48 protein-coding genes and 1 tRNA gene (1 of these 49 only partly in view) are annotated in these 54,098 nt (G+C 72.1%); 25 read left to right on the top strand and 24 right to left on the bottom strand.

Annotated features, from left to right (window positions below; translation table 11 throughout):
* Nucleotides 1–128: 128 nt before the first annotated feature.
* The gene (locus tag AB0E07_RS07550) at nucleotides 129–1,199 is read left to right on the top strand and encodes an SAM-dependent methyltransferase (RefSeq protein ID WP_362247385.1); all 1,071 of its coding nucleotides are present in this window, start codon (nucleotides 129–131) and stop codon (nucleotides 1,197–1,199) included.
* On the opposite strand, the gene AB0E07_RS07545 is transcribed toward AB0E07_RS07550, so the two are convergent.
* Nucleotides 1,164–2,312 carry an NADH-quinone oxidoreductase subunit D gene (locus AB0E07_RS07545; protein ID WP_362247384.1) on the bottom strand — a complete coding sequence of 383 codons (1,149 nt, stop codon included), beginning with the start codon at nucleotides 2,310–2,312 and terminating at the stop codon, nucleotides 1,164–1,166. The genes AB0E07_RS07550 and AB0E07_RS07545 overlap by 36 nt on opposite strands.
* A 31-nt stretch (nucleotides 2,313–2,343) precedes the next feature.
* Here AB0E07_RS07545 and AB0E07_RS07540 point away from each other — a divergent pair, with 31 nt between their 5' ends.
* Both AB0E07_RS07540 and AB0E07_RS07535 read left to right on the top strand, forming a co-directional pair.
* Entirely contained in the window at nucleotides 2,344–2,874 is a 531-nt protein-coding gene (locus AB0E07_RS07540) for a PH domain-containing protein (protein ID WP_362247383.1), read from the top strand.
* Complete coding sequence (locus AB0E07_RS07535; protein WP_362247382.1) at nucleotides 2,871–4,205, top strand: PH domain-containing protein; 1,335 nt, start codon at nucleotides 2,871–2,873, stop codon at nucleotides 4,203–4,205. Before AB0E07_RS07540 ends, AB0E07_RS07535 begins: the two co-directional genes overlap by 4 nt.
* A 74-nt stretch (nucleotides 4,206–4,279) precedes the next feature.
* On the opposite strand, the gene AB0E07_RS07530 is transcribed toward AB0E07_RS07535, so the two are convergent.
* The gene (locus AB0E07_RS07530; RefSeq protein WP_362247381.1) at nucleotides 4,280–5,842 is read right to left on the bottom strand and encodes a hypothetical protein; all 1,563 of its coding nucleotides are present in this window, start codon (nucleotides 5,840–5,842) and stop codon (nucleotides 4,280–4,282) included.
* 382 nt (nucleotides 5,843–6,224) lie between these two features.
* Between AB0E07_RS07530 and AB0E07_RS07525 the strand changes: the two genes are divergently transcribed.
* From AB0E07_RS07525 to AB0E07_RS07500, 6 genes are all read left to right on the top strand, one after another.
* The gene (locus AB0E07_RS07525) at nucleotides 6,225–8,051 is read left to right on the top strand and encodes a phosphatidylglycerol lysyltransferase domain-containing protein (protein ID WP_362247380.1); all 1,827 of its coding nucleotides are present in this window, start codon (nucleotides 6,225–6,227) and stop codon (nucleotides 8,049–8,051) included.
* Between the two features lie 289 nt (nucleotides 8,052–8,340).
* On the top strand, nucleotides 8,341–9,231 hold the full coding sequence (folP, locus tag AB0E07_RS07520) for a dihydropteroate synthase (RefSeq protein WP_362247379.1): 891 nt from the start codon (nucleotides 8,341–8,343) through the stop codon (nucleotides 9,229–9,231).
* Nucleotides 9,228–9,731 carry a nuclear transport factor 2 family protein gene (locus AB0E07_RS07515; RefSeq protein ID WP_362247378.1) on the top strand — a complete coding sequence of 168 codons (504 nt, stop codon included), beginning with the start codon at nucleotides 9,228–9,230 and terminating at the stop codon, nucleotides 9,729–9,731. Before folP ends, AB0E07_RS07515 begins: the two co-directional genes overlap by 4 nt.
* A gap of 319 nt (nucleotides 9,732–10,050) precedes the next feature.
* Nucleotides 10,051–10,410, top strand: a complete 360-nt coding sequence (gene folB / locus AB0E07_RS07510; protein ID WP_351926007.1) for a dihydroneopterin aldolase — start codon at nucleotides 10,051–10,053, stop codon at nucleotides 10,408–10,410.
* Nucleotides 10,407–11,018, top strand: a complete 612-nt coding sequence (gene folK / locus AB0E07_RS07505; protein ID WP_362247377.1) for a 2-amino-4-hydroxy-6-hydroxymethyldihydropteridine diphosphokinase — start codon at nucleotides 10,407–10,409, stop codon at nucleotides 11,016–11,018. The genes folB and folK overlap by 4 nt, the downstream gene beginning before the upstream one ends.
* Before the next feature lie 56 nt (nucleotides 11,019–11,074).
* Nucleotides 11,075–11,563 carry a DUF3180 domain-containing protein gene (locus tag AB0E07_RS07500; protein ID WP_362247376.1) on the top strand — a complete coding sequence of 163 codons (489 nt, stop codon included), beginning with the start codon at nucleotides 11,075–11,077 and terminating at the stop codon, nucleotides 11,561–11,563.
* A gap of 65 nt (nucleotides 11,564–11,628) precedes the next feature.
* Here the strand turns inward: AB0E07_RS07500 and folE are convergent, their stop codons facing one another.
* From folE to dacB, 6 genes are all read right to left on the bottom strand, one after another.
* Nucleotides 11,629–12,234 carry a GTP cyclohydrolase I FolE gene (folE, locus tag AB0E07_RS07495; protein WP_362247375.1) on the bottom strand — a complete coding sequence of 202 codons (606 nt, stop codon included), beginning with the start codon at nucleotides 12,232–12,234 and terminating at the stop codon, nucleotides 11,629–11,631.
* A 140-nt stretch (nucleotides 12,235–12,374) separates the two neighbouring features.
* Nucleotides 12,375–14,414, bottom strand: coding sequence for an ATP-dependent zinc metalloprotease FtsH (ftsH, locus tag AB0E07_RS07490; protein ID WP_362247374.1), 2,040 nt, complete (start codon nucleotides 14,412–14,414; stop codon nucleotides 12,375–12,377).
* Nucleotides 14,415–14,632: 218 nt separating this feature from the next.
* Complete coding sequence (gene hpt / locus AB0E07_RS07485) at nucleotides 14,633–15,193, bottom strand: hypoxanthine phosphoribosyltransferase (protein WP_362247398.1); 561 nt, start codon at nucleotides 15,191–15,193, stop codon at nucleotides 14,633–14,635.
* A gap of 66 nt (nucleotides 15,194–15,259) precedes the next feature.
* Complete coding sequence (gene tilS / locus AB0E07_RS07480; RefSeq protein WP_362247373.1) at nucleotides 15,260–16,303, bottom strand: tRNA lysidine(34) synthetase TilS; 1,044 nt, start codon at nucleotides 16,301–16,303, stop codon at nucleotides 15,260–15,262.
* A gap of 192 nt (nucleotides 16,304–16,495) precedes the next feature.
* Nucleotides 16,496–17,629, bottom strand: a complete 1,134-nt coding sequence (locus tag AB0E07_RS07475) for a zinc-dependent metalloprotease (protein ID WP_362247372.1) — start codon at nucleotides 17,627–17,629, stop codon at nucleotides 16,496–16,498.
* Nucleotides 17,630–17,706: 77 nt separating this feature from the next.
* The gene (dacB, locus tag AB0E07_RS07470) at nucleotides 17,707–19,284 is read right to left on the bottom strand and encodes a D-alanyl-D-alanine carboxypeptidase/D-alanyl-D-alanine-endopeptidase (RefSeq protein WP_362247371.1); all 1,578 of its coding nucleotides are present in this window, start codon (nucleotides 19,282–19,284) and stop codon (nucleotides 17,707–17,709) included.
* Between the two features lie 79 nt (nucleotides 19,285–19,363).
* Here dacB and AB0E07_RS07465 point away from each other — a divergent pair, with 79 nt between their 5' ends.
* Both AB0E07_RS07465 and AB0E07_RS07460 read left to right on the top strand, forming a co-directional pair.
* On the top strand, nucleotides 19,364–19,855 hold the full coding sequence (locus AB0E07_RS07465) for an inorganic diphosphatase (protein ID WP_031487466.1): 492 nt from the start codon (nucleotides 19,364–19,366) through the stop codon (nucleotides 19,853–19,855).
* A gap of 106 nt (nucleotides 19,856–19,961) precedes the next feature.
* Nucleotides 19,962–21,629, top strand: a complete 1,668-nt coding sequence (locus tag AB0E07_RS07460; RefSeq protein ID WP_362247370.1) for a threonine/serine exporter family protein — start codon at nucleotides 19,962–19,964, stop codon at nucleotides 21,627–21,629.
* 37 nt (nucleotides 21,630–21,666) lie between these two features.
* Here AB0E07_RS07460 and AB0E07_RS07455 read toward each other — a convergent pair whose 3' ends face one another.
* Nucleotides 21,667–22,338: a TetR/AcrR family transcriptional regulator gene (locus AB0E07_RS07455; protein ID WP_362247397.1), complete on the bottom strand. Its 672-nt coding sequence runs from the start codon at nucleotides 22,336–22,338 to the stop codon at nucleotides 21,667–21,669.
* Between the two features lie 92 nt (nucleotides 22,339–22,430).
* On the opposite strand from AB0E07_RS07455, the gene AB0E07_RS07450 reads away from it, so the two are divergent.
* On the top strand, nucleotides 22,431–23,144 hold the full coding sequence (locus AB0E07_RS07450; protein WP_362247369.1) for an NAD(P)H-binding protein: 714 nt from the start codon (nucleotides 22,431–22,433) through the stop codon (nucleotides 23,142–23,144).
* A 105-nt stretch (nucleotides 23,145–23,249) separates the two neighbouring features.
* Here the strand turns inward: AB0E07_RS07450 and AB0E07_RS07445 are convergent, their stop codons facing one another.
* Complete coding sequence (locus AB0E07_RS07445; RefSeq protein ID WP_362247368.1) at nucleotides 23,250–24,200, bottom strand: VTT domain-containing protein; 951 nt, start codon at nucleotides 24,198–24,200, stop codon at nucleotides 23,250–23,252.
* Nucleotides 24,201–24,348: 148 nt separating this feature from the next.
* Here AB0E07_RS07445 and AB0E07_RS07440 point away from each other — a divergent pair, with 148 nt between their 5' ends.
* Nucleotides 24,349–24,714 carry a YbjQ family protein gene (locus AB0E07_RS07440; protein ID WP_362247367.1) on the top strand — a complete coding sequence of 122 codons (366 nt, stop codon included), beginning with the start codon at nucleotides 24,349–24,351 and terminating at the stop codon, nucleotides 24,712–24,714.
* Between the two features lie 85 nt (nucleotides 24,715–24,799).
* Here AB0E07_RS07440 and AB0E07_RS07435 read toward each other — a convergent pair whose 3' ends face one another.
* On the bottom strand, nucleotides 24,800–25,561 hold the full coding sequence (locus AB0E07_RS07435; RefSeq protein ID WP_362247366.1) for a MerR family transcriptional regulator: 762 nt from the start codon (nucleotides 25,559–25,561) through the stop codon (nucleotides 24,800–24,802).
* 123 nt (nucleotides 25,562–25,684) lie between these two features.
* Between AB0E07_RS07435 and AB0E07_RS07430 the strand changes: the two genes are divergently transcribed.
* Nucleotides 25,685–26,968, top strand: a complete 1,284-nt coding sequence (locus tag AB0E07_RS07430; RefSeq protein WP_362247365.1) for an ion channel protein — start codon at nucleotides 25,685–25,687, stop codon at nucleotides 26,966–26,968.
* 26 nt (nucleotides 26,969–26,994) lie between these two features.
* Complete coding sequence (locus AB0E07_RS07425) at nucleotides 26,995–28,389, top strand: glutamate decarboxylase (RefSeq protein WP_362247364.1); 1,395 nt, start codon at nucleotides 26,995–26,997, stop codon at nucleotides 28,387–28,389.
* Between the two features lie 148 nt (nucleotides 28,390–28,537).
* Here the strand turns inward: AB0E07_RS07425 and AB0E07_RS07420 are convergent, their stop codons facing one another.
* The 6 genes from AB0E07_RS07420 to AB0E07_RS07395 all read right to left on the bottom strand — a co-directional run bounded on the left by AB0E07_RS07420 (nucleotide 28,538) and on the right by AB0E07_RS07395 (nucleotide 34,273).
* Nucleotides 28,538–29,299, bottom strand: coding sequence for an ABC transporter permease (locus AB0E07_RS07420; RefSeq protein WP_362247363.1), 762 nt, complete (start codon nucleotides 29,297–29,299; stop codon nucleotides 28,538–28,540).
* Nucleotides 29,296–30,249 (bottom strand): ATP-binding cassette domain-containing protein, encoded by a 954-nt coding sequence (locus AB0E07_RS07415; protein WP_362247362.1) that lies wholly within the window; start codon nucleotides 30,247–30,249, stop codon nucleotides 29,296–29,298. The genes AB0E07_RS07420 and AB0E07_RS07415 overlap by 4 nt, the downstream gene beginning before the upstream one ends.
* 73 nt (nucleotides 30,250–30,322) lie before the next feature.
* Entirely contained in the window at nucleotides 30,323–30,964 is a 642-nt protein-coding gene (locus AB0E07_RS07410) for a PadR family transcriptional regulator (RefSeq protein WP_362247361.1), read from the bottom strand.
* Nucleotides 30,965–31,156: 192 nt separating this feature from the next.
* On the bottom strand, nucleotides 31,157–31,711 hold the full coding sequence (locus AB0E07_RS07405; protein ID WP_362247360.1) for a DinB family protein: 555 nt from the start codon (nucleotides 31,709–31,711) through the stop codon (nucleotides 31,157–31,159).
* A 163-nt stretch (nucleotides 31,712–31,874) separates the two neighbouring features.
* Nucleotides 31,875–33,335, bottom strand: a complete 1,461-nt coding sequence (locus tag AB0E07_RS07400; RefSeq protein ID WP_362247359.1) for an aldehyde dehydrogenase family protein — start codon at nucleotides 33,333–33,335, stop codon at nucleotides 31,875–31,877.
* Nucleotides 33,336–33,448: 113 nt separating this feature from the next.
* A complete protein-coding gene (locus AB0E07_RS07395) occupies nucleotides 33,449–34,273 on the bottom strand; it encodes a helix-turn-helix transcriptional regulator (RefSeq protein WP_362247396.1) in 825 nt (274 codons plus the stop codon).
* 353 nt (nucleotides 34,274–34,626) lie between these two features.
* On the opposite strand from AB0E07_RS07395, the gene AB0E07_RS07390 reads away from it, so the two are divergent.
* The gene (locus AB0E07_RS07390) at nucleotides 34,627–35,172 is read left to right on the top strand and encodes an ATP-binding protein (RefSeq protein ID WP_362247358.1); all 546 of its coding nucleotides are present in this window, start codon (nucleotides 34,627–34,629) and stop codon (nucleotides 35,170–35,172) included.
* Nucleotides 35,173–35,281: 109 nt separating this feature from the next.
* Here the strand turns inward: AB0E07_RS07390 and AB0E07_RS07385 are convergent, their stop codons facing one another.
* Entirely contained in the window at nucleotides 35,282–35,551 is a 270-nt protein-coding gene (locus AB0E07_RS07385; RefSeq protein ID WP_362247357.1) for a DUF397 domain-containing protein, read from the bottom strand.
* Nucleotides 35,552–36,513: 962 nt separating this feature from the next.
* Here AB0E07_RS07385 and AB0E07_RS07380 point away from each other — a divergent pair.
* Nucleotides 36,514–37,038, top strand: coding sequence for a hypothetical protein (locus AB0E07_RS07380; RefSeq protein WP_362247356.1), 525 nt, complete (start codon nucleotides 36,514–36,516; stop codon nucleotides 37,036–37,038).
* A gap of 222 nt (nucleotides 37,039–37,260) precedes the next feature.
* Nucleotides 37,261–37,821: a DUF4232 domain-containing protein gene (locus tag AB0E07_RS07375; RefSeq protein WP_362247355.1), complete on the top strand. Its 561-nt coding sequence runs from the start codon at nucleotides 37,261–37,263 to the stop codon at nucleotides 37,819–37,821.
* A 65-nt stretch (nucleotides 37,822–37,886) separates the two neighbouring features.
* On the opposite strand, the gene AB0E07_RS07370 is transcribed toward AB0E07_RS07375, so the two are convergent.
* Nucleotides 37,887–38,990 (bottom strand): DUF2786 domain-containing protein, encoded by a 1,104-nt coding sequence (locus AB0E07_RS07370; protein ID WP_362247354.1) that lies wholly within the window; start codon nucleotides 38,988–38,990, stop codon nucleotides 37,887–37,889.
* A 234-nt stretch (nucleotides 38,991–39,224) separates the two neighbouring features.
* Between AB0E07_RS07370 and AB0E07_RS07365 the strand changes: the two genes are divergently transcribed.
* Nucleotides 39,225–40,910 (top strand): bifunctional 3'-5' exonuclease/DNA polymerase, encoded by a 1,686-nt coding sequence (locus tag AB0E07_RS07365; RefSeq protein ID WP_362247353.1) that lies wholly within the window; start codon nucleotides 39,225–39,227, stop codon nucleotides 40,908–40,910.
* A gap of 99 nt (nucleotides 40,911–41,009) precedes the next feature.
* Here the strand turns inward: AB0E07_RS07365 and AB0E07_RS07360 are convergent, their stop codons facing one another.
* Entirely contained in the window at nucleotides 41,010–44,012 is a 3,003-nt protein-coding gene (locus tag AB0E07_RS07360) for a BTAD domain-containing putative transcriptional regulator (protein WP_362247352.1), read from the bottom strand.
* 826 nt (nucleotides 44,013–44,838) lie between these two features.
* On the opposite strand from AB0E07_RS07360, the gene AB0E07_RS07355 reads away from it, so the two are divergent.
* The 6 genes from AB0E07_RS07355 to AB0E07_RS07330 all read left to right on the top strand — a co-directional run bounded on the left by AB0E07_RS07355 (nucleotide 44,839) and on the right by AB0E07_RS07330 (nucleotide 47,702).
* Nucleotides 44,839–45,390, top strand: coding sequence for a Uma2 family endonuclease (locus AB0E07_RS07355; protein WP_362247351.1), 552 nt, complete (start codon nucleotides 44,839–44,841; stop codon nucleotides 45,388–45,390).
* A 314-nt stretch (nucleotides 45,391–45,704) separates the two neighbouring features.
* Complete coding sequence (locus AB0E07_RS07350) at nucleotides 45,705–46,121, top strand: hypothetical protein (RefSeq protein ID WP_362247350.1); 417 nt, start codon at nucleotides 45,705–45,707, stop codon at nucleotides 46,119–46,121.
* Between the two features lie 210 nt (nucleotides 46,122–46,331).
* Nucleotides 46,332–46,685, top strand: coding sequence for a hypothetical protein (locus AB0E07_RS07345; RefSeq protein ID WP_362247349.1), 354 nt, complete (start codon nucleotides 46,332–46,334; stop codon nucleotides 46,683–46,685).
* Nucleotides 46,682–46,894: a hypothetical protein gene (locus AB0E07_RS07340; protein ID WP_362247348.1), complete on the top strand. Its 213-nt coding sequence runs from the start codon at nucleotides 46,682–46,684 to the stop codon at nucleotides 46,892–46,894. The genes AB0E07_RS07345 and AB0E07_RS07340 overlap by 4 nt, the downstream gene beginning before the upstream one ends.
* A complete protein-coding gene (locus tag AB0E07_RS07335) occupies nucleotides 46,891–47,487 on the top strand; it encodes a hypothetical protein (RefSeq protein WP_362247347.1) in 597 nt (198 codons plus the stop codon). The genes AB0E07_RS07340 and AB0E07_RS07335 overlap by 4 nt, the downstream gene beginning before the upstream one ends.
* Nucleotides 47,484–47,702 carry a hypothetical protein gene (locus AB0E07_RS07330; protein WP_362247346.1) on the top strand — a complete coding sequence of 73 codons (219 nt, stop codon included), beginning with the start codon at nucleotides 47,484–47,486 and terminating at the stop codon, nucleotides 47,700–47,702. Before AB0E07_RS07335 ends, AB0E07_RS07330 begins: the two co-directional genes overlap by 4 nt.
* Nucleotides 47,703–48,586: 884 nt before the next feature.
* On the opposite strand, the gene AB0E07_RS07325 is transcribed toward AB0E07_RS07330, so the two are convergent.
* The 4 genes from AB0E07_RS07325 to tmk all read right to left on the bottom strand — a co-directional run.
* Nucleotides 48,587–48,663 (bottom strand) — tRNA-Thr (locus AB0E07_RS07325).
* A 107-nt stretch (nucleotides 48,664–48,770) separates the two neighbouring features.
* Nucleotides 48,771–50,393, bottom strand: coding sequence for an alpha/beta hydrolase (locus AB0E07_RS07320; protein WP_362247345.1), 1,623 nt, complete (start codon nucleotides 50,391–50,393; stop codon nucleotides 48,771–48,773).
* 209 nt (nucleotides 50,394–50,602) lie between these two features.
* A complete protein-coding gene (locus AB0E07_RS07315) occupies nucleotides 50,603–51,808 on the bottom strand; it encodes a DNA polymerase III subunit delta' (RefSeq protein WP_362247344.1) in 1,206 nt (401 codons plus the stop codon).
* A 257-nt stretch (nucleotides 51,809–52,065) separates the two neighbouring features.
* A protein-coding gene (tmk, locus tag AB0E07_RS07310; protein ID WP_362247343.1) for a dTMP kinase crosses the window boundary here: on the bottom strand, nucleotides 52,066–54,098 show its 3' portion. It continues 1,366 nt past the right edge of the window; only the last 2,033 of its 3,399 coding nucleotides appear in the window; the start codon falls outside the window, past its right edge — the gene reads right to left on this strand; its stop codon occupies nucleotides 52,066–52,068.

Below are 54,098 nucleotides of genomic sequence, written 5' to 3'. Positions count from 1 at the left end.
GTGCGATCGCAAGGCGCCGAAAGGCCCTGGTAGCGGAGCTACCAGGGCCTTTCGGCAACGCCGCGAGCGCGCGTGCCGGGCGCCGCCCGCCGGGCCCCACTTTTGTTCGGAGCTCTTAGCCTGGGCCCGTGACGCGAGACGCTGACGAGGAATGGCAGGGGTGGCGGGTGGCGGCTCAGGAGGCGCTGTACGGCCCCCGCGGCTTCTACCGCAGGCCCGAGGGCCCGGCCGGTCACTTCCGCACCTCCGTGCACGCCTCGCCGCTGTTCGCCGGGGCCGTGGCGCGGCTGCTGTGCCATGTCGACGAGGCGCTCGGCCGGCCCGGCACGCTCGGCTTCGTGGACATGGCAGCGGGGCGCGGCGAACTCGTCACCGCGGTCCTGGCCGCCCTCCCCGCGGAGGTCCACGCCCGCACCCGCACGTACGCCGTGGAACTCGCCGGGCGTCCCCCCGGTCTCGACCACCGGATCGAGTGGCTCGATCGGCCGCCGCGGGGCATCACGGGCCTGCTGTTCGCCAACGAATGGCTGGACAACGTGCCCGTGGAGGCCGCGGAGGTCGACGGCGCGGGCGTACCGCGGGTGGTCCGGGTGCGGCGCGACGGGACCGAACGGCTCGGGGACCCGGTCACGGGCACGGACGCCGCATGGCTCGCCCGGTGGTGGCCGCTGCCCGCGGAGGAGGGGCTGCGGGCCGAGATCGGGCGGCCCCGGGACGAGGCGTGGGCCGCGGCGGTCGCCGGTGTCGAGCGAGGGCTCGCGGTCGCCGTGGACTACGCCCACGCCCGGGGCGCGCGCCCCCCGTTCGGCACCCTCACCGGCTTCCGGGAGGGCCGCGAGACGGCACCCGTACCGGACGGCTCCTGCGACATCACCGCCCATGTGGCGCTGGACGCCTGCGCGTGGGCCGGCTCGGAGGCGTGCGCGACGGCGCGTGGGGAGGTCGGCGCGCGGCTGACCTCGCAGCGCGACGCCCTGCGCGCCCTGGGCGTCACGGGCGCACGCCCCCCGCTCTCGCTGGCCTCCACGCAGCCCGCCGCCTACGTCCGTGCCCTGGCGGGCGCGGGCGAGGCCGCCGAACTCACCGCGCCCGGCGGCCTCGGCGACTTCGGCTGGCTGCTCCAGCCCGTGGGGCTCACGGACCCGCCCGCGAGCCTGCGGGAGCTACTTGTCGATGTCGCCGACCACGAAGAACATTGACCCCAGGATCGCCACCATGTCCGCCACCAGCGTGCCCGGCAGCAGCTCCACCAGCGCCTGGATGTTGTTGAACGAGGCCGAGCGGAGCTTGAGCCGGTACGGGGTCTTCTCGCCCTTGCTGACGAGGTAGTAGCCGTTGATGCCGAGCGGGTTCTCGGTCCACGCGTAGGTGTGCCCCTCGGGCGCCTTCAGGACCTTGGGCAGCCGCTGGTTGATCGGTCCGGGCGGCAGGTGCGCGAGCCGGTCGAGGCAGGCGTCGGCGAGGTCGAGGGCGTTGTGGGTCTGCTCCAGCAGGCACTCGAACCGGGCCAGGCAGTCGCCCTCCTCGCGGGTCACCACCTTCAGCGTGTCCTGGAGTTCGCCGTACGCGAGATAGGGCTCGTCGCGGCGCAGGTCGAAGTCGACGCCGGAGGCGCGCGCGATCGGCCCGCTCACCCCGTACGCGTGCGCGGCCTCCGGGGAGAGGACGCCCACGTCCCGGGTGCGCCCGCGGAAGATCTCGTTGCCGACGACCAGGTCGTCGAAGCGGTCCATGCGGGAGCGCACGTCGGCGACGGCGGCCCGCGCGCGCGTGGTCCACCCGGCGGGCAGGTCCTCCTTCAGACCGCCCACCCGGTTGAACATGTAGTGCATCCGCCCGCCGGAGACCTCCTCCATCACGTGCTGGAGCTCCTCGCGCTCCGTGAAGGCGTAGAAGATCGGCGTGATCCCGCCGAGCTCCAGCGGGTACGAGCCGAGGAACATCAGGTGGTTGAGCACCCGGTTCAGCTCCGCGAGGAGGGTGCGGGTCCACACCGCCCGCTCCGGGACCTCCATGCCGAGCATCCGCTCGACGGCCAGGACGACACCCAGCTCGTTGGAGAAGGCCGACAGCCAGTCGTGGCGGTTGGCGAGCATGATGATCTGGCGGTAGTCGCGCGCCTCGAAGAGCTTCTCCGCGCCGCGGTGCATGTAGCCGATCACCGGCTCGGCGCTGCGGATGCGCTCGCCGTCCAGGACGAGCCGCAGGCGCAGCACGCCGTGCGTGGACGGGTGCTGGGGCCCGATGTTGAGCACCATGTCGGTGCTCTCCGCGGCTCCGCCGATACCGACCGTGGTCTCCGTCGTAGGCATGGACACAGTCTCCCCTACGTAGGCTGGCCGTATGGAGACGGGGAGCCAGGAGAACACGGCGCTTACCGGGCGATCGGCGACCGGGCCTCAAGGCGGGCACGAGCCGGAGTGGACCGGGCTGCCACCGGGGCTCCTGCGGATGCGCCGGCTGCTGCTCGTGGTGTGGCTCGGGCTGCTGTCGGCCGGCCTCGCCGTGCTGCTCGGCCTGCTCGTCGGCCCGGCCTGGGCCGCCTTCGCCGTGCTGCCGCTCGCCGTGGGGGCCTGGGGATGGGTGATGCTGGAGCGCAACTGGCGTTCCTGGCGCTACGCCGAGCGCGCCGACGACCTGCTGATCAGCCGGGGTGTCCTGTGGCGCGAGGAGACGGTCGTGCCGTACGGGCGCATGCAGCTCGTGGAGGTCACCTCCGGGCCCGTCGAGCGGCACTTCGGTCTGGCCAGCGTGCAGCTGCACACCGCGGCCGCGGCGAGCGACGCCACCATTCCCGGCCTCGACCCGGCCGAGGCGGAACGGCTGCGCGACCGCCTCACCGCGCTCGGCGAGGCCCGATCGGCGGGGCTGTGACCACTCAGGGCGTCGACGACGCCGTACGCCCCGGGCCGGCCGTCGTGGAGCGGCGGCTGCATCCCGTGACGCCGCTGAGGCGGGCGTGGGCGCCGGTGGCCGTGGTCATCGGGTGGGCGGTGCACGACCCGGACCAGGCGCAGCGGCAGTTGACCCGGCTGACCACCACGACCCTGCTGCTGGCGGTGGCCGCTGCCGTGCTGGCCTCCGCCCTGTACGGCTTCCTCACCTGGTGGTTCACCCACTTCGCGGTGACCGACTCCGAACTGCGCATCCGCACCGGGCTGGTGTTCCGGCGCACCGCGCACATCCGGCTGGAACGCATCCAGGCCGTCGACGTCACCCAGCCCCTCCTCGCGCGCGTGGCCGGTGTCGCCAAGCTCAAGCTCGACGTGGTCGGCGCGGACCGGAAGGACGAGCTGGCCTTCCTCGGCGCGGGTGAGGCACGGGCGCTGCGCGCGGAACTCCTCGCGCGCGCCGCCGGTTTCGCGCCCGAGACGGCGCACGAGGTCGGCGAGGCTCCGGCGCGCGAACTGATGCGCACGCCCCCGCGCGCGCTCGCGCTCTCCCTCCTGCTGACGGGCGCCACCTGGGGCACCCTGATCGCCGCCCTCGTCGTACCCCTGGTGCTCTGGCTCGCCACCCACAGCCTGTGGACGGTCCTCGCCACCGCCGTGCCGCTGCTCGGCGCGGCCGGGGCGAGCAGTGTGGGCCGGTTCGTCGCCGAGTACGACTGGACGGTGGCCGAATCCCCGGACGGACTGCGTATCGACCGCGGGCTCCTGGACCGCGTCCACGAGACGGTGCCGCCGGGGCGGGTGCAGACGGTACGGGTCGTCCGGCCGCTGCTGTGGCGGCGGCGCGGGTGGGTGCGGGTGGAGCTGGACGTGGCCGGGTCGTCGAACTCCGTACTGGTGCCGGTCGCGCCGCGCGAGGTCGCGGAGGCCGTCGTCGCGCGCGTGCTGCCCGGGGTGACCGTCCCGCCCGAGTCGGCCCTGTCCCGGCCGCCACGACGGGCACGCTGGTACCTGCCGGTGTGGTGGCGGGGCTACGGGCTCGTCGTCACGGACGCGGTCTTCGCCGCGCACGAGGGGCTCCTGAAGCGGCGTCTGGCGCTGGTGCCGCACGCCAAGGTGCAGAGCGTGCGGCTGGCGCAGGGGCCCTGGCAGCGCGCCCTGGGCATCGCCGACGTGCACGTGGACACCGGCGCCAACAAGACGGTCACCGCGCGGCTGCGGGACGCCGAGGAGGCGGCACGGCTGCTGCGGGCCCAGGCCGAGCGGTCACGGACGGGACGGCGGGACGCGCGGCCGGACCGGTGGATGGCGTGAGGGGCCGGTGGACGGCGTGAGGGGCCGGCCTTGAGGCCGGCCCCTCGGGGCATGTCCCGCGTGCGCCGCGGGTGTCAGGACACCGCGCTGCGCAGCCCCTGTACGTCGATGTGCTCGGTCTCGTCGTGCGCCGTCAGGTCGATCACCTGGCCGACGCCGCGGGACTCCTCGTCGGCCGGCTTGAACTCCGCCTCCGACTCGGCCTTGTGCAGCGCCAGCGCCTCCTGGCCGACGACGTCGGCGAGGTCCTCGTTCTGCACGGCCTCCAGGTCGGCGGGCGCCGCGTCCTTCTGCATGCCGAAGAAGTCGAAGCCGCCCTCGACCATCGGGCGCCGCACGGGCGCCGTCGGGGCGACGGCCACCGCGGTCGGTGCCACGAAGTGACCGGAGGGCTGCTGGGCGGGGAGCGCGGGCTTGCCCGTGGTGGTGGCGGCGGCCGCGTGCCCGTGCTCCTGCGCGTCGACCGCCTCGGGCTTCCCCTGCGCCTCGTCCTCCTGCGCGGCCGGACCGGCGGACCGCGCCACCGCCCGGTCCCTCGCGGAACCGTCGTCCGCGGAGGCGTCGTGTGCGGAGGTGTCGTGTGCGGAGGCGTCGGAGTCGTGTGCCGAGGTGGGGCGCGCGGACCCGTCGTACTGCGCGGGAACGTCGGCCCGCGCCTCGCCGGACGCGCGACCTGGGGCGGCGACGCCCGCCGTCACGGGGGCGGCGGGACCGGTGCCCTCCGGCTCGTCCTCCACCTCCGCCTGCGCGGGCGTGTCGTTGCTCGGGCCCTCGGGTGCGCTCCCCACCGGCGTGTCGTCGTGCGCCCCGGTCTCCGCGGCGGGCCCGTACTCCTCGGCCTCCTGGGCCCCATGGGGCTCCTCGGCCTCCTGGGCCCCATGGGGCTCCTCGGCCTCCTCGGCGGCGGAACCGTCCGCCTCGGTGTCGGTCTCAGGGAACTCAGCGCCGGTCAGCTTCGCCAGCGCGGCACCCGCGCGCAGGAACAGCTTCGAACCCTCGGGCGAGAAGACCGCGGAAGTAGTCGGCTCCGCCTGCTCGGTCCCGTCCTGGCCCACCTCGGCGTCGGCCGGCGCCACCTCGGTGGCGGCGTCGACTGCCGGGGCTGCCACGGCCCCCGCCTCCTCTTCCACCACGGTCTCGGCGGACGGCGTGGGCGCCGGCGGCAACGCGCGCGCGGGCGTCGTCGTCTCTATCTCCAGCAGTCGGCGCCCCTCCAGGGCGGTCGCCCGCTCGGTCTCCGCGGTGGCGTACCGCCGCAGCAGAGAGGCGTGTTCATTGCGCAGCCCGGCGAGTTCCGCGCGCTTGGCACGCAGTCGCTGTTCCAGCTTGCCGCGCAGTTCGCGCGATTCGTCGAGATCGGTCTCCAGTTCGGCGACCCGTTCCTCGAAACGCCACTCGTCACTCGCCCGCGCGCGGGTCAGGTCGGCGACGCGCTTTCCGGCGTGGGTGTCCCAGCGGCGCATGACGACCGCGCCGACGATCGCCGTGGCGGCGGCGGCAGCGGCCAGGCCCCGGAGCACCAGGGGCTCCGAGAACGCCCAGGGGCCGAGCGCGCAGACGACGGAGACACCGGCGATGGCCGACGGGGGCAGCAGCCTGTGCAGAGGCGGCGAATGGCGGTGACGTCCACGTGGCATGGCCAGAAACTTACCGCGCGTAGGCGAATCTTGGAGCCCCGCCCCGTAAAAACCCGGCCATCCCGAGGCGTTCTTCGAATTCACCGGGCAGACCAAGATCATTAACTGGTTCCCGGGCCCTTCCGCCGAGGGCCGGCGCACTTGCCCGGATCTTTCCCCGGCCTTGGAAACGGCTTTGGCGAGACGAGTGAACCCCCGTCCCCGAGCCGCCGTCCTAGAGGGCGCAATGTCGCCGGATGCCCGAATCGGCACCGGAGCCGTGCCCCGTTCGCGGAACCGGCGCCACCCAACTGACCGACGGAGCAGGGCGGAACGCGGTGGAACACGGCGCAACAAGCACAACCCAGCGGAACTAGCGGAACTAGCGGAACCACAGGATGCGATGTCTGTCAGGACTGACGAGGAAACGGCGGGCGGAACTCCGCGGCGCCCGCGCCTACTGCCGCGCGGCCCGCGCCCCGAGGCGGTGCCCCTGGTCGTCGGCAGGGCCTGCGCCCTCGTGGGCGTCCTGGACATCGCGGCGGGTGTCTTCCCACGCTTCCGGCACAGCAGGGCGCACACCCTCGCCGAGGTGCTCCCCGGCACGCTCGGCCCGTTCGCGGCCGCCCTCTCGCTCAGTACCGGCGTGCTGTTGCTGCTCCTCGCCCACGGGCTGAGGCGCGGCAAACGCCGGGCGTGGCGGGCGGCGGTGGCGCTGCTCCCGGTCGGCGCCGTGGCCCAGTTCGACCACCGCCACTCCCTGCTGGGCTCCGTCATCCCGCTGGTCCTGCTGGTCGCGCTGGTGCGCCACCGCGACCGGTTCGCGGCGCTGCCCGACCCCCGCAGCCGCTGGCGCGCGCTCGCCAACCTCGTCCTCATGGGCGCCGGTTCGCTCGCGCTCGGCCTCGTCATCGTCAGCGCCCACCCCCGGAACCTGGTCGGCGACCCGAGCCTCGCCGACCGCATCACCCATGTCCTGTACGGCCTGTTCGGCTTCCAGGGCCCGGTCGACTACCAAGGCACGACCTCCTGGACCGTGGCCTGTTCCCTGGGTTCCCTCGGGCTGCTCACCGCCGTCACCACGATCTACCTCGCCCTGCGCCCCGAGCACCCGGCCGCCCGCCTCTCCGAGGAGGACGAGTCCCGTCTGCGGGCCCTGCTGGCGCGGCACGGCGGACGTGACTCGCTCGGCCACTTCGCGCTCCGCCGGGACAAGGGCGTGGTCTTCTCACCGAGCGGCAAGGCGGCGGTGACCTACCGCGTCGTCTCCGGGGTGATGCTCGCCGGCGGCGACCCGATCGGCGACGTGGAGGCGTGGCCGGGCGCCATCGAGCGGTTCATGGACGTGGCGCGGGCCCACTCCTGGACGCCGGCCGTGATGGGCTGCTCCGAGACCGGCGGCGAGGTCTGGACCCGCGAGACCGGCCTGGACGCCCTCGAACTGGGCGACGAGGCGGTGGTGGACGTCGCGGATTTCTCCCTCGCCGGCCGCGCGATGCGCAACGTGCGCCAGATGGTCGCACGCATCGAGCGCGCCGGTTACGAAACCCGGGTCCGACGAGTCCGTGACCTCGGCGGGGCCGAACTCGACCGCGTCCGGCGCGCCGTGGCCGACTGGCGCGGCACCGACACCGAACGCGGCTTCTCCATGGCCCTCGGCCGGATCGGCGACCCGGCCGACGGCGACTGCCTGATTGCCACCGCCCACCGGACCGACGCGGTCCCCGGGCCGTACGGCGACCTGAAGGCGGTCCTGCACTTCGTGCCCTGGGGCACCGACGGCGTCTCCCTGGACCTGATGCGCCGGGACCGTTCGGCCGACCCGGGCCTGAACGAACTCCTCATCGTCGCCGCTCTCCGGGCGGCCCCCGGGGCGGGCATCGCGCGCGTGTCGCTCAACTTCGCCATGTTCCGCTCGGCGCTGGCGCGCGGCGAGCGGATCGGCGCCGGCCCGGTGCTGCGCGTCTGGCGCGGGCTGCTGGTCTTCCTCTCCCGCTGGTTCCAGATCGAGTCGCTGTACCGGTTCAACGCCAAGTTCCGCCCGCGCTGGGAGCCACGCTTCGTGGTCTACCGGGCCGCGGCCGACCTGCCGCGGGTCGGACTCGCTGCCCTCAGGGCGGAGGGCTTCCTCGACCTGGCACTCCCCCTTCCGCACCCCGTGCGCCGCCGCGCCGCCCCCGCCCGCCCCTGCGCCCACACCCAGGCCGACACAGCGGTCCGCACGGCGTGACCCGTCCCCGGGACTCTCCCGAACCCACCGCGGGACCTGCACGGCCCAGGCCGTGTCTGACAATTCGCGTCGTCGCCCGGAGGCCGGCCCTGCGGGGTCGTGGGGGTACCTCCCGGTCGAGCGCAGCCGAGACTGGGGGAGCTTGCTCTCGGCGTGCCGGGCGCGGGCCCTCGGACTGGTTGTCCGTGGGTCTGTGCCCGGTGCGGCGAGTGGGGGTGCCCCCTCTGGGGGAGCGTGCATGGCGCCGCAGGGCAGACGGGAATTGTCAGACACGGCCTAGGCTGAACGTATGAGCAAGCAGAACGGACGCGGGCGCGTGGCGGGCCTTCCCGACTGGGACCGCTGCGCGGTCATGGGGGTCGTGAACGTGACTCCCGACTCCTTCTCCGACGGCGGCCGCTGGTTCGACACGACCGCGGCCGTCAAGCACGGCCTGGCCCTCGTCGCCGAGGGCGCCGACCTGGTCGACGTCGGCGGCGAGTCCACCCGCCCCGGGGCCGCCCGCGTCGACGAGGACGAGGAACTCAAGCGCGTCATCCCGGTCGTCCGCGGACTCGCCGCCGAGGGCGTCACCGTCTCGGTCGACACCATGCGCGCCCGCGTCGCCGAACGGTCCCTCGCGGCCGGCGCCGTCCTCGTCAACGACGTCAGCGGCGGCCTCGCCGACCCCGCGATGATCCCGGTCGTCGCCGACGCCGGTGCCCCCTTCGTCGTCATGCACTGGCGCGGCTTCCTGGAGGGCGGCAACGTCCAGGGCGTCTACGCCGACGTCGTCACCGAGGTCGTCGACGAACTCCGCGCGCGCGTGGAGGCCGTCCTGGCCGGCGGCATCGCCCCCGACCGCGTGGTCGTCGACCCCGGTCTGGGCTTCTCCAAGGACGCCGAGCACGACCTCGTGCTCCTCGCCCACCTCGACCGGCTGCTCGGCCTCGGCCACCCGCTGCTGGTCGCCGCCTCCCGCAAGCGCTTCCTCGGCCGGGTCCTCGCCGGCCCGGGGAGCGCCCCGCCGCCCGCCCGGGAACGCGACGCGGCCACCGCCGCGGTCTCCGCCCTCGCCGCCCACGCCGGCGCCTGGGCGGTGCGGGTGCACGAGGTCCGCGCGACGGCGGACGCCGTACGCGTCGCACGCGCCGTACAGGGCGCGAAGGACGGCGAGCACTACCCCGAAGGAGCCCGGTGAGCGCCCCGCACACCGACGTCGAGCAGGTGGAAGCGGCAAACACCGCCTTCTACGAGGCGATGGAGCGCGGTGACTTCGAGGAGTTGTCCTCGCTCTGGCTTTCCCCGGCCGACCTCGGTGTCGACGAGACGTACCACGACCCGGCCGACACCGGGGTGATCTCCTGCGTGCACCCCGGCTGGCCGGTGCTGACCGGCCGCGGCGAGGTCCTCAGGTCGTACGCGCTGATCATGGCGAACACGGAGTACATCCAGTTCTTCCTCACCGATCTGCGGGTCTCCGTCACCGGTGACACCGCGCTCGTGACCTGTACCGAGAACATCCTCAGCGGCGGCCCGGCGCCCGAGGACGGTGCGGAGCTGGGTCCGCTGGTCGGCCAGCTCGTCGTCGCCACCAACGTCTTCCGAAGGACCCCCGCCGGCTGGAAGATCTGGTCGCACCACGCCTCACCGGTCCTGACCGAGACCGACGCCGAGGACGACGACGGGTCACCCTCCTGAACCGGATCACCCTCCTGATGAGCCTGATCACCCTCCCGACGAGCCGGATCACCCGCCGGAGTGGCCGGGCGCCCCGCAGGGCCCCCACAGGGACGAACACGTGGTTGGAATCACGCCGCCCGGGTAGAGGCGGCCACCACAGCCCGTGAGCCGCCGGATTCCCCAGGGGAAACACCTGGTGAATCCTCCGGCCCCGGGCCGGGTCCCCGCCCCCGTGCGACGGCCCTGTCAGTGCCCGCAGGTAGATTCGTCCGAGGCCGGTGTGCCGCCCGCACACGGCACGGACCGGCCGCTACCGACGATTGCAGGAGTGATTCGCGTGGATCGTGTCGCGCTGAGCGGCCTGAAGGCCCGCGGTTACCACGGGGTGTTCCCCAAGGAGCGCGAGGAGGGGCAGACCTTCATCGTGGACCTGGTGCTGGGCCTGGACATCCGCCCGGCCGCCGCGGACGACGACCTGGCGAAGACCGTCCACTACGGCATCGTGGCCGAGGAGGTCGTCGCCGTGGTCGAGGGCGAGCCCGTCAACCTGATCGAGACGCTCGCCGAACGCATCGCCCGCACCTGTCTGGGGCACGAGGGGGTCCAGGAGGTCGAGGTCCGCGTCCACAAGCCCGACGCGCCGATCACGGTCCCCTTCGACGACGTGACCGTCACCATCACCCGGAGCCGAGCATGACCGCGTCCTTCACCGAGGGTCAGAGCGACCCGACCGTACAGCCGGTACCGGCCTCCGTCGTCGAGAAGGTCGACGCCGCCGACACCACCCTGCACAACCCGCAGCGCGCCGTGATCTCCCTCGGCTCCAACCTCGGCAACCGTCTGGAGACCCTCCAGGGCGCCGTCGACGCGCTGGAGGACACCCCGGGCGTCCGCGTCAAAGGCGTCTCCCCGGTGTACGAGACGGAGCCGTGGGGCGTGGACCCGGGCAGCCAGCCCTCCTACTTCAACGCCGTCGTGGTCCTGAAGACGACCCTGCCGCCGTCCTCGCTGCTGGAGCGGGCGCAGGCCGTCGAGGAGGCCTTCCACCGCGTCCGCGACGAACGCTGGGGCCCGCGCACCCTGGACGTCGACATCGTGGCGTACGCGGACGTCGTCTCCGACGATCCGGCCCTCACCCTTCCCCACCCGCGCGCCCACGAGCGCGCCTTCGTCCTGGCCCCGTGGCACGATCTGGAGCCCGGCGCCCGGCTGCCCGGCCGGGGCTCGGTCGCCGACCTGCTGTCCGCCGTCCCGCGCGAGGGCGTCGCTCCCCGTGGCGACCTGGAACTCCGACTGCCCGAGTAGTCGTTAAGGTCGAGACGACCACAGTCCGTGGGAGCGGGGGGAGCTGAAGGGACGCCGTGAGAGAGCTGCGCATCAGGGTGCTGGCCGGAGTGTTCGTGGTGGCGGGCGTCCTGTCCTGGGCGGGGGCCCGCCTGTGGAACTCGGTCGGGACCCTGCCGAGCGTCCCCCTGGCCGCCCCCGTCGTCCTCGCCCTGATCGCCGTGGTGCTGCTGGCCACGGCGCTCTCGCTGCGGGCCCGGCTCAGGGCCCAGCGGGAGCGCCGCCCCGGAGCCAAGGGCGTCGACCCCCTGATGGCGGCCCGCGCGGTGGTCTTCGGCCAGGCCAGCGCCCTGGTCGCCGCGCTCGTCGCCGGTATGTACGGCGGCACCGGCGTCTTCCTGCTGGAGGTCCTGGACATCCCCGCCCGTCGCGACCAGGCCATCTACGCCGGCTTCTCGGTGGTCGCCGGCATCGGCGTGATAGCGGCGGCGATCTTCCTGGAGCGGGTCTGCAAGCTCCCGGAGGACGACGACCAGGACGGCACGGGGGCGGCACCGGCCGCCTAGCCGCCGTCACAGGCTCTCGGAGCGCGGCCGGGACCGGGGGCGGCCTGCCGGCCGCCCGTCGGGCGTCAGCGCGCCATGATCAGGCTCATCGCCTCGTTGCGGGTGGCCGCGTCCCGCAGCTGGCCGCGCACCGCCGAGGTGAGGGTCTTCGCGCCGGGCTTGCGGATGCCCCGCATCGACATGCACATGTGCTCGCACTCCACGACCACGATCACGCCCCGCGGCTCCAGAATCTCCATCAGGGAGTCCGCGATCTGCGTGGTGAGTCGTTCCTGCACCTGGGGGCGGCGGGCGTAGACGTCGACGAGCCGTGCCAGCTTGGACAGCCCCGTGATCTTGCCGGTGGTCGCCGGGATGTACCCTACGTGCGCCACGCCCCGGAACGGCACCAGATGGTGCTCGCAGGTGCTGTAGACCTCGATGTCCTTCACGAGCACCATCTCGTCGTGCCCGAGGTCGAAGGTCGTCGTCAGCACGTCCTCCGGCTTCTGCCGCAGCCCCGCGAATATCTCCTTGTACGCCCGCGCGACCCGGCCGGGCGTCTCCCTGAGGCCCTCGCGGTCCGGGTCCTCGCCGACCGCGATCAGCAGTTCGCGTACGGCGTTCTCGGCGCGCTTCTCGTCGAACTCGCCGACGCGGCCCTCGCCGTCCAGCGTCACGGGGTCGGTCATGTGGTGCCTCGTTCCTCTGCGGGTGGCGCGTGTGGGGCACGCGTCTGAACTGCGGGCATGCGAAATGCCGCGCCCCCCAGGCTAGAACCAGGGGGGCGCGGCATCCATTCCGGGCCCGGTCCGCGGACCGGGTCGGCCGGTCAGCTCTCGGGCCGCTCCTCGGGCGCCGGCTCCGCCACGGGGGCGGGCTCGGTGACCGTCGACTTGGCCGTGCTGATCGCCGGGGTCGCGCCGTTGGCGCCGTTCGTCAGAGCGAGCTCCTTGGGGGAGAGCACCGGCGGACGGGTGGACGGCGTACGGCGGGAGGAGCCGGTCCAGGCGGGCCGGGGCGGACGCTTGACGATGGGGGCGAAGATCTCGGCGATCTCCTCCTTGCCCAGCGTCTCCCGCTCCAGCAGCGCGAGGACCAGGTTGTCGAGGACGTCGCGGTTCTCGACCAGGATCTCCCAGGCCTCGTTGTGCGCCGTCTCGATCAGCTTCTTGACCTCCTCGTCCACCAGCGCGGCGACCTCTTCCGAGTAGTCGCGCTGATGGGCCATCTCACGGCCGAGGAAGGGCTCGGTGTTGTCGCCGCCGAACTTGATCGCGCCCAGCCGCTCGGTCATGCCGTACTGGGTGACCATCGCGCGTGCCGTGGCGGTGGCCTTCTCGATGTCGTTCGCCGCGCCCGTGGTCGGGTCGTGGAAGACCAGTTCCTCGGCCGCGCGACCGCCCAGCATGTAGGCGAGCTGGTCGAGCATCTCGTTGCGCGTGGTCGAGTACTTGTCCTCGTCCGGCAGCACCATCGTGTAGCCCAGGGCGCGGCCCCGGGACAGGATGGTGATCTTGTGCACCGGGTCGGAGTTCGGGGAGGCCGCCGCGACCAGGGCGTGACCGCCCTCGTGGTACGCGGTGATCTTCTTTTCCTTGTCCGACATGATCCGGGTCCGCTTCTGCGGGCCCGCCACGACGCGGTCGATGGCCTCGTCGAGCATGTGGTTGTCGATCAGCTTCTTGTCCGAGCGGGCCGTCAGCAGGGCGGCCTCGTTCAGGACGTTGGACAGATCGGCACCCGTGAAGCCGGGCGTACGACGGGCGACGGCCGAGAGGTCGACGTCCGGGGCGACCGGCTTGCCCTTCTGGTGGACCTTGAGGATCTCCAGGCGGCCCTGCATGTCCGGGCGGTCGACCGCGATCTGCCGGTCGAAACGGCCGGGACGCAGCAGCGCGGGGTCGAGGATGTCGGGACGGTTCGTGGCGGCGATCAGGATGACGCCGCCCTTCACGTCGAAGCCGTCCATCTCGACGAGCAGCTGGTTCAGGGTCTGCTCGCGCTCGTCGTGACCACCGCCGAGGCCGGCGCCGCGGTGGCGGCCGACCGCGTCGATCTCGTCGACGAAGACGATCGCCGGGGCGTTCGCCTTGGCCTGCTCGAAGAGGTCACGGACCCGGGAGGCACCGACACCGACGAACATCTCGACGAAGTCGGAACCGGAGATCGAGTAGAACGGCACCCCGGCCTCGCCCGCGACGGCACGCGCGAGCAGGGTCTTGCCGGTGCCGGGAGGGCCGTACAGGAGTACGCCCTTGGGGATCTTGGCGCCGACGGCCTGGAACTTGGCGGGCTCCTGGAGGAACTCCTTGATCTCGTGGAGTTCCTCGACCGCCTCGTCCGAACCGGCGACGTCGGCGAACGTCGTCTTGGGGGTGTCCTTGGTGATCAGCTTGGCCTTGGACTTCCCGAAGTTCATCACTCGGGAGCCGCCGCCCTGCATCTGATTCATCAGGAACAGGAACACGACGACGATCAGAACGAAGGGCAGCAGCGAGAGCAGGATGCTCACGAAGGCGTTCTGCTTGGTCGGCGAGACCGTGTAGCCGTCCGGGATCTGCTTGTCCTGGAACTTGGTCTGCAGGGTGCTCGCGATGGTCACACCCTGGTCGCCGATGTAGCTCGCCTGGATCTTCGAGCTGTCCTCGATCTTTTCGCCGTCCTTGAGCTGGACCTTGATGGTCTGCTCGTCGCCGGTGGTCAGCTTGGCCGACTCGACCTTGTTGTCATTGATCGCCTGGACGACCTGGCCGGTGTCCACCGTCTTGTAGCCGCCGGACGAGCCGACGACCTGCATCAACACGACCACGGCAAGGACGGCCAGCACGATCCACATGACCGGCCCACGGAAGTATCGCTTCACGTCCATCCATACGGAGCGGTGCCGCCCCGTCCCTCCTGCCATAGTGAGTTTGATAAGACAGTTCTTCTGACGGTACCCCAGCATTGTTGCGCGAAGCCGCACGGGACGGCTGGCGATCCGCCTCTGCATGCTCCAACGGCGCGAACCGCGCCGGGGTTCCCGATGGTCCTACAAGCGTCGCCCTTGTGGCCCAGCGCCGGGCCGGACCCGCGGGCTCGGCCCGGTCAGCCGCCGTAGACGTGGGGCGCGAGCGTGCCGACGAACGGCAGGTTGCGGTACTTCTCGGCGTAGTCGAGGCCGTAGCCCACGACGAACTCGTTGGGGATGTCGAACCCGACCCACTCGACGTCGATCGAGACCTTGGCCGCGTCCGGCTTGCGCAGCAGGGTGCAGACCTTGAGCGACTCCGGCTCGCGCGAGCCGAGGTTGGACAGCAGCCACGACAGCGTCAGGCCGGAGTCGATGATGTCCTCGACGATCAGGACGTGCCGGCCCTTGATGTCGGTGTCGAGGTCCTTGAGGATCCGCACCACGCCGGAGGACTGGGTGCCCGCGCCGTAGGAGGACACGGCCATCCAGTCCATGGTGACGGGGGTGGACAGCGCCCGCGCGAGGTCGGCCATGACCATCACCGCGCCCTTGAGCACACCGACGATCAGCAGGTCCTTGCCCGCGTACTCCGCGTCGATCTTCGCGGCCAGGTCGACCAGCTTCGCGTCGATCTCTTCTTTGGTGATGAGCACCTGCTGAAGGTCGGCACCCATGTCTTTCGCGTCCACCCGCATCACTTTCGGTCGTCCCACCGGCTGCCCGCCCCGGACCCCCGGAACGGGGACCGGCGGAGCGAGGATTCAGCCTTGCCGGATCACCAGTCTGCCACCCTGGCGCTGGGCGACGACTTTGCCGGGGAGATTGATGGCCTTCTGGCCGCGCCATCCGGTGATCAGTCGGTCGACTTCCTCGATGTGCCGGGCGAACAGCGAGCCCGCCGGAGCGCCCGCCTCGATGGCGGCGCGGCGCAGGATCCTGCGCCGTACGGCGGGCGGCAGGGCGTAGAGCTTGGCGCACTCCAGCAGCCCGGTGGCGTCGCGCACCGAGGAATCGGCCTGGCTGGCCCAGGCGTCGAGGGCGTCGGCGTCGTCGCGGGAGAGTTGCGCCGTACGGGCGAGTGCCTCCACGACGCCCTTGCCGAGCGCCTTCTCCAGGGCCGGCAGGCCCTCGTGACGCAGCCGGGATCGGGTGTAGGCGGGGTCCGCGTTGTGCGGGTCGTCCCAGACGGGCAGGGACTGGACCATGCAGGCCCGGCGCGCGGTCTGCCGGTCGAGCTCCAGGAAGGGGCGCCGGTAGCGGCCGTCGGCCCCCGAGACCGCGGCCATGCCGGACAGGGAGCGGATGCCGGAACCGCGGGCGAGGCCGAGCAGGACGGTCTCGGCCTGGTCGTCGCGGGTGTGGCCGAGCAGGATCGCCGTGGCGCCGTGGCGGCGGGCGGCGGCGTCCAGGGCGGCGTAGCGGGCGTCCCGGGCGGCGGCCTCGGGTCCGCCTTCGCGGCCGACGCTGACGGCGGCGGACTCGACGGGATCCAGGCCGAGTTCGCGCAGGCGCACGACGACCTCGCCGGCACGCAGGTCGGAGCCGGGCTGGAGGCCGTGGTCGACGGTGACGCCGCCCGCGCGGACGCCCAGTTTGGGGGCCTCGAACGCCAGGGCGGAGGCGAGTGCCATCGAGTCGGCGCCGCCGGAGCAGGCCACGAGCACGAGCGGCGACGGCGGGCGCTCGTGCGGGGAGGGCTCGGACGGACCGAGCGGCTCGGGGACGGTCGGCTGTGCGGTGAGGATGTCGTGGAGGACGCGGCGGACCGCCAGGCGTATCGCCGCGACCGCAGGATGGGGACCCATGTCCGGTTCCCTTCATGAAGTTTTCGGGGGGTGAGCCCGAGTCCGGTCACTCAGAGTGTGTAGATGGTGACAGAACCGGGCGGTTCCCCGAGCATTGCACGCCTACGCATGGCTCACGGTCCCTCGGACGGGTGATTGGAGGGGCGTTCGCCTGCCGTCGGCCGGATTCGCTTCACGACCGTCTCCAGGGGTTCACGACTCGGCCTTCCGGTGCACCCGCGCGACCCAGTCCGCCGGTTTGGCGATCTCCGCCTTGGTCGGAAGGGTGTTGGGCGAGGTCCACACCCGGTTGAAGCCGTCCATGCCGACCTCGTCGACGACGGCCCGCACGAAGCGCTCGCCGTCACGGTACTGGCGGAGCTTGGCGTCCAGACCGAGCAGCTTGCGCAGGGCCAGGTCCAGCCGGGACGCGCCCTTGGCGCGGCGCTGCTGGAACTTCTCGCGGATCTCGGCGACGGAGGCCACGACATCGGGGCCCACGCCGTCCATGACGAAGTCCGCGTGGCCCTCCAGCAGCGACATCACGGCGGTGAGACGGCCGAGGATCTCGCGCTGGGCCGGGGTCTGCACGATCTCGACGAAGGAGCGGCCGCCGTCGTCCTCCTCGCCCTCGGGCCGGCCGCCGGCGAGGGACTGAGCGGCTTCCCGGACCCGCTCCAGCACCGTCATGGGGTCGACGTCGGTCTCCCCCAGGAACGACTGGATTTCACCCTCCAGGTGGTCCCGCAGCCAGGGCACGGCCGTGAACTGGGTGCGGTGGGTCTCCTCGTGCAGGCACACCCACAGGCGGAAGTCGTGCGGCTGGACGTCGAGTTCACGCTCCACGTGCACGATGTTCGGCGCGACCAGCAGCAGCCGGCCGCCGCCGCCCGCTCCGGCGGGCAGGTCACGGGTGGCGGGCGCGAACGTCTCGTACTGGCCGAGGACCCGGGAGGCCAGGAACGACAGCAGCATGCCGAGTTCGACGCCGGTCACCTTGCCGCCGACGGTGCCGAGGACCGCGCCGCCGGGCGTGTCGCTGCGCCGCTCCTGCATCTTCTCCAGGAGCGGCTTGAGAAGTTCGCGGAACCCGGCGACGTTGGCCCGGACCCAGCCCGGCCGGTCGACGACCAGGACGGGCGTGTCGTGGGTCTCCTCGGTGCCCAGACGAGTGAAGCCCCGGACGTGTTCCTCCGAGGCCTTGGCGTGCCGGCGCAGCTCCGCGACGACGGCACGGGCCTCGTCGCGGCTGACCTCCGGTCCCGGCCGCACGAGCCGGGTCGCGGTCGCCACCGCGAGATTCCAGTCGACCATCCCAGGAGTTGCGGCACCACCGATGCTCGTCATGCGTCAACCGTACGTGAGCACCGCCGCCGGGGGCAGGGCGTCGGGGCCGCCCGCGCGCGGGGTGTGTCCGCGCGCCGTCAGACGCATCCGCACGCCGCGAGGGCGTTCGCCGCCGCGTCGAGCGCCGACTGTGCGGCCCCGGGGTCCGTGGTGTCCGTCGTGAGGAACGCGAAGGCCAGCAGATGACCGTCCCGGTCCACGACCGTTCCCGCCAGGGCGTTCACCCCCGTCAGGGTGCCGGTCTTGGCCCGTACGAGGCCGGCCGCGCCGTCCGTGTAACGGCTGGTCAGCGTGCCGGTGAAGCCCGCGACCGGCAGGCCCGTGAGGATCGGCCGGAGTTCGGGGTGCGCGGGGTCGCCGGACTGGGCGAGCAGGGCCGTCAACAGGCGCGCGGTGAGGCGGTCGTCCCGGTTCAGTCCGCTGCCGTCCTTGAACTCGGCGCCCTGCACGGGCAGTCCGAGCTTCTTCAGCTCGGCGTGGATCGCGCGGCCGCCGCCGTCGAAGTCGGGGCGTTCGCCGGTGGCCAGGGCGGTGTGCCGGGCGAGGGCCTCGGCGATGTCGTTGTCGCTGTTGGTGAGCATCCGTTCGACCAGCGTCGCGAGCGGCGGCGAGGAGACCTCGGCGAGCGTCTCGGCGCGCGAGGTGGCCTTGGAGGGGCCCGGGGCGGACGTCTTGACGCCGTGCTCGGCGAGCAGGTCGGCGAAGGCGCGGGCCGCCTCGGCCGCCGGTTCGCCCGCGCGCGGGGCGGGACCTCTGTCGGAGTCGTCGGTGCGGGCCTCGTCGGCCATCAGGGCGGTGACCGGGGCGAGGTTGTCGTTGACCCCGATCGGGTGGACCTCGTCGCCCGCGTAGAGCGTGGTGTCGTACGACAGGGTCACCTCGCGCACGCCGTCCTTCTTCAGGGCGGCGGCCGTGTCCTTGGCGAGGGTGCGCAGGTCGGCGTTGCCGTCGGCGTCCTCGCGTGCGGTGAGGGTGGGGTCGCCGCCGCCGACGAGGACGAGTTCGCCGGTGCCGGGTTCCAGGGCCGTGCGGGTGGTCAGGCGGTGGTCGGGGCCGAGGGCGGACAGGGCGGCCGCGGCGGTGGCGATCTTCGTGGTGGAGGCGGGGGTCAGCGCGGTGGTGTCGTCGGCGCCGTACAGACGCTCTCCGCCGGCCACGTCCACGACGGCGGCGGCGTGCCGGGCGCCGAGCCCGGGGGCGTCCAGGAGCGGGTCCAGGACGCCGGCCAGGGCCTTCGTACCGTGGGAGGACTTCGCCCCGCCGGTGGTGCCGCCGAGGCCGGTGAGCACGGAGGCCGCGCTCGGGGCGGGCCGCGGCTCCTCGGGCGCCGTAGCGGAATTACGACCGTGATCTGCGCCACCCGTGTGCCCCGCGGTGACTGACCGGTCCCGCTCGGCCGTACGCTGACCCGAGGAGTCCCAGGGACCGGCGGCGGTCACCACCCCGACGGCCAGCGCGAGGCCCGCGGTGGCGGCGCCGGCGGTGTACTGCCAGGTCTTCGGCCTTGTGACCTGCGTCGAGACGGCTCGGCCGAGCTGTGCGATCCGAGGTCGCGCGGCCCGGACGGCCCGTGCGAGACGCGGTCGTACGGCGCCCGCGACCCGCGCCACGCGCGGTCGTACGGCCCGCCAAGGCCTCAGCTCTGGCACGACCACCAGCCCCTTTCGCGATCACACACCTGCGTGAGGGACACTTAACCACCAGAACTATGTGCTGATCATGGAGGAGCCACCGGTGGAGTTCGACGTCACGATCGAGATCCCGAAGGGTTCGCGGAACAAGTACGAGGTGGACCACGAGACCGGTCGGATCCGCCTGGACCGTCGACTCTTCACCTCGACCGCCTACCCGACCGACTACGGCTTCGTCGAGAACACTCTCGGCGAGGACGGCGACCCGCTGGACGCGCTGGTCATCCTGGACGAGCCCACCTTCCCGGGCTGCCTGATCAAGTGCCGTGCGATCGGCATGTTCCGGATGACCGACGAGGCCGGCGGCGACGACAAGCTGCTGTGCGTCCCGGCGACCGACCCGCGGGTGGAGCACCTGCGCGACATCCACCACGTGTCGGAGTTCGACCGCCTGGAGATCCAGCACTTCTTCGAGGTCTACAAGGACCTGGAGCCCGGCAAGTCCGTCGAGGGCGCCGACTGGGTCGGCCGCACCGAGGCCGAGGCCGAGATCGAGCGTTCCTACAAGCGCTTCAAGGACCAGGGCGGCCACTGAGCCCTGAGTCCACGAACGGGCCGCACGCGCACGCGTGCGGCCCGTCGTGTTGTTGTGCGCATACTGTGGCCTGGTCTTGAGGCGTCGTACAGGGAGCTCTGCGCAAGTGACGGAGGCGGAGGACCGCAAGCCGCAGTCGGACGAGGCGACCAGCACGTTCGACCCCGAGATCACATCCGAGTTCGCCATCCCCGAGGGGCTGGCCGTCCCCCGGGGCGGCCCCGACCCGGAGACGACCTCCGAGTTCGCCCTCCCGGACGGCATGAACGCGCCGCCGGGGCCGCCCGTCGAGGCTGAGGGGTCGGCGTTCAGTACGCCGCGGACGTACCACTCCCGGGACGCGCCCCCGGCGTTCACTCCGGCGACCGGGGTGCCGGTGGTCAGCCTGACCAAGCACGCGCCATGGCAGGACCGGATGCGCACCATGCTGCGTATGTCGGTGACCGAGCGGCCGGCGCCTGAGCGGGCCCAGCGGACCGAGGAGGAGGGTCCGGCCGTCCCGCGCGTGCTCGACCTGACGCTGCGTATCGGCGAGCTGCTGCTGGCGGGCGGCGAGGGCGCGGAGGACGTCGAGGCGGCCATGTTCGCGGTCTGCCGCTCCTACGGCCTGGACCGCTGCGAACCGAACGTCACCTTCACCCTGCTGTCGATCTCCTACCAGCCGTCCCTGGTGGACGACCCGGTGTCGGCGGCCCGGACGGTGCGGCGGCGCGGCACCGACTACACCCGGCTCGCGGCCGTGTTCCAGCTGGTCGACGACCTCAGCGACCCGGAGAACCACCTCTCCCTGGAGGAGGCGTACCGGCGGCTGGCGGAGATCCGGCGCAACCGGCACCCGTATCCGACGTGGGTGCTGACCTCGGCGAGCGGACTGCTGGCGGGCGCGGCCTCGGTGCTGGTCGGCGGTGGCGTGATCGTGTTCATCGCCGCGGCGGTGGGCGCCATGCTCGGCGACCGGCTGGCGTGGCTGTGCGCGGGGCGCGGGCTGCCGGAGTTCTACCAGTTCACGGTGGCCGCGATGCCTCCGGCCGCGATAGGGGTCGCGCTGAACCTGGCCCACGTGGACGCGAAGGCGTCCGCGGTGATCACCGGTGGGCTGTTCGCGCTGCTGCCCGGGCGGGCCCTGGTGGCGGGTGTGCAGGACGGTCTGACGGGCTTCTACATCACCGCGTCGGCGCGGCTGCTGGAGGTCATGTACTTCTTCGTGGGGATCGTCGCCGGGGTGCTGATCATCCTGTACTTCGGCGTGAACCTCGGTGCCAAGCTGAACCCGGACGCGGCGCTGAACATCTCCGAGCGGCCGCTGTGGCAGATCGGCGCGTCGATGCTGCTGTCACTGACCTTCGCCGTGCTGTTGCAGCAGGAACGGTCCACCGTGCTGGCCGTGACGCTGAACGGCGGGGTCGCCTGGTCGGTGTACGGGGCGCTGCACTACACCGGGGGGCTGTCCCCGGTCGCCTCCACGGCCGTGGCGGCGGGTCTCGTGGGGCTGTTCGGGCAGCTGCTGTCGCGGTACCGGTTCGCGTCGGCCCTGCCCTACACGACCGCGGCGATCGGGCCGCTGCTGCCGGGTTCCGCCACCTACTTCGGGCTGCTGTCGATCGCGCAGAACGAGGTGGACAAGGGGCTGGTGTCGCTGGCCACGGCGGCGTCCCTGGCCATGGCCATCGCGATCGGGGTCAATCTGGGCTCGGAGATCTCGCGGCTGTTCCTGCGGCTCCCCGGAGCTTCCATGGCGGGGCGCAGGGCGGCGAAGCGGACTCGGGGTTTCTGAGCGCTCCGCTTCCCGGCAGGGCGGCCCGCACGGCGCCTCAGCCGAGCGCCGTTTGCTCGTCGGGCTGAAGGGCGTCCAGGACGAGGGTGAGGCCGTGGGCGAACTCGTCCCCGTAGTCGTAGCCGGGCTGCAGGACGTGTTCCCGGGCCAGTTCCGCGAGGTACGGGTAGGTGTCGGCGGGCATGTCCGCCAGGATCTCGCCCGCCACCCGGTCCTGTTCGGCCTCGCCCCGGAAGGGCAGGCTGAGTTCCTGGAGCACGAAGCCGTACAGATAGCTGTCGATCAGTGAGACGGCGTGCGCGGTCCTCCGGACGGAGAATCCCCCGGCGCGCAGGGATCCAATGACGGCGTCGTGGTGGCGCAGGGTGGCCGGACCGGGCCGCGAGCGGGAGTCCATCAGGCCGATCGCCCACGGGTGGCGCTTGAGCGCGGCACGGGCGGAGTGGGCGCGGTGACGCATGGCGCCCTGCCAGTCCGGGCCGCTGGAGGGCAGCTCGATCTCGGCGAAGACCGCGTCCACCATGCCGTCGAGAACGTCCTCCCGGCCCTTCACATGGTGGTAGAGCGACATCGCCTCGACGCCCAGGGGCGCGGCGATGGCCCGCATGGTGAGGGCGGCCGTCCCCTTCTCGTCGGCCACCGCCACGGCCGCGCGGATGACGCGGTCGCGGCTCAGCGGAGTGCGCCGCCCTCTGCGCCCCTCGGGCATTCGCTCCTCCTGGTCCACGGTTGACCCCCTTACAACATAAGGCTAGCGTACCTTACAAGATAAGGTCAGCAGGTCGGCGAAGGGACTGCACCGTGAGCGCGTCACGCATGAAGAAGATCTGCGTCGTGGGGGCATCCGGGAAGCTCGGGCAGTACATGGTTCGGCACGCGCTGGACCGCGGCTACGAGGTGGTCGGCGTGTGCCGGGAGAAGAGCGTGCCCAAGCTGGCCGAGTTCGAGGGACGGATCACGGTCGTACCGGGTCACACGAACGACCCGGAAGTGATCCGGCGGGCGGTGGAGGGGTGCGACGGGGTCCTGACCGTGCTCGCCCCCTGGGGGGTGCGGCAGTACTCGTCCGGCACGGCCCAGGCGGTCCTCGATCACGCGCGGCCCGACGCGCGCCTGGTCTTCTCCTGCGGATGGCACATCACCCGCGACGGCAAGGACTCCTACTCCCGCATGTTCACGCTGGGCGTCCGGATCGCGGCCGTGCTGGGGAAGCTGGTGCGGGCCGTCGAGATCGACGACCAGGTAGAGGCGTGCCGGAGGATCTTCGCGAGCGACAGCCGATGGACCGTGGTCCGCGGCAGTTCCCTGGAGGAGGGCGAGAGCCAGGGCCTGCCGGTGTGGAGCAGGCACGTGGGAGACCCGGTGCTGGCCAGCGACCTGACCCGCCGGGTGGACTTCGCGCTGTTCATGGTGGAGGCACTCACCGACGACACGCTCGTCCGCGAGGCCCCCGCGATCGTCGGCTGCCGGACACCGAGCGCACTCGCCCACGCGGCACCCGGGGAACGCGCCTGAGAGCGACCGCCGGAGCGGGCCGGACCTGCGGAGGGCGACCGCCGCGGGCGCGGGCCGGGGGCGTTGCCTCACCCGGCCCGCGCGCGCACGGCAGGAGATCCGGTCCTAGTAGCCCTGGTTGTGGGGGTACTGGCCGTTCCGCTGGTGGTCGTACTGCTGGTCCCCGTGAGGCAGACCGCCGTACTGCGGCTGGTCGCCGTACTGCTGGCCGCCGTACTGCGGCTGGTTGCCGTACTGCTGCGGGTACTGCTGGGCGTAGGGCTGCTGCTGCCCGTAGTACTGCTGCTGGGGCGGCTCGTCGTCGGTGGGGTCGATGCGGCGCAGCTGGGTCGTCGCGTCGTCCATCGCCTGCGGGTGCGGCTGGTGGTGCTGGTGCTGGTGCTGGTGCTGGTGCTGGTGGTGACGGTCCTGGTCGGCCGGGGCCTCGGCCGCCTCGCGCTTCTTCTTCGAGCGCTCGCGCACGTACTCGATGATGATCGGGACGACCGAGAGGAAGACGATCAGGATCAGGATCGACTCGACGTTGGCCTTGATGAAGCCGATCTGGCCCAGCCAGTAGCCGGCGAGGGTGACGCCCGTGCCCCAGGCGATACCGCCGATGATGTTGTACGTCAGGAAGGTGCGGTACTTCATCCGGCCGGCGCCGGCCACGATGGGCGCGAAGGTGCGCACGATCGGCACGAACCGGGCCAGCACGATCGCCTTCGGACCGTACTTCTCCATGAACTCGTGCGCTTTCTCCAGGTTCTCCTGTTTGAAGAGCTTGGAGTTGGGGCGGCTGAAGAGCTTCGGGCCGAAGAACTTGCCGATCATGTAGCCGACCTGGTCACCGATGACCGCGGCGAGCACGATCAGGGTGCAGACCAGCCACAGCGGCTGGGTGATGTACGTCCCCTCGGCCACGAAGAGGCCCGCGGTGAACAGCAGGGAGTCACCGGGCAGGAACGCGAAGAGGCCGGACTCAGCGAAGACGATCAGCAGAATGCCGGGCAGGCTGAAGGTCTCGATCAGATAGTCCGGGCTGAGCCACTCGGGGCCGAGCGCAAGCGTGGTCACGGGTTCGTGGCTCCTGCGGGGTGGGTCGGGCGGGGGCTGGTTGCTAAAAGTACCAACGCGGCACTGGTACCAACGCACCGCTGGAGCCCCAGGTTCCATGGATGCGCACAGGATGCGCTGTGCCCCCGCCCGGACAAAGCTGTGAACCATGGGTATCGATGAGTACGGCGGCGGGCAGGGCCCCCAGGCCGACGTCCTGGTGGTCACCACGAACGACGTACCCGGCCACCGGGTGCAGGAGGTCATCGGTGAGGTCTTCGGGTTGACGGTGCGCTCCCGGCACCTGGGCAGCCAGATCGGCGCCGGCCTGAAGTCGATGATCGGCGGCGAGCTGAAGGGGCTCACCAAGACGCTCGTGCAGACCCGCAACCAGGCCATGGAACGGCTGGTGGAGCAGGCACGCGCGCGGGGGGCCAACGCCGTCCTGGCCTTCCGCTTCGACGTGACCGACGCCGCGGACGCGGGCACCGAGGTGTGCGCCTACGGGACGGCCGTGATCCTGACCCGGGAGTAGGCCGGGACCACGGCCGTTACCGGGACCACGGCCGATACCGGCACCGGTTCCGGAACTGGGACCGGGCCCGGGACCGGTCCCGGGGTCACTCGGCGCTGCGGGCCGCGTTCGCTCTGATCGCGTCCCGCAGGTGCTCGGCCAGGCCCGGACGCATGCCGTCGTAGAACGCCTTGAAGCGCTCGTCCGCGACGTACATGTCCCCCAGGCACCGGTGCATTTCGTACGGGCAGTCGTAGAACCAGGTGCAGATGTGCCGGCGGTGCTCCTCGGCCAGGTCCATCGCGGCCCCGCCGGACGGGGGTTCACCGCTTGCCATCAGGGCCGAGTAGCGCTCGCTCCACTCGGCCACCTCGGCCTGCATGCGTTTCCAGTCGTCCTTGGTGTAGCGCGCGGCGCGGCGCTGCGACTCGGCGTACGCGTCCGTGCCGCCCCAGCGCGCCTCCGCCTCCTCCGCGTACTGCTCGGGGTCCTTGTCCCCGAAGACCTCGAACCGCTCCTGAGGGGTGAGGTTGATGCCCATTCTGCGTGCCTCCATGGCCTGTTCCACGGCCGCCGCCATCTTCCGCAGCTTCTCGATCCGGGCGGTCAGCAGCTCGTGCTGGCGGCGCAGGTGCGCGCGCGGGTCGGTGTCCGGATCGTCGAGCAGGGCGGCGACCTCGTCGAGCGGGAAACCGAGCTCCCGGTAGAACAGGATTCGTTGCAGCCGGTCGAGGTCGTCGTCGCCGTAGCGCCGGTGACCCGCGTGGCTGCGCTCGCTGGGCGCGAGCAGGCCGATGTCGTCGTAGTGGTGCAAGGTGCGCACCGTCACTCCGGCGAAGCCGGCGACCTGTCCCACGGAGTAGCTCACTTCGTCCGCTCCCTTCTCGGTACGCCTTCCACGGTGCTCCCTCACGCCGCGTGAGGTGCAAGCCCCGGGCGCCCCACATCCCTTCCGCCTGCTTAGACCGCTTTGTCCGCTTATCGTTTTCTCGTGGCTCAGGACTCCGCGCCGCAGGCGCCCGCGGCCCCCGCGACCCCGGCACGCACCCTGCTGCCGCTGATCCTCCCCGCCCTGGTGGTGGGCGTGGCTGCCAGCCTGCTGCTCCTCGGTGTGAGCGCGGCGGCCGAGGCCCTCCAGGACGTGCTGTGGCAGACCCTGCCCGACGCACTCGGCGTCGGCCGCTACTCGGTGCTCTGGATGCTGGTGATGCTCACCGCCACCGGGGTGGCGGTGGGTCTGGTGGTGTGGAAGGTGCCCGGCCACGCCGGACCCGATCCGGCCACCACCGGTCTGGACGCACCCGTCCTGCCGATCGTCGTCCTGCCGGGTCTGCTGCTGGCCACCGCCCTGATGCTCGCCGGCGGTCCGAGTCTCGGCCCGGAGAACCCGATCATCGCCGTCAATGTGGGGCTGGCGTTCTGGGTCGGCCGCCGGTACCTGCCGAGGGCGCCCGGTTCGCTGTGGCCGGTGCTCGCCGAGGCCGGGACCATCGGCGCCCTGTTCGGCACGCCCGTGGCGGCGGCGCTGGTGATCTCCGAGGCGCTGGCCGGGCGCCAGGTCCGGGGCGCGCTCTGGGACAACGTCTTCGCCCCGCTGATGGCGGCCGCGGCCGGCGCGATGACCACCGCGCTGCTGGACGAGCCGACCTTCGACCTCGGGCTGCCCGCCTTCGACCATCCCGGCTGGAGCGATCTGCTGGCCGCCCTGGTGATCGCCTCGGTCAGCGCGGTGCTCGGCATGGCAGCCGTGTACGCCTTCCCGCACGTCCATGCCGCCTTCGCCAAGCTGCGGCACCCGATGCTGATGCTCCCGGTGGGCGGTTTCGTCCTGGGGCTGCTGGGGGCCCTGGGCGGCCATCTGACGCTCTTCAAGGGGCTGGAGGAGGTCGGGGAGCTGGCGGCCGATCCCGACGGCTGGTCGGCGGGCGAGTTCGCGACGATGGCGGTGGTCAAGCTGGCGGCTCTGATCGTCGCCGCCTGCTGCGGCTTCCGGGGCGGACGGATCTTCCCGGCGGTGTTCGTGGGCGTGGCCCTCGGGCTGTGCGCCCATGCCCTGGTCCCCGGCGTGCATCCGTCGCTCGCGGTGTCAGCCGGTGTGCTCGGCGTCCTCCTCGCCATCACCCGGCAGGGCTGGGTGAGCCTGTTCACCGCGGCCGTGCTGGTGTCCTCCCCGGCCATCCTCGCCCTGCTGTGCATCGCCTCGCTGCCCGCCTGGCTGCTGGTCACCGGCCGTGCCCAGATGCAGCTGCGCGAGGACGGCACCCCGGTCCGCTGAACTCCCCCACCCGCAAGGAGACCTCCATGGCACTGCACAAGGGACCCGAGAGCCCCGACGGCCGCCCCCGCACCGTCAACCCCTTCTACGGCGAGGCCAATCCGGTCAGCGGCATGACCGAGGCGCCTCCCGACCACCGGCTGCCGGACACTCCGCTGACACCGTCCACGGCCTACCAGCTCGTCCACGACGAGCTCATGCTGGACGGCAACTCCAGGCTGAACCTGGCCACCTTCGTCACCACCTGGATGGAGCCGCAGGCCGGGGTGCTGATGGCGGAGTGCCGGGACAAGAACATGATCGACAAGGACGAGTACCCGCGCACCGCCGAGCTGGAGCGGCGGTGCGTGGCGATGCTCGCCGATCTGTGGCACGCCCCCGATCCCTCGGCCGCCGTGGGCTGTTCCACGACCGGTTCGAGCGAGGCGTGCATGCTCGCGGGCATGGCGCTCAAGCGGCGGTGGAGCAAACGGAACACCGGCGGCCGGCCCAACCTGGTGATGGGCATCAACGTCCAGGTCTGCTGGGAGAAGTTCTGCAACTTCTGGGAGGTGGAGGCCCGGCTGGTTCCCATGGAGGGCGAGCGCTTCCACCTCGACCCGCAGGCCGCCGTCGACCTGTGCGACGAGAACACCATCGGCGTGGTCGGCATCCTCGGCTCCACCTTCGACGGGTCCTACGAGCCCATCGCCGACCTCTGCGCGGCCCTGGACGCCCTCCAGGAGCGCACCGGGCTCGACATCCCGGTGCACGTGGACGGGGCGTCCGGCGCGATGGTCGCGCCCTTCCTGGACGAGGACCTGGTCTGGGACTTCCGCCTCCCGCGGGTGGCGTCCATCAACACCTCGGGGCACAAGTACGGGCTGGTCTACCCGGGGGTCGGCTGGGCGCTGTGGCGGGACCGGGAGGCGCTGCCCGAGGAGCTGGTGTTCCGTGTGAACTATCTGGGCGGCGACATGCCGACCTTCGCGCTGAACTTCTCGCGGCCCGGCGCCCAGGTCGTCGCGCAGTACTACACCTTCCTCCGGCTCGGCCGCGAGGGGTACCGGGCCGTGCAGCAGACCTCTCGGGACGTCGCCGGGCACCTCGCCGGGCGTATCGAGGCACTTGGTGACTTCCGGCTGCTCACCCGGGGCGACCAGCTGCCGGTCTTCGCCTTCACCACGGCACCCGACGTGAAGGCGTACGACGTCTTCGACGTCTCCCGCAGGCTGCGAGAGCAGGGCTGGCTGGTGCCCGCGTACACCTTCCCGCCGAACCGGGAGGACCTGTCCGTACTGCGGGTGGTGTGCCGCAACGGCTTCTCCACCGACCTCGCGGCCCTGCTCCTGGACGACCTGGAGCGGCTGCTGCCGGAACTGCGCCGCCAGACGGGCCCCCTGGGACAGGACACGGCGCAGGCCACCTCCTTTCATCACTGACCCGCTCATCACCGGCCCCTTTCACCCTCGGACCGCGCCCGGGCGCGGGCGGTCCGCGGCGGGAAGCAGTCAGTCGTCGTTCCTGATGCTGCTTCTGATACACCGCGGACCGGCCCGGGGTTCCACGTCCCGGCGGACTACTCCCGCATCACTTGCTCAGCCCCGCGAACTTCCGCACCGCCAGCGGGAAGAACACCGCGAGCAGCGCCAGCGACCAGCCGACCGCCGGCCACACGTGCCCCGCCTCTCCGCCGGGCCCGCCGAACAGGTCCCGTACCGCCGTCGCCGTGTGCGACATGGGGTTCCACTCGACGACCGTGCCCAGCCAGCCGGGCATGGACTCGGGGGTGGCGAAGGCGTTGGACAGGAAGCCGACCGGCCAGACCAGGATCTGCACCGCCTGCACCATCTCCGGCTTCCCCGCGACCAGCGCCAGATGAATGCCGATCCACAGCATCGCGAAGCGGAAGAGGAGCAGCAGGCCGATCGCGCCGACGAAGCCCGCCGCCCCGCCGTGCGCCCGCCAGCCCAGCGCGAGCGCGACGCCGATCATGAGCAGCAGGGCGAGCGCCGACTGGAGCATGTCGGCGGCCGAACGGCCCACGAGCACGGACCCGTCGGCCATCGGCATCGAGCGGAAGCGGTCGATCACGCCCTTGTTGAGGTCCGCGGTGACGGCGAGCATCGTGCCCTCCAGGCCGAAGGCCATGGTGAGCGCGAGCATGCCGGGCACCAGATAGTCGAGGTAGTCGCCGCCGACGCCCCGGCCGCCGCCGATCAGGTAGCCGAACATCAGCAGCAGCATCACCGGGAAGACCAGCCCGACGGCCACCTGGGCCGGCTGCCGTGCCCAGTGGGCGAGTTCACGGCGGGTCATGGTCCAGGAGTCGGTCAGCGCGTACGAGGTCACACGGTCTCCTTCACTCGGGGGTCACCGGTGAGGTGCAGGAACACCTCGTCCAGGGTGGGGCGGCGCAGGGCGATGTCCTCCGCCTCGATTCCGGCCTCCTGAAGGGCCCGGACGACGCCGGAGAGGGCCGCCATCCGGTCGGCGACCGGAGCGCTGAGCAGACGGCGGTCGGTGTCGACCCGGACGCCCGCCGCGCCGAACGGCAGCAGGGCGACGGCGGCGCCCAGTTGTCCCGCCTCGCGCAGGACGACGTCGATGCGGTCGCCGCCGATCACGGCCTTCAGTTCGTCGGCCGTGCCGTCGGCGACGACCCGCCCGGCGTCGACCACCGAGATCCGGTCGGCGAGTTGGTCGGCCTCCTCCAGGTACTGCGTGGTGAGCAGGACCGTCGTACCGCCACCGACCAGGGAGCGGACCGCGCTCCACACCTCGGCGCGGCCGCGCGGGTCGAGGCCGGTCGTGGGTTCGTCCAGGAACAGCACCTCCGGGTCGGTGATCAGGGACGCGGCCAGGTCCAGGCGGCGGCGCATTCCGCCGCTGTACTGCCGTACGGCCTTGCGGCCGGTGTCGGCGAGACCGAAGCGCTCCAGGAGTTCGTCGGCCCGCACGCGCGCGTGGCGGGCGCCCAGGTGGTACAGCCGGCCGAACATCTCCAGGTTCTGCCGGCCGCCGAGCTCCTCGTCGAGGGCCGCGTGCTGGCCGAGCAGGCCGATGCGGAAGCGGACCGCCCGGGCCTCGGTCAGCACGTCGTGCCCGGCCACCTCGACGCGGCCGGCGTCCGGCCGGACCAGGGTGGAGAGGATGCGGACCAGGGTGGTCTTGCCCGCGCCGTTGGGTCCGAGCACCCCGTGCACCGTGCCCCGCGCGACCTTGAGATCGAGCCCGTCCAGTGCCTTCTTCTCGCCGTACGTCTTCGTTGCGCCCTCGACGGTGATCGCCGTTTCGGCCACGGACCCTCCTTCGCTAGTCAAACTTGACTACCAGCGGGAGGGTAATACCCTCCCCTCCAGTCGTCAAACTTGATTAGCGAGCATCCCCCGGATGCGGCTCCCCGGTCGCGTACGGGTTCTCCTGGCCCTCGACGAGGACCCCGACGAACGGTTCGCCCTCACCCGCGAAGGTGTACGCGCCGCCCTCGATCCGCTCGATCAGCCCCTGGGTCCACTCGGTCTCGGCGTCCGCCGTGTGGACCCAGAGGTTCATGATCTCGCCGATGTGGCCGAGCTGGCCGGGGCCTTCCTCCGGGACGTAGTGCTCGGTGACCGCCGAGCGCCACTCCTCGCCGCGCCGGATGCGCTCCTTGAGCAGCGCCACGGCCTCGGCGCGCGGCAGGTCGACCATGAAGCCGAGTGCCGCCGACTTCACGTCCATCTTCTGGTCGTAGGAGGTCAGCGCCTCACGGACCAGCCGGAGGAATTCCTCGGTGCCCTGCTCGGTGATCTCGTACTCGGTCCGGGGCGGGCCGCCGGCCGTGGACGGCGCGATCTCGTGCGCGTGCAGCAGGCCCTGTTTCGCCATCTGCTTCAGCGCGTGGTAGATCGAGCCGGGCTTGGCGTTGGACCACTCGTGCGCGCCCCAGTACTCCAGGTCGTTGCGGACCTGGTAGCCGTGGGCCCGCCCGTGCTGGCGGACCGCGCCGAGCACGAGAAGACGGATCGCTGACATGCGGTCCAGATTATGACCTCGACATTCGGCGCAGGTCGTGCCCTCGGCATTCGGCGCGGGTCACGCCGCCCTCGGCGTTCGGCGCGGGTCACGCCGCCCTCGGCGTTCGGCGCGGGTCACGCCGCCCTCGGCATTCGGCGCGGGTCACGCCGCCCTCGGCGTTCAGCGCGGGTCGTGCCCTCGGCGTTCCCCTCAGGCCGTGCCCTCGGAATCGCCCTGAGCGAGGGCGACCAGTTCGAACGCCGTCTTCCCGTCCAGCGACTCACGGATGATGTCGGCGTGACCGGCGTGCCGGGCGGTCTCGCGGATCAGGTGCAGCGCCACCCAGCGCATCGACACGCGCCCCTCCGGCGGGAACCAGGGCTGGTCGGGCAGCGCGAAGGTGTCGTCCAGGCTGGGCACCGAGCGGATGAACGCCTCCGTCTCGGCGGCGACCTTGTCCCAGTACGCCAGCTGCGAGGCCACCGTCTCGCCGTCGACCAGGACGAAGCACTCGTGCCAGTTGGTCTCGTCGCGCCGCACCGCCGGCTCCTCGCCGCGGGCCCGCGCGATCCAGCCCTGCTCGACCTCCGCCACATGCTTGACCAGACCGGCGAGGGACAGCTCGCTCGCGCTGGGGCGGCGCGACGCCTGCTCGTCGGTCAGGCCCAGCACGGCCCGGCGGATACCACCGCGCTGCTCAGCCAGGAAGTTGAGCAGCGCGCCGCGCTCGTCTCCGTGCGCCTCTGCGGGAACGTGGGTGACCATGGGCGGCCGCCTTTCTTCGCGGGTGAACCGGGGCCCTCGGGCCTCCTGACACCCACGAAGCTACGGGCCATCGAGGTCAGTTTCTGTCCTCGATGGCCCGACGTGGCGAAATGAATCAGAAAGCGGATCCGAGAACGGATCAGGGAACGGATCCGAGAACGGATCAGAACGGGAAGCCGCTGCGCCCGTGCTGCACCGAGATCCACTTCAGCGTGGTGAACGCGTCCAGCATCGTCTCGCCGTTCAGCCGGCCCACACCGGAGGCCTTCTCACCGCCGAAGGGGACGATCGGCTCGTCGTGCACGGTGCCGTCGTTCACGTGGAACATGCCGGTGTCGATCTGCTTGGCGAAGGCGACGCCGCGCTCGATGTCACCGGTGTGCACGGCGCCGCTGAGGCCGTACGGGGTGTCGTTGACGAGGCGGACGGCCTCCTCCTCGCCGTCGAACGGGATGAGGAAGACGACCGGTCCGAAGACCTCCTGCCGCAGCAGCGGGGAGTCGGCCGGCAGGCCGGTCAGCACCGACGGCTCGACCAGGTTGTCGGTGGTCGTGCCGCGCACCAGGGCGGTCGCGCCCTCCGCGACGGCCTGCTCGACGACACCCGAAAGGGAGTCCGCCTGCGAGGAGTTGATGACCGGGCCGATCACGGTCTGCGGGTCGCGCGGGTCGCCCGCCTTGAGCGTGCGCACCTTGGCGACGAACTTCTCGCTGAACGCGTCGGCGACCGAGCGGTCGACCAGGACGCGGTTGGCGGCCATGCAGACCTGGCCCTGGTGGACGAAGCGGCTGAAGACCGCGGCGTCCACGGCGTAGTCCAGGTCGGCGTCGTCGAGGACCACCAGCGCGCTGTTGCCGCCGAGTTCGAGGACCGAGCGCTTGAAGTGCGAGGCGCAGACGGTGGCGACGTGGCGGCCGACCTTGTCGGAGCCGGTGAAGGAGATGACCTTCGGGATCGGGTGCTCGATGAAGGCGTCACCGATCTCGGCTATGTCGGTCACGACGACGTTGAGCAGACCGCCGGGCAGGCCCGCGTCCTCGAAGAGCTTCGCCACCAGCGTGCCGCCGACGATCGGGGTGTTCTGGTGCGGCTTGAGGACGACGCCGTTGCCGAGCGCGAGGGCCGGGGCCACCGACTTCAGCGACAGCAGGAAGGGGAAGTTGAAGGGGCTGATCACACCGACGACCCCGACCGGGACGCGGTAGACGCGGTTCTCCTTGCCGTCCACCGGCGAGGGGATGATCCGGCCCTCGGGACGCAGCGCCAGGTGGACCGCCTCGCGCAGGAACTCCTTGGCGAGGTGCAGCTCGAAGGCGGCCTTGAGCCGGGTGCCGCCCAGCTCGGCGATGATCATCTCGCTGATCTCCGCCTCGCGGTCCTCGATCAGCCTGAGCGCCTTCTCGAAGACGGCGCGACGCGCGTAGGCGTTGGTCGCGGCCCAGTCCTTCTGCGCGCGGGCGGCGGCCCGGTAGGCCTCATCCACCTCGTCGACCGTGGCGATCGTGATCGAGGCGAGCTTCTCCCCGTCGTACGGGTTGAAGTCGATGATGTCCCAGGAGCCGCTGCCCGGGCGCCACTCACCGTCGATGTACTGCTGGGCCAGGTCGGTGAAGTCCGACGACATGTGATCCCTCAATCCCTAGCGGACGCCCCTCGCGGACATCCCTGCGGACACCCGATCAGAACCTGATCGCCCCCGCGGTCTGCGGTCTGATCACACGTCATCGTACTTGTGTTTCAAGACAGTTGAAGGAGTCCTCGAAGAAGGTCGCGGCTCTCGTCCGGGCCCGGACTGTCGTGCTGGAGCTCCTTCAGCGCCTTCTCGTACTGGGCGACGTCCTCGTGCTTGTCCAGATACAGGGCGCTGGTCAGCTGCTCCAGGTAGACCACGTCCGACAGATCGGACTCGGGGAAGCTGAGGATGGTGAAGGCGCCGGACTCACCGGAGTGCCCGCCGAAGCCGAACGGCATGATCTGGAGCCGCACATTGGGGCGTTCGGAGATCTCGATCAGATGCTGGAGCTGACCGCGCATCACCTCGCGGTCGCCGTACGGACGGCGCAGGGCGGCCTCGTCGAGGACGATGTGGAACTCGGGGGCGTTCTCGTCGACCAGGTACTTCTGCCGCTCCAGACGCAGCGCCACCCGCCGCTCGACGTCGGCCTCGCTCGCGCCCTTCATACCGCGCCGGACGACGGCACGCGCGTACTCCTCGGTCTGGAGCAGGCCGTGCACGAACTGCACCTCGTACGCGCGGATCAGCGCGGCCGCGCCCTCCAGGCCGACGTAGGTGGGGAACCAGCTGGGCAGGACGTCGGAGTAACTGTGCCACCAGCCCGCGACGTTGGCCTCCTTGGCGAGGGAGAGCAGGGACATCCGCTCGGCCTCGTCGGTGATGCCGTACAGCGTCAACAGGTCTTCCACGTCCCTGGTCTTGAAGCTCACCCGGCCCAACTCCATCCGGCTGATCTTCGACTCGGACGCGCGGATCGAATATCCCGCTGCCTCACGGGTGATACCCCGCGCCTCACGCAGCCGCCTGAGTTGCGAGCCGAGCAGCATGCGCCGCACCACCGATCCGGGCTCTCCCGCGCTCACGTTCGCCAGCCTCCCCAACCTCTTCAGGGCCCGAAGTCTGCCACTAAAACACTCCGAGCTGTACTCGTCCGATTACACAGACGGAAAGAAGCCAAAGTTTTCTCTCAGGAAGGTCAGAGCGGAAGGCAAGCAGGCAGCACGAAGATGGCGGAAAAAATGGCCAACAAGCGGTACGGGAAGGCCCAATTCGGTCACGTGCACGTGCATCTGCCCTTGCATCTGCTGTACGCATCCGAAACCATGGTCCCGCGCAACCGCTGCATCGCAACGACCGCGAATTCCCGGGAGTGCCTCGCATGGGGACGAATGGATCGACCATGCTCGAGCCGTTACGGCAGGGCCTTCCGCCGCTGGATCCCGCGGCCGTGTCCAACGCCGCCTCCTGCGCCCTCCCGGCCCGCTACGAAGCGGTGCGCGAGGCGCGGCAGTTCACCCGAAGAACACTGGACCAGTGGGACATAGGCGAGCGCTTCGACGACGTCTGCCTGGTGGTGTCCGAACTCGTCACCAACGCGCTGCGGCACGGTCTGCCCCTTCCGCACCGGAACTCCTCGGCCGAGGGCCGGCGCGGCGGACCCTGCGACCAGGACCACGCGCGCGTGTCCGAGCAGACGCCGCCCGTGCGGCTGCACCTGATGCGGTGGACCGAGCGACTGGTGTGCGCGGTGCGCGACCCCAGCCACGACAGCCCCGTCGCCCAGGACTCGGACGACTTCTCGGCCGAGTCGGGCCGCGGACTGTTCCTGGTGGACTCCTTCGCCGACAGCTGGGGCTGGCACCCGCTGGCGGGCACGCTCAACGGCAAGGTGGTCTGGGCGCTGTTCCGGCTGCCGCACGAGCCGCAGCCCAGCCCTGCCGAATGACGGGCCGCGGCGCTTCACCGCGCCGCGGCTCTACGCGCGTAACCGGCCGAACACGCCCTGTAATGGGGGTGAATGTGCCGGAAGGCTCCGCGTGCCGCCCGCTCGGGCGTCAGCCCGCTATCAGGTGGTCGAACTCGCCGTCCTTGATGCCCAGGAGCATCGCCTCGATCTCGGCGCGGGTGTACACGAGCGCCGGACCGTCCGGGAACCGCGAGTTGCGCACGGCGACATCGCCGCCGGGCAGCCGGGCGAACTCCACGCAGGAACCCTGCGAGTTGCTGTGCCGGCTCTTCTGCCACGCGACACCGTCGAGCCGGGTCGCGGCCATGCCGTTGTACACGCCGGACGCGTCTTCAACGTCGTACACGTCGTGGTCCACAGGTCGCTCCCCGCGTGGTGCACTGGCTGGTGAGGCCATTGATGCAGTGGTCAACTGACCCGGATCATAACCCTGTTCATGTGCAGATGCATGAGCGAATGCACGGGCAGATGCACGTGCACGCGGGGTGTTCCCGTGGTTACAGCCGCCGTGCGCTTCAGCGAAGCCGTTCCAGTGTCTCCCCCGGGCCCGCAGGACATCCGAACACCATCCCCCGTCCATGATCTTCCGAGCCTCAACCGAACCGCTTCGTCCCGATCATCCGGATCATGCAGATCATTCGGATCGTCCAGATCATTTGGATCATGCGGATCGTCCGGATCGAATCCTCCGTGCACTAGGAACAGACGCGTACCACGCTCTTCCTGTTCCAACCTTCCGTCGACGGTCGAAGATGCGGATCCGGCCGTTCCGCGTCCATCCGGCGGACGCTCGGCATCCGCTCGTTGCCGTAGTCGAGCACATCGACCTCGACGACGTCTGGGAAGCCGGGATCGGGGCGGGGCGCCGAGGTCATGCGGCAGCCGGGTCCGACCTGGAGTCGGACGGCTTGTGCGCCTGGCATCTGCCACGCGGCGAGCAGCCCGGGATCGGCCGGTGTGCGCCGGACCCCGGCGGGCGGGCGCGGGAAGGACCGGTCGACCGGGCTTACCGGGAGGCCGCCATCGGATGCGTTGCCCAGGTCGGGCCATCGTCGGACATAAGGTGCAGCAGGGCGCCCGGCGACTTCGGACAGACGTGCCGGAACCGCTCGTACGGATGGGGCCGGTCCTGTACGTCGGGGAGCGGAGCCGCCTCCGGTCGGGACGTGCGCCATCGGCCGCGGGGCTCCCTCGTGGCCGCTGGGCGCTCGGTCGGCGGTCGAGGCCGGCGGTCCGGGGGTCGGGGGCGTTCTGATCGGGGTTACGTGCTGGTAGCTTCTGGCGTCGTAGTGTCCGATCCGGCCACCCTGGGGGCTTGCAGTGACTTCGGCGACGTACGCGCGCGTGGCGCGCAGGCGGGTGCGGATCGTGGCCGCGGCCGCGGGGCTCGTGGGTGCGCTCGTGCTGAGCGGGTGCAGTGGCGACGGCTCCTCCGACGACTCCTCGGACGGCTCCTCGCCGAGCGCGAGCGCGAGCGCCGCGCCGTCCGGCAGCGGGGACGCCGACACCGGCGGGAGCGGCGGCGGTACGGCTTCGCCGGTGAGCGGCCTGGAGGGCAGCTGGCTCGCGACGACCGACGGCGACGCCGTGGCGCTCATGGTCACCGGCGACAAGGCCGCGCTCTTCGCGACCGGCGGCACGGTGTGCAGCGGCACCGTCGGCGAGAAGATCGAGCTGGCCTGCGGCGACGAGAAGGACAACGAGCGGGCGAGCGGCACGGTCGACTCCGTGGACGCCGAGACCCTCAAGGTCACCTGGGACAGCGACCTCGGCACCGAGACGTACCGGAAGGCCGAGGGCGCCACCCTGCCCTCCGGACTGCCGACGGCGGGTCTCGGCCAGTAGGTACCCGTGCCGGGCGACTGGTCTCGGCCAGTGGGCGCGCGTGCCGGGCGGGCTGGTCTCAGCCAGTGGGTACGCGTGCCGGGCGGGCTGGTCTCGGCCAACGGCACGCGCGCGGGCCGTCCGCCGCGGCCCGGCAGATCACAGGGGTTCGGCAACCGGTCCACAGCGGCATGCGTGATGATCGGTGCAGCGATCCGTCACGCACGCCCCAGAGGACACCACATGCGCGCCACCGCCCTCCCCCTCGCCACGACCTTCGCCGCGGCCCTCGCCGCAGCCCTTCTGCTGACCTCCTGCGGTGACAGCGGCGACGACGGTGCCGGTGGTGCCGGTGGTGACGAAGGGCAGAAGTCCGGCGGCGCGGGTGCCGCGGCCGCCTGTGTGATCGCCGACATGGAGGTGCAGGTCGGCCCGGCCAACGCCGCCCCGGCCGCCGGGGACACCGGCAACGTGCCCGTCACCCTCACCAACGAGGGCGCCGCGTGCGTCCTGGACGGACTGCCCACCGTGGCCCTGAAGGCGGACGGCACCTCCTCGGACGTGGCGGCCGACGAGGCGGCCACCGCGCGGAAGCAGACGCTGGCCGAGGGCGGCACCACGTCCTTCACCCTCACCTACGTGCTCGGGGAGGCGGGCGGCGCGCAGAGCCTCGCCGTGAAGACGGCCGAGTTCGGCCTGCCGGGCGCCGAGGGCACGCACGCCTTCCCCTGGTCGTACGGGGAGGTCGCGCTCAAGGGCGAGCAGCCGGACGCCACGGTGAGCGGGTTCCAGCAGGGCGACTGAGCCGGGCGCCGACTGGCGCGCCCAGTCCGGCAGGGCGGCGGAATCGGCGGCCGACGGGCGCGCGCTCAGTCCAGTCGGCGCCGGGACCTCACCTGGGCCCGGTCGGCCGCGTCGGAACCCTCGTTCCAGCCCGCCGCGTCGCTGACGCCGCGCAGCCGGGTCGTGGTGGTCTCGGGGAACATCCGGTCCAGTCGGGCGGTGACGGCGACCTCCCGGGAGGCCAGCACCGGCAGCAGATCGGCGCTGACCTGGGTCTCGGCGACCTGCGCGAGACGAGCCCCGACGCGGTGGGCGTAGGCGGCGAGGAAGGACTGCCGGAACGTCTTGGTGCGCCTGCGGCCACCCGCGCGCTGGGCCGCCTCGGCCTTCGCCATCGCCGTCTGCCCCTGGACGAGAAGCGAGGTGTAGAGCAGCTCGACGACCTCCAGGTCGGCCTCGAAACCCACCACGGTGGAGAAGCCGACGGGTTCGTTCCACACGGCGCGACAGTGGTTCGCGCCGGCCACCGCGTCCAGCAGGACCGCCTTGGCCTGCTCGTACGGCGGCTCGACCCCGATCCGGCAGGCGCCGGGGGCGTCGGGGGCCGGGGCGCGGGCGGACAGCAGGGCCTCGTCCACGCTGTGCCGGGCCATCAGCTCCTGTGCCTTGGCGGTCAGCGCCTCCGCCTCCTCGGGGAAGCCGGTCGCCTCCGCCTTGGCCAGCAGCGCGCGGATCCGGGTCAGCATCCGGGACTCGGGCGCGCGGGAGCGCTGCGGCTCGTCGAGCGGTTCGAGCCGCGGCAGACGCAGGAGCAGGCGGTACAGCTCCAGTACCGCGGTGGCGTGCGTGAAGCGGTCGGCGCGGGGCGCGGGCGCAGGGTCCAGGTCGTCGAGCTGCGCCCGCCAGCGCGGGCCGCGCGCCACGTCGTCCGGCGCCTGCGCGTGGACCAGGGCGGCCAGCAGGCGCAGGTGTACGTCGTCCAGGTCGCGGCGGACGATCCGTACGACGTCGGCGGGCTGCCAGCCGCGCCGCCAGGCCGCCGCGACGAACTCCCTCCCCCTGCGCTCCAGCTCCCCGTCCGCGCCCGCGTCGGCCGCGAGCAGGGAGGCACCGGTGTCCAGGGCCGTGTCGGAGTCCGTGTGGAGCGCGGCTTCGAAAGCCAGGTCGACGGTGCGGGGGGTGCTGGTCACGGGAGGATGGTGTCACGGGGGTGCGGGCGCGGCGGCGGGCCGGGCCCCTCCGCGCCGGAGCGGCCTCGGCGCAGGGAGCGGCCTCGGCGCAGGGAGCGGCCTCGGCGCAGGGAGCGGCCTCGGCGCAGGGAGCGGCCCGAGACAGGAGCGGCCCGTGACGGAAGCCGCTGTCGGAGAGCCCGGCGCCCTCACGAGGCAGGGGCATTGTCAGACCCCCCTGTCACACTCACGAACATGACCGACCGGTGGGCTCTCGCACCGGCCGAGGACGGCGGCGCGGAACTCGCCCCCCTCGGCCCGGAAGGGCTGCCCGCCGGACCGGTCGTGCGGGAGCCGGACCTCGCCGCGGCGGTGCGCGGCAGGCCGGAGGTCACCCGCTGGGTCTGGCGTTCCACCGCCGAGGTCTACCCGCGCCTGCTCGCCACGGGGGTGCGAGTGGAGCGGTGCTACGACCTCGAGGACGCCGAGACCCTCCTGCTCGGTCACGAGGGGCGGTACGGCGAACCCCGTTCCGCGGCGGCCGCCCTGGCCCGGCTGCGCGGCGGTCCCGTACCGCCCGATCCGCCCCAGCGGTCCGCCGAACCGGGCGCCCAGGACTCCCTGTTCGAACCGCGGGCGGAACACGTCCCGCTGACCGACCTGCTGGCCGTCTACGCCGAGCAGCAGCGCCGGCACGACAAGGCGGAGCACCCGGAGCGGATGCGGCTGCTGACGGCCGCGGAGTCGGCGGGGATGCTGGTGGCCGCCGAGATGAACCGCTCCGGGCTGCCGTGGAGCGCGGACGTCCACCGCCGGGTGCTGCACGAACTGCTCGGCGACCGGTACGCGGGCGGCGGGGAGCCCCGGCGGCTGGCCGAGCTGGCGGACGAGGTGTCCGCCGCCTTCGGACGCCGGGTACGGCCGGATCTGCCCGCCGACGTCGTCCGGGCCTTCGGCCAGGCCGGCATCAAGGTGCGGTCGACCCGCCGCTGGGAGATCGAGTCGCTCGACCACCCGGCGGTCGCCCCGCTGATCGAGTACAAGAAGCTGTACCGGATCTGGGTCGCCCACGGCTGGTCCTGGCTCCAGGACTGGGTCCGCGAGGGGCGCTTCCGGCCGGAGTTCCTCGCCGGCGGCACCGTCACCGGGCGCTGGGTGACCAACGGCGGGGGCGGGCTCCAGATCCCCAAGGTGATCCGGCGCGCCGTGGTCGCCGACCCGGGCTGGCGGCTGGTGGTCGCCGACGCCGACCAGATGGAACCGCGCGTCCTGGCAGCCATCTCGCGCGACCCCGGTCTGATGGAGGTGGCGGGGAGACCGGGCGACCTGTACCAGGCGGTGTCCGACCGGGCCTTCTCCGGCGACCGCGACCAGGCCAAGCTGGCGGTGCTCGGCGCGGTCTACGGCCAGACCTCCGGCGACGGCCTGAAGAACCTCGCCGCGCTCCGGCGCCGCTTCCCGCTCGCCGTGGCGTACGTCGACGACGCCGCCCGCGCCGGGGCGGAGGGGCGGCTGGTGCGCACCTGGCTGGGCCGGACCTGTCCGCCCGCGGCCGGAAGCGGCGAGGGCGCGGAGGAGGCGGGGATCCCCGTCGCCGACGACGACTCCGAGGACCGTCAGCAGTGGGTCCCGGGCTACGCCTCGACCGACGCCCGCGCGCGGGGCCGCTTCGCGCGCAACTTCGTCGTCCAGGGCAGCGCCGCCGACTGGGCCCTGCTGCTGCTCGCCGCGTTGCGCCGGTCCTGCGCGGGCATGGCGGCGGAGCTGGTCTTCTTCCAGCACGACGAGGTCATCGTGCACTGTCCCGGGGAGGAGGCGGAGGCGGTCGTGGCGGCGATCCGTGAGGCGGCCGAGCTGGCGGGGCGGCTGACGTTCGGGGAGACACCGGTGCGGTTCCCGTTCAGCACGGCGGTGGTGGAGTGCTATGCGGACGCGAAGTAGTCAGGCTTGCGGTGCCACGCCCACGCGAAATGATCAGGCGCGCGGCGCCACGCGGACGCTAGGCCATCAGGCGCGCAGTGCGTCGCCGACCTGACGTGATCAGGCTCGCCCGGCGGGCCGTTCGGCGAGCAGTTCGGTCAGCTCGGCGAGGACCGCCTTCTCGTCGGTGCCCTCCAGCGCATCCAGGGCCGTCCGCCAGGCCGCGTCGGCCTCTTCCAGGCGCCCCGCCTCGCGCAGCAGAAGTCCGTGCTGATGGCGGGCGAGGCCGCCGATGTAGCGGTCGGCACGGTCGTCGGCCCGGCACAGCAGCTCCGCGCACTCCCGTTCCGCCCGCCCGTTACGGCCCAGCAGCCGCAGCGAGCGGACCAGACCAAGCCTGGTCTGCGACTCCCCGTGCCAGTCGCCCTGGTCGACGAGGACGCGCAGGCTCTCCTCGAAGTGCCGGGCCGCCTCGGCGGGTTCACCGAGGGCGAGATGGGCGTAGCCGATGTTGCAGCGCGCGTAGAGCTGGACGAGGACGTTGCCGATCGTCTCGCCGATGGCCAGGGAGCGGCGGTGCTGTTCGATGGCGGCCCGCGGGTCGGTGTGCTCGTAGAGGTTGCCGAGGTGGCTGTGGGTCACGGCCTCGCCGTAGGGGTCGTTCAGCCGTCGCGAGTGGGCGAGGCTCTGGCGCAGGGCGCGGCCGGACTCCTCGTGGCGACCGAGTCCTTCGAGGAGCAGGCCCCGGTTGTTCAGGCAGCGGCGGACCCAGGAGACGACGCCGAGTCGCCGCCAGATCGTCAGGGCGCGGTCGTTGAGGGCGAGGGCCTCGTTCTGGCGGCCGGTCAGGAAGTGCACTCCGGCCAGGTCGCCCAGCGCGTACGCCTCGGCCGCCTCGTCGCCGAGCCGTCGTGCGACGCGCAGGGCCGCCTGGCCCAGGGCTTCCATCTCGGCGACCCGGCCGCCGCGCTGGAGGTAGGGGAAGATCAGCCGCAGCAGGGTGCTGACGCGGGAGGCGATCCGGGGATCGGGCGCGTCGGCGTACCGCTCGGCGAGCGCGACGATGTTCTCCAGTTCGGTGTCGGCCCACGCGAAGGCGGCCTCGGGGCTGTCGAAGGAGGGCGTGTCGCCGAGGTGGGCGGTGTGCTCGGCCGGCTGGCAGGGCGTGGGGCGCCGCCGGTCGTCCTGGTCGGGGCCGGGCTCGACGATCGCCGCGAGGGTGTGTTCGGCGAGGGCCGCGTACCAGTCCAGGGCGGCCTCGGCGACGGCGGCGCCGTCCGGGGTGGCGGCCAGTTCGCGGGCGAAGTCACGGACCAGGTCGTGCGGGACGTACCGGCCGAGCGCGCTCTCCTCCAGCAGCGCCACGTCGACGAGCCGGTCGAGGGCGCCCTCGGCGCGCCGGGTGCCGATGCCGCTGAGCCGGGCCAGCAGGGGCGCGCCGTACTCGGGCAGGTCGAGCGCGCCGATGCGGCGCAGGACGAGGGCGGCGTCCCGGTCGGCCTCGCGGTCCGACGCGGCGAGCGCGTCGTGCGCGACGGCCAGGGAGCTGCGGACGCTGAGGTCGTCGTACTCCAGGTGGTGCAGTCGGCCCTCGGTGGCGGTCAGTTGGCCGGCCAGCACCTCCGGGGTGAGGGCGCTGCGGGCGGCGAGCCGGGCGGCGACGACCCGCAGCGCGAGCGGAAGCCGGCCGGTGAGCCGCACCAGGGGGTGAGCGGCGTCGATTCCCTCGTCCCGGCCGGACACGGCCCGCAGCAGCGCGGCGCTGTCCTCGTCGGACAGGGGGGTGAGGGGGAATCGCCGGACGCCGTCGAGGGCGGCCAGGGAGGAACGGCTGGTGACGATCACGGCGCAGCCGGGGCCCGCGGGCAGCAGCGGGCGGACCTGGGCCGCGCTGGCCGCGTCGTCCAGGACCAGCAGGGTGCGGGTCGGGGCGAGCGTCGACCGCAGCAACGCGGCTGCGGCGTCGGGGTGTTCGGGGATGGCACGCGGGTCGGCGCCGACGTCCCGCAGCAGGGCGGCGAGGGCCTGCGCGGAGGTCAGGGGGGTCACGCCCGGGGTGGCGCCGTGCAGGTTGACGTAGAGCTGGCCGTCGGGGAAACGGCCGGTCAGGGCGTGGGCGATGTGCAGGGCCAGGGCGCTCTTGCCGATGCCGGCCATGCCGGTGAGGACGGCGACGGTCGGGCCGTGCTCGGTGAGGGTACGCCGGACGTGGTCGGCAAGCATGGTCCGGCCGGTGAAGTGAGCTGGCTGCGGCGGAAGTTGGGCCGGACGGGGACCGGACCGCGCCGGGGTCCCGGCGCCCGCGTCGACGGCACCCCGACGGCCGCCGTCCCGTGCGTCGCCCTCCTCCGGGGCTCCCCGCAGCACCTCCATATGGGCGCCGCGCACCGCGATGCCCGGCTCCACACCGAGTTCGTCCAGCAGTCGTTGCCGCAGGTCACGGTGGACGGCGAGGGCCTCGGCCCGGCGTCCGGAGCGGTGCAGGGCGAGCATCAGCTGCCGGTGGTACGCCTCGCGCAGCGGGTGTTCGGCGGCGAGGGCGGACAACTCCGGGAGCAGCGCGTCCGATCGGCCCTCGGCCACGGCCAACTCGGCGTCGTGGCGCCACTCCAGGAGGAGGAGCCGCGCCTCCCTCAGCCGCTCGACGAACGCGTAACCAGCCAGGTCGTCGGGGAGCCCGCTGAGCGGCGCGCCGCGCCACAGGGCGAGCGCAGAGGCGCACTCGCTCAGGACGCGCCGCCAGTCCCCGGCGCTGTGCGCCGCGCGCGCGGCGGCGGTGTGCGCCGCGAAGACCTGCACGTCCAGCTCGCCGTCGTCGACGTGCAGCAGATAGCCGGGCGACACGGCCCGCAGCCGTGCGGGGTCGTCGAGGAGCCGACGCAGCCGGGTGACGTGGTTGTGCAGGGAGGCGAGCGCGGAGGCGGGCGGCGCCCCACCCCACAGCGCGTCCTTGAGCGACTCGACGGAGACGGTACGGCCGGCTTCGAGCAGCAGGGCGGCGAGCAGGGCCCGCACCTTGGGGCTGCGGACGGGACGAGCCACGGTGCCGTCGCCGCCGTCGCCGCCGTCGCCGTAGAGCACCGGCGGCCCCAGCAGTCCGAAGCGCAGCTCGCAACGCTTCACGACGCCCTGTGCCTTCCCCCCGCCCGTCCGGGTGCGTGCCTCGGCGCAGCCCAGCCGCCCGTGGCGGATTTCCGCCCTTGGACGGCGGCATTCCGCCACCTTCCCCTAACGGCCAACCCGCAGGGATCCGCTACTCTTCCGGCCGTCCGGCACGATCGTCCGACGACTTCACGCCAATCGGCCGACGACGGCCCGGAGAACCGTTGGCCACATGTTAGCCATCCGTTGGCACGGCCTGATCTGATCAACGCATCGGATCCGGTCCGACGGTGCGCGCGTAAGACGCGTTGCTCGGGGGAGTGTTACCGCCGCGGCCGGGTCCGCGGACGCACACGGGTCCCGGTCGACAGAGGTGAGCGACCGGGACCCGCGTCCACCTCTCCCTCGCCTTTCAGCGCATGCGAAAACCCCAGGTCAGAACCGTCCGACCTGGGGTTTCAATGGAGCCGCCTTCGGGATTCGAACCCGAGACCTACGCATTACGAGGCCACGAGTGATCGTGTCACCTCATGACGACTGATGCTGCGGAATGCCGTTGTGCCTGATCAGACCACGTGCCCCGTGCTGAGTGCCGGTACCTCGTGCCGCACCGCCCAAAGGCGTCCGGCCACCCCGTGGCCACCTCGGAAGACGCCCCCATCCCTGACAGTCACCCCGCGCCACCTGTTGGGTCCGCACCATCACGGGCCCAGCTCGCGCCCCGCGTCGCAGCGCCCGCTCACACGGACGGTTCTCCGCTGTGGATGTACGCGCACGCCGCGGACGTCCAGCCGTGGAACGGCTCTGTCCGCCGTATCATGACGGCACACGGGAAGGAGCACCGTCCATGAGTGTCGACGTGATCACGCACACCGAGTTCCCCGCGGGATACGTGGTGTTCTTCGGCGCCGACGGAAAGATCATCATGACCCCGCAGAGCGAAGAGCACTCCAGCACGATCAGGTCGATGCAGATCGACTCGCTCGCCCTCGGCCGTCACGCGAAGGTCACCTCCGACGTCTACATCGACTTCCCCGCCGACGAGAACTCCGCCCCCGACCTGGCCATCCTCCGCGAGGATGCGCGCAAGGAAGGCAAGCGCTACAGCTTCGAGGACGTCCTGCTGATCTCCGAGGTCGTCTCCACGCCCTCCGCCCGCAAGGACTACGACGACTGCACCGCGAAGTACGGCCGGTACGGCATCCCGAACTACCTGATCGTGGATCCCTACGCCCGGGAAGTCGTCCTGCACACCGAGCCCACCTCCAGTGGCTACAGCACCGCCCACACCCGCGCATACGGCACCGGCAAGCTCCCCATTCCCCTGGCCGACGGCCGCACCTTCACCCTCGACCTCGACGAACTCCCCCTGCCGGACCCGGAGACCGACACTCACTGAGTCTGCGAAAACGCGCACCGAAGCAGGAAGAGGCCCGGCAGCCGGTCGGCGACTGCACGATCACCGAAGCCGCGACTGAAGAGCTCCACGCACTGGGGTGCCCGGGGTTTGGTGATCACTCCCGGGGTTTCCCTGTCCTTCCCGCCCCGTTCTGGCCCCAGGAAGGCCTGGCGGCGAAGACTGTCGGGCGGGATCTAGTTCAGGACCCGGCGACAAAAGGCGTCCAGCGCACCGACCCTGCGACGCGAAGAGGCTCTTCTCAGTCCCCCCCGTACCGTTTATCCGGTGCGCGGCATGCTCGGCCCATCACCAACGTGGTCCGCTCCGTCGTCGCCCCTGCCGCCCTCATTGCCGGCCAGGCTGAGACCGCGATCGCCGAGGCCCCGAACCCGGCCGGCCTGTGCCGGGTAGACGAGACCCTCCCGGTCGAGCAGATAGAGGCCGCCGCCCGCAAGTACGAGCTCGCCGCCGACCAGGCCCACCGCTCTGACCGCGGCGAGCGCGCAGCGAAGAAGGTCCTCGACAAGCTGCCCGCCGGTACCTACGGCACATGGCACGTCTTCCGCACCCCGTCCTCGCGGTATGCCCCGGACCTCGCCGAGATCACCCGCATCTTCAAGGCCCACGGCCTCGGCGCCGTCTCGAAGAAGGCCTGCACCCCGAGCCTCAAGGGCGAGCTCGCCGAGGCCGTACCGGTCGACGTCGATACCGCGGTCCTCGTCGCGGCCTAGCAGCCACTCAAGATCCCCAAAAAAGGCGCATTCTACGCGCTTCGCAGTAGGGCGGTAATCGGTCTCGGGGACAGCGTCGCCCGAACGGAGAAGGACGCCTGTTCCGCCTTCGCCAGGGCGACTACCACCGAAAGCAGAACGCCCTCGGCCGGTGGTTACGTCAACGGTCCCGAGGTCTGGACCCAACTCCTGCATTGAAGGAGCAAGACCATGGCGAAAACAGCAACAAGCGTTACTCCCGTCGGCGTCACCAAGCACCTAGCTTCTCTGCCGCCACAGCCCGAAGCCCTCAATCTCGACGCAGAAATGCAGGCCCGTGTCGAGCAGGACTCCGCCCGCATCATGGCTGCCGTCAACGACCCCACCACCGTGTTCGAGGTGCTCACCGCTGCGCATGGCATCCAGGTCGTGGAGTTGGAAGGTCCATTCAACGGCCTGCACGGGCACTACCTGCAGCACAAGGACGGCACCCGTCGCCTCGTTGTCCCCGCCGGACAGGCTCCCTCCACCCGTCTGCGGGCCGCACGCGCCCTCCTCGCCCACCAGGGCGTGATGCCGGTATGACCTTCTCCGACTTCGACAAGGCCACCGCCGCCACCCCCACCGCGTTCCTCGACCGGCTCGCCGCCCTCCTCCCCGAGGCGGTCGACGAGGCGATGCGGAAGGCCCTCCCGGACGTGTACACCCCCGAGAAGGCCAAGGAACTCGCGGAAGACATCTTCCTCCGCCTCCGCCAGCTGTACACCGACAAGGCCACGGAGGTGACGCTGTGACCGTCTCCGGCACGAAGCCGTCCGCCGACCACCTGATGGACACCCCCCTGCCCGTGCTCATCAACAAGACCGCCGAACTCCGCGACCTCAGCCCCGCCGACGGCACCGCCACCCTCGTCTACGACAGGCACCTCGCCAACCCCGGCACCGCCGTCTGGCTCGCCCGCATCTCGCTGCGCCAGCACGGGTACGCCGTCCGCGAGGTGATCCTCGACGGCATGGGCCCGGGCATCACTGCCCTGTTCCGGGAAGCGTCCCGGCTCCGCCTGGACGTCCACCTGGGCAGCGGCAAAGGCACTCCCAGGGTCGTCACCTACGACGACAGCCCGGCCGCCTACCAGGTCCCGGCTGGCTGGGACCTTGCGGACGCCACCGCCCGGCTGCCCGCCGCGCATGCGGCGGCTCGCCCCCACGTTGTCCGCGTACTGCGCGCCATCGACGTAGAGAAGGAGAACAACGGCGGGCGTATCGACAAGGCCCTCGGCGTGGCAGCCGGAATGATCCTCGAGACCGGGGACCCCGACCAGGTGTGGGACACGCTCACCCGTGTCCTCCGCGAGACCGGGTCCGAGCGGGCGGAGGTACCGGCATGACGACCGCCGTCAACGCCGACGCCGCCCGCATCATCGGCCAACTCCAGCAAGGGCACACCGCGATGAACGCGGCCGGGCTCGGCAGCCCCGCACTGGACGACGTCAACAACCTGCTCACCAAAATGATCGCTGAGGCTCCCGACCCGAAGTTCCGTCTCCACGAGAGCGTCGAGCTCCTCGCCCGAGAACCCCGCAAGACTGCCAAGTCCGCCTGAGCGGCTCCCCGTAGACGGCCCCGGGCTCGGAGACTCCACCGCTCGCCCTGGGCTTCGGACTCGACCATTCACCAACAAGGAGTCACACCTTGTGCAGGCCAGTACCCACCTCTTGGAGCACAGCGAGGCCGAGGGACGGTGGCACCGGGAGGAAGGGTGCGTCACCACCGCCTGACGGGCCACAGTCACTACCTGACTGCCGTGTTAGCGCTGATCGTCTCCCTCTGACGGCACTCGCTCAGCCGCGGTTGCTGTCCGTCCATCCGTGCCGGCTGTCACCGTTTCCGATGTCGACGACATGGCCGCCGGTGGTCCTGAACTTGTCGCCGCCGCCCACAGGTTGGGCTCCGTGCTTGCCCAGGCGTTCGCCCGTGCCGAAATCCTGCAGTTCTCCCCAGTGGGGAACTGCGCCGACGTTACTGGTCTCATGAGTCGCGCCCCGCCCCGGAGCAATGGACCCAGAAGGTCGACGTGAAGATCACCGACGCCGAGGCGTAACGCCAGGGGGCCGGTGAACCAACAGGTGCTCGCCGCGTACCGCAAGCGACGATCCTGCGCTCCACGTTGTCGGACAGCTACAAGCCCCGGGCTCGGCACGGCTCTCGTGCACAGCCCCGGAGTGTTCTGCCGTGCACCGCCGCTGCACACATGGCCACCCCTTGGCCACCCCACGTCACGCCCATACTGACTCACAAATCAGCGACTCTCCAAGAAACGGCAGGTCATCACCAATGCTCGACCTGAGAAATCGCCTCACCGAGCCCACAGAGTGAAACTCTGACCTACGCATTACATGCACAGCCCCAAGAGGCCCCCGACAGACACATTCCAAGGCCAAGAAAACGAAGAAACCGCAGGTCAGAGCCCTGACCTGCGGTTCACCTTGGAGCCGCCTTCGGGATTCGAACCCGAGACCTACGCATTACGAGTGCGTTGCTCTGGCCATCTGAGCTAAGGCGGCGCGCCGTACGCACTATGGTGCGATCAGCAACGTCGGTAAGTCTACACAGTTTCCGGGAGTGCTCCGCACCAGCCCCGGAAGGGTGGATTCCAGGGCTGGTGGGGCGGCTACGAGCAGCGCTTACGGTCCGCCGGCGGGGTCCCGCGCAGGAGGTACGCGTTGATCGTGCGGTCGATGCAGTCACTGCCCCGGCCGTACGCCGTGTGGCCGTCACCCTCGTAGGTCAGGAGCCGGGCCGAGGAGAGCTGCGCGGCCAGGGCGCGGGCCCAGCGGTAGGGCGTCGCCGGGTCGCGGGTGGTGCCGACGACCACGATCGGCTTCGCACCCTTCGCCTCGATGCGGTGCGGCTCCCCCGTCGGGGCGACGGGCCAGTACGCGCAGTTCAGGGAGGCCCAGGCGAGCCCCTCGCCGAAGACCGGGGAGGCCTTCTCGAACGCGGGCAGCGCCGCCTGCACCTGCTCGGGGCCGTCGAAGGCGGCGGGGAGGTCTAGGCAGTTCACGGCGGCGTTGGCGAACATCAGGTTCGAGTAGCCGCCGTCGGCGTCCCGCTCGTAGTAGCTGTCCGCGAGGAACAGCAGTCCGGCGCCGTCGTTGTCCCGCATCGCCGAGGTCAGCGCCTCGCGCAGCTGCGCCCACGCCGCCTCGTCGTACATCGCCGCGATCACGCCGATGGTGGCGAGCGACTCGCCGAGCCTGCGGCCGTCCACGTCACCGGTCAGGATCGGCCTGCGGTCCAGTTCCTCGAAGAACGCCTTGAGGTTGGCGCCGACGTCGTCGGCCTCCTTGCCCAGCGGACAGTCGGGCTGCTGGACGCAGTCCCGCGCGAACGCCCGGAACGCCGTCTCGAATCCCGCCGTCTGGTCGAGGTTCAGCCGGCGTGCGGGCAGGGACGGGTCCATCGCGCCGTCCAGCACCAGACGGCCCGCCCGCTTGGGGAACAGCCCCGCGTAGGTGGCACCGAGGAAGGTGCCGTAGGAGGCGCCCACGTAGTTGAGCCGCTCGTCGCCCAGCACCGCGCGCAGGATGTCCATGTCGCGGGCCGAATCGACGGTGGACACATGGCGCAGCAGCTTCGGCGAGTCCGCGCCGCAGCCCTCGGCGAACTTCCGGTAGGAGTCGACCAGCGCCGATTGCTCCGATCCGTCGTCGGGCGTGAGGTCGGTCTGGGTGTACGTGTCCATGTCCGGCCCGTCGAGGCATTCGACGGGCTCGCTGCGGGCTACGCCCCGGGGGTCCACGGCGACCATGTCGTAGCGCGCCCGGACCTCGGCCGGGTAGCCGATTCCGGCGTACGCCTGGAGGTAGCCGACCGCCGACCCGCCCGGCCCGCCCGGATTGACCAGCAGCGATCCGATCCGCTCGCCCGGCCCGGTGGCCTTCTTCCGGGACACGGCCAGCCTGACGTCGCCCTCCGTCGGTTTCGCGTAGTCGAGCGGGGCCCGGAGCGTGGCGCACTCGAAGTCCGGCACCCCGCAGCCGCGCCAGTTCAGCTTCTGCCCGTAGTAGGGCGCGAGGGCGTCCGGTGTCGCCTGCGGCAGCGCGGCGAGCGCGGCCTGAGCCGCCGGGCTCGCCGAACTCGTCGACCCGCCCGTGGAGCACGCGGGGACCACCAGGGCGGTGACGGCGAGGAGGACTCCGGCCGCGCGGACTCCGTGCGGGTGGGGGCGAGCGTGCGGACGACGTGACCGGTCGCCGGGGTCACGGGTCGGGTGGGGGCGCCTGATCTGCATCGGTCGAGCGTAACTCTGCGCAGCCGCACGGATGCCTTCCGTGCACGTCCCTGCTCGTTCGGATGACGTGGTCAATCTGTTGTTGATCGCGGGAGCGGGCCGGACGGGAGCGGGCGCGCGGGAGCGGGCCGGACGGCAACGGGCGCGCGGGGAACGGGGCGGGCGGAGCGGGCGCTACGGGGACGGCGGCGCCCAGTGTCAGCCGGCTGTCAGCCGGCTCTCAGCGCCATCGTCATCGCCTCCACCGCCAGCAGCGGCGCCACATTGCGGTCCAGGGCGTCCCGGCACGCGGCGATCGCCTCGATACGGCGGAGCGTGGCCTCCGGGGAGCCGGCGCGTGCCATGCGCTCCAGGGTGTCCTCGGCGTCGGCGTTGGCCATGGCCACCCGGGAGCCGAGCTGGAGGGCGAGGACGTCGCGGTAGAAGGCGGTGAGGTCGGTCAGGGCCAGGTCGAGACTGTCGCGCTGGGTCCGGGTGCGGCGGCGCTTCTGCTTGTCCTCCAGGTCCTTCATCACACCCGCGGTACCGCGCGGCAGCCGGCCGCCCTGGGCCGCGCCGAGGGCCGCCTTCAGCTCTTCGGTCTCCTTGCCGTCCATCTCCCCGGCGAGCTGCTTGGCGTCCTCGGCTGCCGCGTCGACGAGTTCCTGGGCCGCCCTGAGGCAGCCTCCGATGTCGTCGACGCGCAGCGGCAGCTTCAGCACGGCGGCCCGGCGCTCGCGGGCGGCCGGGTCCGTGGCCAGCCGCCGGGCCCGGTCGACGTGACCCTGGGTGGCGCGGGCCGCGGCGGCGGCGACGGTGGGCTCGATGCCCTCCCGCCTTACGAGCATGTCGGCGACGGCGTCGACCGAGGGCGTGCTCAGGTTCAGGTGGCGGCAGCGGGAGCGGATCGTGGGGAGCACGTCCTCGATGGAGGGCGCGCAGAGCAGCCACACCGTGCGGGGGGCCGGCTCCTCCACCGCCTTCAGGACGGCGTTGGCGGACTTCTCGTTCAGCCGCTCGGCGTCCTCGACGAGGATGACCTGCCAGCGGCCGTTGGCGGGCGAGGTGAACGACTTGCGGACGGTGTCCCGCATGTCGTCGGCGAGGATCTGGGTGCCCACCGCCGCGACGGTGGTGACGTCGGCGTGCGTGCCGACCAGGGCCGTGTGGCAGCCGTCGCAGAAGCCGCAGCCGGGGGCGCCGCCGAGGGCCCGGTCGGGGCTGACGCACTGGAGGGCGGCGGCGAAGGCCCGCGCCGCGTGGTTGCGTCCCGCGCCCGGGGGGCCCGTGAACAGCCAGGCGTGCGTCATCTTCGACGCCTCCGGGGGCGGGGCGTCGGTGGCGGCCGCGGTGACCAGGGCGTCGGCGTCCCGGGCAGCGGCGGTGAGCTGCTCGCTCACCCTCTCCTGCCCCACCAGGTCGTCCCACACGGTCATCTCGTACGCCGCCCTTTCGTCCCCAATGTCACGCGTCCCATGTCACGCGCCCCATGTCACGCGTCCGCATCTCGCGTCCCATACCCAGCGTCCGCATCTCGCGCGTGCCCATGTCTCGGTACGCCCTCCATTGTGAGGGGTCGCACTGACAGCGGGCCGCTGTCGGCCCAAAGAGGGTCGGGCCGCCCTTCCGCACGGCACGGGGCCGGGGTCGCGACCACCGTCGCGGGCCCCGGCCCCTTCCGTCTCGCGTTCCGTCAGCGCCTGCCGCGGCCGCCCCGCTCGTCGTCGTGCTCGTCGTCCCGCGGGCCCAGCAGTTCGTCCGCCAGGGACGGCAGGTCGTCCAGGGGAGTCTCCTCGGCCCAGTCGGAACGCGGCCGCCCACGCCTGCGCGCCCACGCGTCACCGCCCCGCGCGTCACCGCCCCGCGCGTCACCACCCCTTGGGTCACCGCCCCGCGCGTCACCACCCCGCGCGTCACCACCCCTTGGGTCCCCGCCCCGCGCGTCACGACCCTGCGCCTCACTCCCCCGCGGGTCGACCTGCGGCAGCTCCCGGGTCCGGTCGGCCGCCTCGTCGGACGGCCGCTCGTCGCGGAAGAACCCCGGCGGAACCCGGTCCCCGGGCCCCTCCTCGCGTACGGGAGGCAACACGGCCGTCTCGTCCGCCGCCCCGTCGCCGCGCACCGGAGGCAGCACGGCCGTCTCGTCAGCGGCTCCGGACCCCACCCGCGGCAGCACCGTCGTGGCGTCGTCCCGTGTCTCGGAGGGCCGGACCGGCGGGAGCACCGCCGTCTCGTCGGCGGCCCCCGACACGCCGTCCCGTGCCTCGGGCGCGGCCACCTGCGGCAGCTCCGTCGTGACCTCGGACTCCGAGGGGGCGGAACCCGCGCCGTCACGCGGCAGCACCGCGGTCTCGTCGGCCGGAACCTCCGCTGCTCCCCGGGCACGCGCCGCGTCCGCAGGGTTCACCACCGGCGTCGGCACGGTCGCCGCCTCCTGAGGCGCCGGGGGTGCCGCCGGAGGCGTGGGCCGCGGGCCGGTCTCGGCCGCCTTCGCCGCTCGTTCCGCCAGCCGCCGTGCCTCCTCGGCGCGCAGCAGCGCCTCCTCGGCCTTGCGCTGCTTCTCCAGGCGCCGCGCCTGGGCCTCGGCGCGCAGCCGGGCCTCCTCCTCGGCCTGCTTGCGCCGACGCTCCTCCTCCGCCCTGCGGCGGGCCTCCTCCTCGGCGCGGGCCTTCTCCTCGGCGAGCAGCCGCTCCCGCTCCTCCTCGGCGCGCCGAGCGGCCTCCTCGGCACGCAGCCGGGCCTCCTCCGCCTGCCGTTCGGCCTCGCGGCGCTGCGCCTCCTCCAGCTCGCGGCGCTTGCGCTCCTCCTCCTCGGCCCGCAGCTTGGCGAGCTGTTCCTGGCGCTCGCGCTCCAGCCGCTCCTCCTCGGCCTTGCGCCGCGCCTCCTCCTCGGCGCGCAGCCGGGCCTCTTCCTCCGCCTTGCGCCGCGCCTCCTCCTGGGCCCGGATCTCGGCCTCGGAGAGCGGCAGCGCCTGGTCGAGCCGGTGCCGGATGACGGTGGTGACGGGCTCGGGCTCCTGGCCCGCGTCCACCACCAGATAGCGCCCGGGGTCGGCGGCGGCCAGCGTCAGGAAACCGGACCGCACACGCGCGTGGAACTCGGCCGGCTCCGACTCCAGCCGGTCCGGCGCCTCGGTGAACCGCTCGCGCGCGGTCTCCGGGTCGACGTCCAGCAGGACCGTCAGATGCGGTACCAGGCCCGCGGTGGCCCAGCGGTTGATGCGGGCGATCTCCGTCGGCGACAGCTCGCGCCCCGCGCCCTGGTAGGCCACCGACGAGTCGATGTACCGGTCGGAGATGACGACCGCTCCCCGCTCCAGCGCGGGCCGGACGACCGTGTCGACGTGCTCGGCGCGGTCGGCGGCGTACAGCAGCGCCTCCGCGCGGTGGGAGAGCCCGGCGCTGGAGACGTCCAGCAGGATCGACCGCAGCCGCTTGCCGACCGGCGTCGCCCCCGGCTCGCGGGTCACGACGACCTCGTGGCCCTTGGCCCGGATCCACTCGGCGAGCGCCTCGGCCTGGGTGGACTTGCCGGCGCCGTCGCCGCCCTCCAGGGCGAGGAAGAAGCCGGACACCGCGGGCGTCTGCTCCGGATCGTCGCCGCCGAGCAGCGCGTCGCGCAGGTCGTGCCGCAGCGGCACCCCGGACCGGTCGTCGGCCTTGGCCAGCACCAGCGCGGCCACCGGCAGCAGCAGCGCGCCGGCCAGCATCAGCGTGAACGCGGCTC

Source organism: Streptomyces sp. NPDC048002 (assembly GCF_040653275.1).
Lineage (GTDB): Bacteria > Actinomycetota > Actinomycetes > Streptomycetales > Streptomycetaceae > Streptomyces.
Note: the sequence above shows the minus strand (reverse complement) of the source record. Positions and strands in the feature narration are given on the sequence as shown.

Coding starts and splice junctions, on each gene's coding strand:
- AB0E07_RS07545 (WP_362247384.1), bottom strand. CDS start 2,312: ATGCCTACGACGGAGACCACGGTCGGTATCGGCGGAGCCGCGGAGAGC.
- AB0E07_RS07540 (WP_362247383.1), top strand. CDS start 2,344: ATGGAGACGGGGAGCCAGGAGAACACGGCGCTTACCGGGCGATCGGCG.
- AB0E07_RS07530 (WP_362247381.1), bottom strand. CDS start 5,842: ATGCCACGTGGACGTCACCGCCATTCGCCGCCTCTGCACAGGCTGCTG.
- AB0E07_RS07525 (WP_362247380.1), top strand. CDS start 6,225: ATGTCTGTCAGGACTGACGAGGAAACGGCGGGCGGAACTCCGCGGCGC.
- folP (WP_362247379.1), top strand. CDS start 8,341: ATGAGCAAGCAGAACGGACGCGGGCGCGTGGCGGGCCTTCCCGACTGG.
- folK (WP_362247377.1), top strand. CDS start 10,407: ATGACCGCGTCCTTCACCGAGGGTCAGAGCGACCCGACCGTACAGCCG.
- folE (WP_362247375.1), bottom strand. CDS start 12,234: ATGACCGACCCCGTGACGCTGGACGGCGAGGGCCGCGTCGGCGAGTTC.
- ftsH (WP_362247374.1), bottom strand. CDS start 14,414: ATGGACGTGAAGCGATACTTCCGTGGGCCGGTCATGTGGATCGTGCTG.
- hpt (WP_362247398.1), bottom strand. CDS start 15,193: ATGCGGGTGGACGCGAAAGACATGGGTGCCGACCTTCAGCAGGTGCTC.
- tilS (WP_362247373.1), bottom strand. CDS start 16,303: ATGGGTCCCCATCCTGCGGTCGCGGCGATACGCCTGGCGGTCCGCCGC.
- AB0E07_RS07475 (WP_362247372.1), bottom strand. CDS start 17,629: ATGACGAGCATCGGTGGTGCCGCAACTCCTGGGATGGTCGACTGGAAT.
- AB0E07_RS07455 (WP_362247397.1), bottom strand. CDS start 22,338: ATGCCCGAGGGGCGCAGAGGGCGGCGCACTCCGCTGAGCCGCGACCGC.
- AB0E07_RS07440 (WP_362247367.1), top strand. CDS start 24,349: ATGGGTATCGATGAGTACGGCGGCGGGCAGGGCCCCCAGGCCGACGTC.
- AB0E07_RS07425 (WP_362247364.1), top strand. CDS start 26,995: ATGGCACTGCACAAGGGACCCGAGAGCCCCGACGGCCGCCCCCGCACC.
- AB0E07_RS07410 (WP_362247361.1), bottom strand. CDS start 30,964: ATGTCAGCGATCCGTCTTCTCGTGCTCGGCGCGGTCCGCCAGCACGGG.
- AB0E07_RS07405 (WP_362247360.1), bottom strand. CDS start 31,711: ATGGTCACCCACGTTCCCGCAGAGGCGCACGGAGACGAGCGCGGCGCG.
- AB0E07_RS07400 (WP_362247359.1), bottom strand. CDS start 33,335: ATGTCGTCGGACTTCACCGACCTGGCCCAGCAGTACATCGACGGTGAG.
- AB0E07_RS07395 (WP_362247396.1), bottom strand. CDS start 34,273: ATGCTGCTCGGCTCGCAACTCAGGCGGCTGCGTGAGGCGCGGGGTATC.
- AB0E07_RS07390 (WP_362247358.1), top strand. CDS start 34,627: ATGCTCGAGCCGTTACGGCAGGGCCTTCCGCCGCTGGATCCCGCGGCC.
- AB0E07_RS07375 (WP_362247355.1), top strand. CDS start 37,261: ATGCGCGCCACCGCCCTCCCCCTCGCCACGACCTTCGCCGCGGCCCTC.
- AB0E07_RS07365 (WP_362247353.1), top strand. CDS start 39,225: ATGACCGACCGGTGGGCTCTCGCACCGGCCGAGGACGGCGGCGCGGAA.
- AB0E07_RS07355 (WP_362247351.1), top strand. CDS start 44,839: ATGAGTGTCGACGTGATCACGCACACCGAGTTCCCCGCGGGATACGTG.
- AB0E07_RS07345 (WP_362247349.1), top strand. CDS start 46,332: ATGGCGAAAACAGCAACAAGCGTTACTCCCGTCGGCGTCACCAAGCAC.
- AB0E07_RS07340 (WP_362247348.1), top strand. CDS start 46,682: ATGACCTTCTCCGACTTCGACAAGGCCACCGCCGCCACCCCCACCGCG.
- AB0E07_RS07330 (WP_362247346.1), top strand. CDS start 47,484: ATGACGACCGCCGTCAACGCCGACGCCGCCCGCATCATCGGCCAACTC.
- AB0E07_RS07320 (WP_362247345.1), bottom strand. CDS start 50,393: ATGCAGATCAGGCGCCCCCACCCGACCCGTGACCCCGGCGACCGGTCA.
- AB0E07_RS07315 (WP_362247344.1), bottom strand. CDS start 51,808: ATGACCGTGTGGGACGACCTGGTGGGGCAGGAGAGGGTGAGCGAGCAG.